The following is a 54,948-nucleotide window of genomic DNA, read 5'->3' as shown; positions in this document are numbered from 1 at the left end:
GGGGCGTCCGCCGCCTTTTTTGGGCGGCTCGCCGCCGCTGTCGGGGCCGTCCGGGCCGTCCTCGCCGTCGATGTCGGCCGGGCGCGCTTGCGGCGCCGGGGTCGGCACCGGGGCCAGGGTGGGCGTGCTGGACACCGGCGCCAGCGGGGCCGGGGCCGGCGCCGAGGCGGCCGGCGCGTCGTCGTAGCCGCCCAGTTGCGGCTCGAACGCCATGCCCTGCCCGTTTTCGTTGGCGTAGATGGCCATCACGTTGTTGACCGGCACGTAGATCTCGCGCGACACGCCGCCGAAGCGGGCGTGGAAGCGGATGCTGTCATTGTCCATCTTCAGCCCGGAGGTGGCGCCGAAGCTGATGTTGAGCACGATCTCGCCCTTCTTGACGTATTCCATCGGCACCGTGGTGGCGGCGTCGACTTTCACGGCCAGGTAGGGCGTGTAGCCGCTGTCGGTGCACCATTCGTAAATGGCGCGCAGCATGTAGGGCTTGGTGGAAATCTCGGACATGATCAGCGGCGCATCACCTTCTCGGACGGCGTCAGCGCTTCGATGTAGGCCGGACGCGAGAAGATGCGCTCGGCGTATTTCATCAGCGGCGCGGCGGTCTTCGACAGCTCGATGCCGTAGTGGTCCAGGCGCCACAGCAGCGGGGCCACGGCCACGTCCAGCATGGAGAACTCGTCGCCCAGCATGTACTTGTTCTTCAGGAACAGCGGCGCCAGCGTGGTCAGGCGGTCGCGGATTTCCGCGCGCGCCTTGTCATGGCTCTTGTCGTTGGCCTTGGCGCGCTCGCTTTCCAGCGTGTGCACGTGCACGAACAGCTCTTTTTCGAAGTTGAACAGCATCAGGCGGGCGCGCGCGCGCATCAGCGGATCGGCCGGCATCAGCTGCGGGTGCGGGAAGCGCTCGTCGATGTACTCGTTGATGATGTTCGATTCGTACAGGATCAGTTCGCGCTCGACCAGGATGGGCACCTGGCCGTACGGGTTCATGGTGGAAATGTCTTCCGGCTTGTTGAACAGGTCGACGTCGCGCACTTCGAAGTCCATGCCTTTTTCAAACAGGACCAGGCGGCAGCGTTGCGAGAATGGGCAGGTTGTACCCGAATAGAGAACCATCATTTTTGTAGTTCCTTAGAAACAAAATGGGATGCAGCCGCGAACGGCTCACCCCAGAACGCGCCCGCCACGCGGGCGACGCACAAAACAACATGGCCGGCCTAGGCCGGCATGCTCACTTATTTGACCTCTTTCCAGTACGATGCGTTCAGACGCCAGGCCAGCAGCGCGAAGCAGGTCAGGAACAGCAGCACCCACACGCCGAGGCGCTTGCGGGTCTGCGCGGCAGGTTCGGCCATCCATTCCATGTAGCCGACCAGGTCCGCCACATTGGTGTCGAACTCCAGCTTGCTCATGGTGCCCGGCTTGACCTGCTCGAAGCCGACGAACTTGTGCACGCTCTTGCTCGGATCGTGCGGATCTTTCTCCTCAGCAAACTTAGCCACCTGCACGCCTTGCATTTCATGCAATACGTGCGGCATGGCCACGTTCGCCACCATCAGATTGTTCCAGCCGTTCGGGCGGGTGTCATCCTTGTAGAAGGTGCGCAGATAGGTGTACAGGTAGTCGCCGCCGGTGCCGCCCGGGCCCGACTTGGCGCGCGAAATCACCGACAGGTCCGGCGGCACCACGCCGAACCAGGCCTTGGCATCCTTGGCCGGCATGGCCGTGGTCATCATTTCGCCCACTTTTTCGCCGGTAAACAACAGGTTGTTCTTGATCTGCTCTTCCGTCAAGCCCAGGTCCTTGAGGCGGTTAAAACGCATCGAAGACGCATTATGGCAGTTCAGGCAGTAGTTCACAAACAACTTGGCGCCATTTTGCAGCGCGGCCATGTTGGTGGAGCGGTCCGGCGCCTTGTCCAGCGGGTGGCTGCTTTCGCTTGCCAGGGCCAGGCCTGGCAGCAGCGCCAGGATCGCAAGCAGTTTCTTTGCAAAATTCATATTCTTGTCCTTTTGAGCTGTGGTCGGCGGATCAGTGCGGATGGAAAGTCACGCGGGATGGCACAGGTTTGAACTGGCCCATCGCGCTCCACCACGGCATCAGCAGGAAGAAGAAGAAGTAATACAGCGTGCACACTTGCGACACGATGGTGCCGACGGTGCTCGGCGCCTGGGTGCCCAGGTAGCCCAGGGTCAGGAAGGACAGGCCGAACACGGCGTACACGTATTTGTGCCAGTCCGGACGGTAGCGGATCGACTTCACCGGCGAGTGGTCCAGCCACGGCAGGAAGGCCAGGATCACGACCGAACCGCCGAAGAACACCACGCCCCAGAATTTCGCGTCCAGCACCGACGGCAGCATGCCGACGATGGCCACCAGCGCCACCACGGCGATCACCGCCTTGGTGGTGAAGGCCAGGCGCGATTTCAGCCACAGGAAGGCCACGTAGGCGGCGGTGGCCACCATCAGCACCCACATGAAGTCGGCGGTGGTGGCGCGCAGCACCGAGTAGAACGGCGTGAAGTACCAGGTCGGCGCGATGTGCAGCGGGGTCTTCAGCGAGTCGCCCGGCAGGAAGTTGTTGTATTCCAGGAAATAGCCGCCCATTTCAGGCGCGAAGAACACCACGGTGCTGAAGATCAGCAGGAACACCGACACGCCGAACAGGTCGTGCACGGTGTAGTACGGGTGCGACGGGATGGAGTCGACCGGGTGGCCGTCCGGACCCAGGTTTTCCTTCACTTCGATGCCGTCCGGGTTGGACGAGCCCACTTCGTGTAGCGCGATCAGGTGCGCGGCAACCAGGCCCAGCAGCACCAGCGGGATGGCGATCACGTGGAAGGCGAAGAAGCGGTTCAGGGTGGCGTCGGACACCACGTAGTCGCCGCGGATCCACAGCGACAGGTCGGGGCCGATCAGCGGGATGGCGCCGAACAGGTTGACGATCACTTGCGCGCCCCAGTACGACATCTGGCCCCATGGCAGCAGGTAGCCGAAGAAGGCTTCGGCCATCAGGCACAGGAAGATGGCGAAACCGAACAGCCAGATCAGTTCGCGCGGCTTGCGGTAGGAACCGTACAGCAGGCCGCGGGTCATGTGCAGGTAGACGATGATGAAGAAGGCCGAGGCGCCGGTCGAGTGCATATAGCGCACCAGCCAGCCCCACGGCACTTCGCGCATGATGTATTCCACCGAGCCGAAGGCCAGGTTGGCGTCCGGCTTGTAGTGCATGGTCAGGAAGATGCCGGTGACGATCTGCAGCACCAGCACCAGCATGGCCAGCGAGCCGAAGATGTACCAGAAGTTGAAGTTTTTCGGCGCGTAGTACTTGCCCCACTGGTCGTTCCACAGCTTGGTCAGCGGGAAGCGGTCGTCGACCCAGCCCAGCGCTTTTTGCGCGGCCGGGGCGTTGGCGGGGAGTTTCGTCTCTTTAAAAGCAGCCATGGTTTATGCCTCGCCTTTCTCGTCTTTGCCGATCACCAGCTTGGTGTCGCCCAGATACATATGACGCGGAACCTGCAGGTTGTCCGGCGCAGGCTTGTTCTTGTAGACGCGGCCGGCCATGTCGAAGGTGGAACCGTGGCATGGGCACAGGAAGCCGCCTTCCCAGTCGTCCGGCAGCGAAGGCTGCGGTCCCGGGGTGAATTTCGACGACGGCGAGCAGCCGAGGTGGGTGCAGATGCCCACGGCGACCAGGATTTCGGGTTTGATGGAGCGGTTTTGGTTGCGGCAGTATTCCGGAGTGTACTCGTCCGGGTTGCGCTTGGAGTCGGCGTCGGCCACTTTGCCCTCGGTCTTCTTCAGCGAGGCGACCATCTCGGGGGTGCGCTTGAGGATCCAGACCGGCTTGCCGCGCCACTCGACGGTGCGCATTTCGCCCGGCTGCAGCGTGGAGATATCGACTTCGACGGGTGCGCCGGCCGCTTTCGCTCGCTCGGACGGCTGGAAGGTGCTTACCAGGACACCGGCGGTGGACAGTCCAACCACGCCACCTGCCGCGCATGTTGCGGCGATCAAGCCACGACGGCCAGAATCGACCTGCTTATCGTTACTCATACCAAACCCCAATCATCAAATTGCGAAATAGTTATTATGCGTTAACCAAGCTTCCAGCAACCTTAGATTATAGGTGAAGCCAAAACCGTTTTAAAGCGAAACGTTGCATTTGTCTAAATTCCGCCCCATCCTGATCGTCGCAGACTATCGACCAGTTGCTAAAAAACACGCTATGATCGGCTATACAACATAGCAAGGGAGCTCACAATGGGAATGATGCAAGAATTTAAAGACTTCGCCATGAAGGGCAACGTGGTTGACCTGGCGGTGGGCGTGATCGTCGGCGCGGCCTTCAGCAAGATCGTCGATTCGCTGGTGCAGGACATCATCATGCCGCCGATCGGCAAGCTGATCGGCGGGCTGGACTTCGCCAACTACTACGTGCCGCTGAACGGCCAGGCCAGCACCTTGAGCCTGGTGGAGGCGAAGAAGCTGGGCGCGGTGCTTGCGTACGGTAACTTCCTGACCATCCTGTTAAACTTCGTTATCCTGGCGTTCATCATCTTCCAGATGGTGCGCATCCTGCAAAAAGCCCGCAAAGCCGAACCGGCCCCGGTGGAAGCGCCGGCCCCGACCGCCGAGGATATCCTGCTGCTGCGCGAAATCCGCGACGCACTGAAAAAGTAAGCCGGACGGCACGCAGACCGTCCCGGCGGCAACTGTTAGGACGGTAACATGCGACGACTGTGGTTATTGTTTGCACAAGCGGTGACCGTGGTCCTGGCGCTGTACTTCGTCTACAGCGCCATGCGGCCGGACTGGCCCGGCCTGCCCGGCGTGGGCGGTGCGCCCTCGGCGCAGCTGCCCGGCGCCGCCCGCAGCACCCTGCTCACCGGCAACAGCCCGCCCTCGCCCGGCTCCTACCGGGCGGCGGCCGCGCAAGCCATGCCGGCCGTGGTCAACGTGCTGACCACCAAGGCGCCGCGCCGCCAGCATCCGCTCACGCGCGATCCCTTCTTCAAGAAGTTCTTCGGCGACCGCGACCGTGACGGCGACGAGGACGACCAGTCCAGCCTGGGCTCGGGCGTCATCGTCAGCCCGCAGGGCTACATCCTGACCAACAACCACGTGGTGGACGCCGCCGACGAGATCCAGGTGGTGCTGGCCGACGGCCGCAAGGCGGCCGCCCGGGTGGTGGGCACCGACCCGGAGACCGACCTGGCCGTCATCAAGGTGGACCTCGACAAGCTGCCGGTGATCGTGCTGGGCCACGCCGAGCAGGCCAAGGTGGGCGACGTGGTGCTGGCCATCGGCAACCCCTTCGGCGTGGGCCAGACCGTCACCATGGGCATCATTTCCGCGCTGGGGCGCAACAACCTGCACATCAACAATTTCGAGAACTTCATCCAGACCGACGCCGCCATCAACTTCGGCAACTCGGGCGGCGCGCTGATCGACACCAACGGCAACTTGCTGGGCATCAACTCGGCGATCTATTCGCAAACCGGCGGCTCGGTCGGCATCGGCTTCGCCATCCCGGTCTCCACCGCCAAGACGGTGATGGAGTCCATCATCACCTCGGGCCACGTGGTGCGCGGCTGGATCGGCGTGGAGTCGCAGGAAATCACGCCCGAGCTGGCCGAGAGCTTCGGCCTGAAGGTGCAAAGCGGCGCCATCATCGCCGGCGTGGTGCGCAACGGCCCGGCCGACAAGGGCGGCATGAAGCCGGGCGACATCCTGCTGCAGGTGGAGGGCAAGGCGGTCAACGACACCAACGACATGCTCAATTTGATCGCCCAGCTGCCGCCGGGCGAAAAAGCTACAATGCGCGTGCTGCGCAAGAGCCGCGAGACGGACCTTGCCATTACCGTGGGCAAGCGCCCCGTTTCACGATAATTCACACGACCCGACATGCACCTGCGCGACCTGAAGAACTACCTCACCGAACTGGCCGACAACAACAACCGTCCCTGGTTCATCATGAACAAGCCGCGCTACGACATCCTGCGCGAAGAATTCCTGGAACTGGTCACCCTGGTGATCGCCGAGCTGGGCAAGTTCGACCCGCAGGTGAAGTTCTGCAATCCGAAGAAGGCCATGTTCCGCATCAACCGCGACGTGCGCTTCGCCCACGACAAGAGCCCGTACAAGACGCGCTTCTCGGCCGCCATCGCGCCGAACGACATGCGGCGCCCGTCCAAGGCCGGCGGCCCCACCTATTACTTCCAGCTGGACGGCGAAGGCCGGCTGCTGTTCGGCGCCGGCGAATACATGCCGCCGCCGGAGCGCACCAAGGCGCTGCGCAAGCACATGGTGGAAGATGCGGCCGGCTTTTCCAGGGCCCTGAAGAACAAGGCGCTGAAGGCGCGCTACGGCACCATCCAGGACGAGGGCAAGCTGCAGCGCCCGCCCAAGGGCTTCGACGCGGACCACGAACATATCGAGTTCATCAAGCTGAAAAGCTTCTTCGTGTGGACCGAGATGAAGCTGGACCTGAACAAGCCGGACCTGCTGCTGCCGCTGATCGCCAACGGCCTGAAAGACGCCTACCCGCTGGTGACCTGGATGCGCTCAGCCAAGGTGGAAGAGGCAGTGGAAGACTAAACCGCCGCCCCAGCCAGCCACTGCTCGATAAACTCGACGCACACCCGCACCTTGGCCGAGGTGGACAGCCGCGACGCGTAGACCGCCCACACGTCCGCCGGCTGGGCGTAGGCCGGCAGTACGCGCTGCAGCTCGCCGCGCGCCAGCGCCGGCCCCACGTCCCAGATCGAACGCAAAATGATGCCGTGGCCGTCCAGCGCCCACTGGTGCACGATTTCGCCATTGCTGGCCGATAGCGGCCCGGCCACCTTCACCGCCTCCACCCCGTCCGGCCCGGCCAGCAGCCAGCGGCCCGCGTTATGGTCATGCCCCTGGTCGCGCTCGCGGATCACGATGCAGCGGTGCTGCGCCAGCTCCGCCAGGGTAGCCGGCGCCCCGTGCCGCGCCAGGTAGGACGGCGCCGCGCACAGCACCCGCTGGTTGGCGGCAATGCGGCGCGACATCAGGTGCGGCTCGCGCGCCTCCCCCACCCGGATGTCGAGATGAAAGCCTTCGCCGATCAGGTCCACCGGCCGGTCCAGCAGTTCCAGCTGGATTTCCAGCGCGGGATAGCGCAGCGCCAGCGCCGAGATGGCGGGCGCCACCCGGTTGCGGCCGAAGCCGGAGCTGGTGCAGATGCGCAGCAGGCCGCTGGGCGCGCTCTGCCCGCTCGACACCGCGTCCCGCATCTGGTCCACGTCCTCCAGTATCCGCAGCGCCCACTGGTGCACCACCCCGCCCTGCTCCGTCACCGTCACGCTGCGCGTGGTCCGGTGCAGCAGCTTGACCTGCAGCGACTGTTCCAGCAAGGCGATGCGCTTGCTGACGTAGGCGTTCGACACACCCAGCGCGCGGGCTGCCGCCGCAAAGCCGCGCTCGCGCACCAGGGTGCAGTACAGGCGCAAATCGGCCAACAGGGGTTGATTGTTCACGATATGTGGATGCCGGAATTACGAATCAGCCGATTATAGCGCTAGCGATTAACGCTATGCTGGACGCCACATCAACAGGAGGACGCATGAAAACGCACCGCATCGCAGTCATCGCCGGCGACGGCATCGGCCAGGAAGTCATGCCGGAAGGCTTGCGCGCCATCCAGGCCGCAGCCCGCAAGCACGGCTTGCCGCTGGAATTCACCACCTTCGACTGGGCCGACTGCAACTACTACGCCCGGCACGGCAAGATGATGCCGGACGACTGGTTCGCGCAGCTGAAGGATTTCGACGCCATCTACTTCGGCGCGGTCGGCTGGCCCGACACGGTGCCCGACCACATATCGCTGTGGGGCTCGCTGATCAAGTTCCGCCGCGAGTTCGACCAGTACGTGAACCTGCGGCCGGTGCGCCTGATGCCGGGCGTGCCCTGCCCGCTGGCCAACAAGCAGCCGGGCGATATCGACTTCTTCGTGGTGCGCGAAAACACCGAGGGCGAATACTCGTCCGTCGGCGGGCGCCTGTTCGAGGGCACCGAGCGCGAAACGGTGCTGCAGGAAGCCGTCTTCACGCGCAAGGGCGTGGACCGCATCCTGAAGTACGCTTTCGAGCTGGCGCAGAGCCGCCCCAAGAAGCACCTGACCTCGGCCACCAAGTCGAACGGCATCGCCATCAGCATGCCCTACTGGGACGAGCGCGTGAAGCGGATGGCGGGCGGCTATCCGGAGGTGCGCTGGGACCAGTACCACATCGACATCCTGGCGGCGCGCTTCGTGCTCAGCCCGGAGCGCTTCGACGTGGTGGTGGCGTCCAACCTGTTCGGCGACATCCTGTCCGACCTGGGCCCGGCCTGCACCGGCACCATCGGCATTGCGCCGTCGGCCAACCTGAACCCGGAACGCGTGTTCCCCTCGCTGTTCGAACCGGTGCACGGCTCGGCGCCCGACATCGCGGGCAAGCACATCGCCAACCCGGTGGCCATGATCTGGTCCGGCGCGCTGATGCTGGACTTCCTCGGCCAGGGCCTGGCCGATGCCGCGCAACGGGCCGCGTTCCAGGCCGCGCACGACGACATCATGCGCGCCATTGAAACGGTGCTGGTGCAGGGCCCGCGCACGCCCGACATGGGCGGCAGCGCCAGTACCACCGGCATGGGGGAGGCGATTGCCGCGCTGATCTGATTGCGCGGACCGGGAAGCGCCCAGGCTCTCCTATTTGCAGTTCATGTCGCCGAATTCGCAGTTCGTCGCACTCCGGTGGAGTGGTGCGTTGGGTTTATCTATAGTTCACTCAACGCAAACGCAAACACACCAGCAGCCCCCACCAGACAAGGAGAAACATCATGAACATCGCTAAAAACATGGAAGCTATCTTCATCGCCGCCGTCGCCCTGGCAGGCGCCGCCAGCATCGCCACCGCCGCCGTGCCGGCCACGGTTGCAGCACCGGCCGCACCAGCCGCTGTCGCCGCCGCCAAAACCGCCGCTATGCCGGTGGTGACGATTACCGCAAAACGGCTGAGCGCAGCCGAAAAAGCCGCGCTCGCCAATTAATCGCCCGGCACCACATCACGACACGGAGCACGCAATGAACAACTTTATCAGCGCAACGATGATGGCGGTAACCCTGTACGCGACGCACGGCGCCGCGATCGCGCAGGAACTGGCCAGCGAAAGCCGCAGCATCGACGCGCGTGCCGTGAAAGTGGTGCTGGACGGCGTGATCAGCCTGCATATCAAGCAGGGCCCGACCGCCTCGCTGGTGGTCACCGGCGACAAGCGCTACCTGCCGAAAGTGACCGTGGTGCAGAACGGCGACACGCTGCGCATCGGCACCGAACTGCGCGGCGTGCAAATGCACAACCACAACCTGCGCGCCGAACTGACCTTGCCGAACCTGCGCGAACTGGTGTCGGCCGGCGTCGGCTCGACCGAAGTGAGCGGCTTCTCCGGCGACGAAATGCGCCTGGCGCTGGAAGGCGCGGGCGCCGTCAACCTGACCTCGCGCTACCGCACGCTGAACGCGAAACTGAGCGGCGTGGGCAGCATGCACGTGAACGCCGGCGAGGCCGACACCGTGGGCCTGGACCTGCGCGGCGCCGGGCAGATGGTGGTCAGCGGCCAAAGCCGGAACCTGAACGTGAAGCTGGGCGGCATCGGCAGCCTGGACGCGCAGCAGCTGCGCGCCGACAGCGTGGACGTCGACCTCAGCGGCCTGGGCGGCGCCACCGTCTACGCCAAGACCAGCGCCAAGCTGCGCCTGAGCGGCCTCGGTTCGGCCACCGTGTACGGCAAGCCGGCCAACCGCAGCGCCAGCGCGCGCGGCCTGGGCAGCGTGGCCTGGAATTGAGCGAACGTTCTTAGCGCGCCCCCACGGCCGGCAGCAGCACCCTGGACATTTGCAGCATGGCCGGTCCGAGCAGCACCATCATCAGCGTCGGGAAGATGCAGAAGATCAGCGGGAACAGCAGCTTGAGCGCGATCTTGGCCGCCGCTTCCTCGGCCATCATGCTGCGCTTGCTGCGCAGGTTCTCCGCATGCACCCGCAGCGAATCGCCCATGCTGGTGCCGAAGCGCTCCGACTGGATCAGCATCGCCACCAGCGTATCCACATCCTCCACGCCGCTGCGCAGCGCCAGGTTGCGCAAGGTCTTCTCCTTGCTGAAGCCGGCCCGCATCTCCATCAGCACCAGCTGCAGCTCCTGCGCCAGCACCACGCTCTTCAGATGCACTTCGCCGGCCACCTTGGCCAGCGCGCGCTCCAGGCTCAGGCCCGCTTCCACGCACACGGTGAGCAGGTCCAGCGCGTCCGGCAGGTGCTCGAAGATGTCGCGCTGGCGGGCGGCGGCGGTGCGCGCCAGCAGCGCGTTCGGCAGGTAGTAGCCCAGCGCCGCGGCGCCCAGCAGGAAGTACAGCCAGCCGCCGCCCACGGCGCCGCCCTGCAGGCCGGCGGCCAGCGCCGCCAGCAGCGCAGGCAGCAGCAGCGCCAGCACGCTCTTGCCGGCGAAGTAGAAGGTGGGCGCCGAGGCGTGGCGCCAGCCGGCCGTCATGAAGCGCGTGCGCAGCGGCGAATGCTCCCAGCCCTCCTCCGGCAGCGACAGGCGCATGAAAGGCCGCGCCACCTTGGCCGCGCGCTCCACCCAGCCGGACGGCGCTTCGGCGCCGCCTTCGGGCTGCGCGTGCGCGGCCAGGCGCTGGCGCAGCGCGCCCGGCGCGAGCAGCAGCATGGTGGCCAGCGCCACCAGCGCCACCGCCACGAACACCACCAGCAGGAACAGCAGCTGGCCCGGCGCCATTCCCAGGGCGCTCATATGCGGATCCTGATCAGCTGGCGCATCCACAGCAGGCCGCCCAGCATGGCGGCGGCGCCGTACCACAGCAGCTTCACGCCGGCCGGGTCGGTCCACAGCTGGCTGATGTACTGGTAGCTGGTGAGCGACATCAGCGCCATGGTTCCCAGCGGCAGCAGGCCCAGTATCCAGGCCGACATGCGGCCCTCGGCCGACAGCACGCGGATCTGCGCCAGCAGGCGCAGGCGGGCGCGCACCATGCGCGAGATATTGCCCAGCAGTTCAGCCAGGTTGCCGCCCGATTCGCGCTGGATCAGCACCGCGATCACCAGGTAGCGCAAGTCCGTGAGCGGAATGCGCGCGCCCAGGTTGTGCAAGGCTTCGTTCATCGGCACGCCGTAGTTGATCTCCTCGTAGGCCATGCGGAATTCGCTGCCGATCGGCTCCGGCATCTCGTTGCCCACCATGTGCAGCACGTTGGCGAAGGAGTGCCCGGCGCGCAGCGCGCGGCTGAGGAAGTCGGCCGCCTCGGGCAGCTGCTCCTGCAGCTTGGCCAGGCGCGCGCTGCGGGCCCGGTACAGCAGCAGCGCCGGCGCCAGCGCGGCCGCCGCCAGCGCCAGCAGGCGCGCCGGGCGCGGCAAGCCGGCCAGCGGCGGCAGCGCGGCGGCCGCCAGCAGCAGCGCGCCCTGCACGCCCAGCAGGCGCGCCACGCTCCAGCCCAGGCCGGACTGCAGCAGCAGCCGGTCCAGCCGCGCCGTCAGCGGCAGCAGCGGCGCGCGCCGCAGCAGCTGTTCCAGCCACGGCGCGGCGCTGTAGCGGCGCTGCTTGAGGATGGTGACGCGCGGCGCCATGCCGCCGTCGCCGCGCGCCGCCATCAGTTCCAGCCGCCGCGCGATGCGGCGCGCGCCGCCGCCGTGGGTGCCGGACCACCACAGCCAGGCGCCCTCGATCAACAGGATCACGGCAGCGAACAGCAGCACCGCGAAGGACGTGAAGACCAGATCCATAAGCTTCTCCCGGTTGGTTTGTTCGTCGAACCTATTCGTAGATCTTGTCCGGGTCGAACGCGCTGTCCGGCACCGCGGCGCCGAACAGGCGCAGGCGCTCGGCGAAGCGCGGCCGCACGCCGGTGGCGCGGAACTGGCCCTGCACCTTGCCGTCGGCGTCCACCCCGGTCTGCTCGTAACGGAAGATTTCGTGCATGGCGATCATGTCGCCCTCCATGCCGGTGATCTCCTGCAGGCTGACCAGCTTGCGCGCGCCGTCCGTCAGGCGCGACACCTGCATCACCACCGTGATGGCCGAACAGATCTGCTGGCGCGTGGCGCGCGGAGTCAGGGTCAGCCCGGCCATGCCCACCATGTTCTCCAGCCGCGACAAGGCGTCGCGCGGGGTGTTGGAGTGGATCGTGGCCAGCGAGCCCTCGTGGCCGGTGTTCATGGCCTGCAGCATGTCCACCGCCTCGGCGCCGCGCACCTCGCCCAGGATAATGCGGTCCGGCCGCATGCGCAGCGCGTTGCGCACCAGCGCGCGCTGCGTCACCTCGCCCTTGCCTTCGATATTCGGCGGGCGCGTCTCCAGGCGCACCACGTGCGGCTGGCGCAGCTGCAGCTCGGCCGCGTCCTCGATGGTGACCACGCGCTCGCTGCCGGGGATGAAGCCGGACAGCACGTTGAGCAAAGTGGTCTTGCCGCTGCCGGTGCCGCCCGAGATCAGGATGTTGATCTTGGCGTGGCCCAGCGCCTCCAGCACCTGCACCATGGGCGGCGTGACGCTCTTGTAGGCCAGCAGGTTGGCCACCGTCAGCGGCTGCACGGCGAAGCGGCGGATCGACAGCATGGGGCCGTCGATCGACAGCGGCGGGATGATGGCGTTCACGCGCGAGCCGTCCGGCAGGCGCGCGTCCACCATGGGGCTCGATTCGTCGATGCGGCGCCCCACGCGCGAGACGATCTTCTCGATGATCTTCATCAGGTGCGCGTTGTCGTGGAAGGTGACCGGGGTCAGCTCCAGCCGGCCGGCGCGCTCGACGTAGACCTTGCACCAGGTGTTGACCAGGATGTCGGACACGCCGGCGTCGGCCAGCAGCGGCTCGAGCGGGCCGAAGCCCAGCATCTCGTGCTGGATGTCGAGCACCAGGCGGTGCCGCTCCTGCTGGTTCAGCACGATGCGCTCGTCCTCGATCACGCGCTGCACCAGCAGCGCCAGCTCGTGCTTGAACTGCTCCGGCGTGAGCCGCTTCAGGCGCTCCAGGTCGATGCGGTCCAGGATGGTCTGGTGCATGGTCTTGCGCAGCTCCTGGTAGGACGCGTCCGGCAGGCTGCCCATCAGCCCCGGCTGCAAACCCACCACCTTGCCGGCGCCCCGGGTTTCATCGCCGCTGGCCAGGCGTTCACGTAAGCTCATGTCGCTCTCCTCGAATGGACGGTTACAGCTCGGCGTCGTTGCGGCCGAACAGGCGGTCGAACAAGCCCTTGCTTTCCGGCACCCGGCGCGCCGTCACCAGCTCCACCAGGTCGGCCAGGCTGCGCGCCACCGGGCTGCTGCGCGACAGCTGCAGCAGCGGCACGCCCTGGTTCACCGAATCGGTGGCCGACAGGTAGTCGTTCGGCACCGTGTGCATCACCTCCGCGCCCAGCGCCTGTTCCAGGTCGGCCAGGCGCAGCTTGCCGCCGCGCTCGTAGCGGTTGACGATCAGGCGGATGCGTTCGCCCGGATAGCCGAGCGAGCGGAAGATGTCGAGCAGGCGGCGGCCGTCGCGGATGTCGGGCAGCGCCAGCTGCAGCACCGGGTAGATCGCGTCCGCGCTGTCGAGCGCGCGCAGCGAGATGGCGTCGATCTGGCGGCCCACGTCGAGCACGATGTAGTCGTAATGCTGGCGCGCCACGCGCAGGATGGCGTCCATGTGGTCCGGCTTCATGCCGGACACCTGGTGCGGGTCGTCGGCCGCCGCCAGCACGCCGAAGTTGGGCGTCACGTGCACCAGGCAGGAATCGAGGAAGGCGCCGTCCATGCGCGCGATCTGGGCGCAGATGTCGGACAGCGTCATGGCCGGCTTCTGGTCCGACACGTACAAGGTGGCGTCGCCGAACTGGCCGTGCAGGTCGATCAGCAGCACCTTGCGCTCGGCCAGCACGGCCAGCGCGTAGCCGAAATTGGTGGCCAGGAAGGTGGCGCCGCTGCCGCCCTTGCAGGAGATGAAGGCCAGCGCCTTGCCGTCGCGCATACGGGTGACGCCGGTCTCGACCTCGATGCGGTCCATGGCTTCGTGGAAGGCGCGGTGCACCAGCGGCAGCGGCAGCACCTCGCGCATGCCGGCGCGCATGGCGCGGATCAGCAGGTCCTGCTGCGGCTCGCGCGTGAGCATCATGTAGGACGCGCGCGGGTAGTGCTTGCCGAGCCGCTCGACCAGCTCGGCCTCCTCCGGCGCCACGTCGCTGGCGTCGAAGATCACCAGTTCGGGCGGCTCGGCCAGCACCCGCTCGACGGCGTCGCGCAACCCCTGGCGCGTGGCCACCAGCTGCACCGCCGGCATGCGCGCCGATCCCTGCGCCGCCACCTCGGCGTGCAGCAGGCTGTCCCGGCTAATCATCAAGGCTTTCATAGGTCTTCCTTCGCATGAGTCTTGCTTCGTTATTGGCGCGCCACTCAGGGAGGCGGCGGGGCAGGCGCGGCGCACAGCGCGCTGCCCGGCTGGTAACCCAGCGCTTCGGCGCGCACCGTGGTGGCCGAAGGCGGCAGCGCCAGGCCCTGCCAGTTCAGCTGCGGCAGCGGCAGCAGCGGCTGGAACGGCACCGGCTGGCAGCTGCCGGCGTCGGCCGGGTCGCACACGCTGGCGCGCACGTAGCGGATGCAATCGCTGCCGTTCGGATTGCGCAGGCAGTACAGCCGGTTCAGCGCCGGGCACGGCGCGCGCGCCGCGGCCGCCACCGGCTGCAGCGCGCCGGCCGCGTCCTGCCACAGGTACTCGATGCGCAGATGGCCGATCTCCAGCTGCGGCGCCATCGGCAAGGCGCCGCCGCCGGGACGGAACAGCGCGCGCCGGCGCAGCGCCTCCGTTGCCGCCGGGTCGGTATAGTCGGCGATGGCGGCGGCGCGCGCGGCGCCGCGCGTGACCTCCTGCAGCGTGGTCCACAGATAAACCAGGCGCGTGCATTCCAGCAGGCCGTACATGAACAGCAGGAAAAATGGCAGCGCCAGCGCCAGCTCGACCAGCAGCGCGCCGGCGGCGCGGCGGCGTTCAGTTTTCATAGCGCAGCACCACCACCGCCTGCAGCTCCAGCCCGCCCGAACCCAGCAGCCAGCCGGTCGCCGCGCCCCATTTGGTGGGGTACAGCACCGTCGTGATCCTCACCCTCACCTGCTGCGGCGGATTGACCGAGCCGCAGCTGCCGGTCAGGCAGCCGGCCTCGAAGGTCAGTTCCGACGTGTCGACCCCGGCGCCGGCCAGCGCCGCCATCGCCTGCGTCTCCAGCAGCGCGCGCGCCTGCTGGTAGCTGGCATACTTGGACATCTGCTGGCGCGGCATGGTGGCCAGCTGGCGCGCGCTCTGATAGGCCACCTTCTCCATCACCACGTGCTGGCGCATGGCGTTGCCAAGCACGATCAGGCAGGGCGCGACGATGGCGAGCATCCCCATGACCATGGACAGTTCCAGCGCCATGATGCCGCGCGCCCGGCGGCTGGAGCGCGGCGCCCTCACCGGTACAGCTCCACCGCGCCGGCCAGCGCGCTCTCGTCCACCACGCCGGCGAATTCGCCGCGCACGCCGCCCGCGCCGGCGTGTTCCATCATCAGGAACTGCGCCAGCGCCAGCACCCTGGCCTGGGCGGTCGCGCCGGCCGCCACCGGGCATTCCAGCAGCGGGACCACCAGCATGCGGCGCAGCGCCACGCCGGGCTGGGACGGCGCCAGGAAATAGGCGACGGTGGTCTGCGTGTACGGCGTGCCCGAGGGGTAGGACGACGCGCTGGGCGCCGGGCCGCTCGCCACCGGGTACAGGTAGGTCCAGCGGTTGCGGTTGATGGCGCCGCCGCCCGGCGACAGGCGCGCCGCGCCGTACGCCCACAGCGGGCCATAGGCCTCCGCGTTGGGTGCGCTGACGCGGTCGGCCACCGTGTTGTAGCGCTCGTTCGGGTCCTGGGGCGCGGGATCCGCGCTGGCGCTGTTGGGCGCCCTCGCCATCCAGCTGCCCGCGCTGTTGTACTCGCGCACATTGGTATCCGGCGGCGCGGCCACCGGCGAACAGGCCAGCGCGCCGGTGTCGTACTGGCTGAAGCGGGAATTGAGCTGCGGGGCCAGCGTGAAGCCGGCCGGGCGCCGCAGCTTGAGCATGGCGTCCCTGACGCGCGGCAGCTGCACCGTGCCGCTGCACATGAACGGCGCCAGCACCGCGTCGGCGGTATGGTCCACGGGGCCGGCCGGACCGGCGCCGCCATCCTGGATCGGGTCGACCAGGAAGTACTCCGGCGTGGTGGTGTCCTTGGCGGCGTTCAGCCGGAGCAGGTTGTAGGACACGCCGAAGCGGAAGCCGTACTGCAGCAGTTCCGCAGTGCCGCCGCCGCCGGGATTGTTGCGCACGCCGGTGGGGTCGCCCATGGCGCAAATGGCCAGCGGCGTCACCTTGGTGCCGGCGCGCCCGGCCACGGCGCGGCCGGCGGCGGTGACCGGCCCGGCCCCGCCCACCAGGGCGAGAAAGGCGGTGCCGACCGGCGCCACAGCGAGCTCCCTGGTGTCGACCTTGACGAAGGCCACGCCGGCCGGGGCCGCAGCGGCCTGGCCCGCGTCGAGCCAGTCGGCGTCCGGCGCGTCGGGCGCGGCGCTGAAGCGCAGCGCGGCCGGGTCCCAGGCCAGCGTGGCGCCGAAATGGGTCTGGTCCCCGGCCGCGGTGGCGGCTTTCGCGGCCGCGTCGGTGATGCCGGCCGGCGTGCCGTTCAGCGAGCGCGCGGCGGCCAGCGCCACCGCGTCCGCGAAGTTTTGCAGCTGCACCCGGCGCTGGTACACCATGGCCAGTTCCAGCGACACGCCGGCCGCGCACAGCACCACGGGCAGCAGCAGCGCAGCCAGGATGGTGATCACGCCGCGCTGGCGGACAGCGGCGGCGCGGCGGACGGCGGGCGCGCGGCGTGTCATTTTGCGCCGCTCACGCCGATGATGAAATTGCTCTGCTGAGGCGCGGCTTCGCCAAAGCTCTTCTGGTAGCGCCCCTGCGCCTGGCCGGCGGCGCGGCCGTCCATGCCGGCCGCCTGGCCGTGGCCCTGGGCCTGGGCCTGGCGCGCCGCGTCCGGATTGGCGATCTGCAGCGCCAGCGCGGCGCGGGTGGCGCTGCCGAACGGCGGCACGGCCGGCGCGGGCTGCGCCGCGCGCCCGGCGGCGCAGCCCGACAGCAGCATGGGAACAAGCACGGGCAACAGTACGGATAGCGGCGGGCGCATCATGGTTGTGCTCCTTGCGGGCGGGCGCCCAGAAACAGTTCGCCGCGCTCCGGCGGCGCCATGCTGCCGGTGGGCAGCGGCTGGCCGGGCGGCAAAGGTTTGACCAGGTGGGCGGTGATGACGAACAGCAGCTCGCTGCGGTCATGCTGGAAATCGGTGCTGCGGAACAGCGCGCCCAGCACCGGCAACTCGCCCAGCAGCGGCAGCCCCTTGACGCTGGTGTTCTGGGTATTGCGTATCAGCCCGCCGATGGCGAAGCTCTGGCCGTCGTACAGCTGTACCGTGGTGGTGGCGCGGCGCGTGGCGATCAGCGGCAGGATGGCGGCGCCGTTGAAGCCGTTGGCCGAAATGCCCACGCCCTCGCGCGACAGTTCCGACACTTCCGGCGCCACCTTCAGGTTGATGCGCCCGCCGGCCAGCACGGTGGGCGTGAAACGCAGGCCGACACCGAACTCCTTTTCCTCCAGCGTCACCTTGTCGCGGTCCTGCGCCACCGGGATGAAGATCTTGCCGCCAGCCAGGAAGCTGCCCTCCTGGCCGCTGATCGCCATCACGGTGGGCTCGGCCAGGATGCGCACCAGGCCGTCCTTGTGCTCGGCGTCCAGCGTGATGCGCCGCTTGTCGCCCCGGCTCAGGTCGAGCCGGCCGCCGGCCGTGCCGGTGAGGAAGTTGGACAGCACCGTGGCGGCCCAGCCGCCGCCGGCGTAATGCAGCATCACGCCGGCCTCCAGCTTGTCGAGCAGGGTCTTGGACACCTCGGCGATCTTCACCTCCAGCATCACCTGCTGCGGCGCCGTCACCGACAGCAGATTGACCACCCGGCTCAAGCTCAGGCCCGCCACCGCCGGCACCGCGCCCGACGGCGTGGCCGCCGCCGGGCCGGCCGGGGCCGCCTTGTCCTCCGCGTTGCGCGCGATGGCCAGCGCCTGCACCGGGCGCCGCACATAGGCGTGCGCCAGCTCCAGCACATTCATCAAGGTGACGCCGTCTTCCACGGTGCCGCTAAGCACCAGCGCGTCGGCCGCCGCCGTGACGCGGATGTTTTTTTCGTGCGGCATCAGCTGCGCCAGCGAAGCCTGCAGGCCGGCCACGTCCATGCCCACCACCAGGTCGATCAGGCTGCACTTGCCGCTCTTGCCCTGCACCACCATGTTGGTGCTGCCGATGTCCACCCCGGCCAGGTACAGCGTGTCCGGCGCCACCAGCATCGCTTGCGCCACGGCCGGATTGCCGATGGTGCGGCTGGCCACCGCTTCGGGCAGGCGCAGCAGGGTCGATTTGCCCGGCTGCAGCGCCATGCTGTGCTGCGCCGGGGCCTCGCCCGAGCAGCGCGGTCCGTCGCTGCCGGCGGGGGCGGCGCGTGCGGGGGCGGCTGCCGGCCCGGCGGCGGCGGCTGGCCCGCTGGCCGCAGGCGCGGCAGCCGCGTGCGCGGCCAGGGACGGCTGCGCGCAGCACGCCAGCACGGCAAGGATAGGCAAGGTTTTCATGGGCGCCTCATAAACATTCGCGGCTGCTGTGCAGGCCGTTGATGACGCCGATGCAGTGGCGCGCAGGCGCGGCCGCCAGCTGGGCGCGCGGCGCCGGGCGGGCCGGCTCGGATGCGGGCGGCGGTTCGGCTGGCGGGGCCGGCTCCTGGATGCCCAGCAGCGAGCCCTTGGTGGCGCCGCCGGTCACGCCCGGCCTGGGATCGACCTGGTTGCGCAGCGCCAGCGACAGGCTGCCCACGCTGCGCGCCAGGTCCAGGTGCTCGGCCTGTTCCGGCGTCACCTCCAGCGTCACCGCGTTGACCACGCGCGGCTTGGTATCGTCGCGGCTCACTTCCTGCGCCACCGCCAGCACCAGGATGCGCTCCAGCACAATCTTGGAAATGTCGCGCTCGTGCTGGCGTTCGCCGGCCTGGGTATGCACGATGATGTCGACGAAATTGCCCGGCAGCGTGAAACCGGCCACGCCCACCACGTCGTTGACGCGCACGGTGATGGCGCGCTTGCCCTCGGCGATCAGCGCCGACAGCCCGCCCAGGGTGCCGGCCGGGGCCAGCTTGGCCTCGCTCAACGGCTCGCCGCGCAGCACGCTGGTCTTCAGCACCCGCCCGTTCAGCTTAGCGGGATCGCGCAGCGCGCCCGGCGGCAGCGCGTCGGCCGGCCAGTCGGCCAGCTTGAACATGTCCGGCGCCAGGCGCTGGCCCAGGTTGACGTCGGCCGCCGCCACCACGATGCGGCCGGCCGCGCCGGGCGTCTGCCGCAGCAGCCAGCGCGACGCCAGCAGCACCGCCGCAAGCCCCAGCGCCACCGCCAGCCCCAGCATCAGGTAAGCGCGCCGGTTTTTCATGGCGCCCTCGCCCGCAGCAAGGCCTGCTCGGTCTCGTCCCCGGCCTGGCCGGCCGGGGCCGGGCAGGCGGCGAACATGCTGGACCAGGCCTGGTCCAGCGCCGCCACCGTCAGGCGCGGCGCCTGGCCCGCGTAGCCGGCGAAGTCGGCGATGCGGCCCAGGATCTCGCGCGGATAGCTGGCCAGCAGCGGCTGGCCGCTGCCGCGGTGCAGCTGCTCGATCAGGTAGCGCAGCCCGGCATCGTCGAGCGCCACGCCGGCGGCGCGGCACTGCTGCCGGAACAGCGTGCGGTAGCTCGCTTCGCTCAGCGCGCCGACGTGGATCTTGTAGCCCAGCCGGCGCAGCGCCGAACCGTCCAGCAGCGTCTGCGGCGCCAGGTTGGTGGCGAACACCAGCATGGCGCCGAAGGGCATGGAAAACTTGTGGCCGCCTTGCAGCGACAGCTGGTCCTGGCCCGCGTCCAGCGGCTGGATCAGGCGGTTCAGCAGGGCCGGCGCGGCCATGCGCTGGCGGCCCAGGTCGTCGATGATGAACAGGCCGTGGCTGGCCTTGCAATGCGGCGGCGCCTGGTAGCAGCCGGAGAATGCGTCATGGCGCAGCTCCAGCATGGACTCGTCCAGCTCCGCGCCCAGCTGCACCACGGGGCGCTGGCACAGCACCCAGCGCGCGTCCGTGCTGCGCCGCTCCAGCGGCTGGCGCCCGGCCGCGCCCGGCGGCAGCGCCGGCGGCAGGTGCAGCGCCGGATCGTACAGCTGCACGATCTCCTGGCCCACCGCCACCGCGTGCGGCACCAGCACCGTGCCCTGCAGCAGGCGGCCCAGCTTGCGCGCCAGGGTGCTCTTGCCGCTGCCGGGCGGCCCGTACAGCAGCATCGAGCGGCCGGCGTGCATGGCCGCGCCGATCAGGTTGCGCACCGCCGGCTCCAGGCCGGCCTCGCCGAACACCGCCTCCACGTCTTCGGCGCTGGGCACCGGCAGCCGGGGCGCCTGGCGCGCCGCCATGGCGCGCCAGGCCTCCAGCGTCACCGGCGCCGGGCCCTGGTAGGGCGAACGCTCCAGCCAGCCCGCCGCGCGCTGCTTGCCGGCCGAGGTCAGCTGATACTGCACGTCGATGTCGGCGTCGCCGCGCCAGGCCACCTCGGCCAGCTGCTCGGCCACCATGAAGTCGAGCGCCTCGCGCAGCACATTGATGGACAGCCGCAGCCGTGTGGCCAGGATGGGCAGATGGGTGCGCCCGGCAACGTAGATGGCCTTGGCGGCCAGCTCGACGACGAGCTGCAGCTCCAGCCCGGTCTCGCGCACGGTGCGGGGCTGCTGCGGCAGCAGCGCGCCGTGCTCATCCTCCTCGCTGCGGGTGGCGGGCAATGCGGTGGCAAAGTCCATCATGCGATTCTCCTGACAAGTGGATGAGTGTTGCGGTGAGGAATCGATACTAGCAATGGCTTGCAAAGCGGATATTGAGCTACAACAAGCTTAGGCACGCCAATGCGGCGCCAGCACCACGCCCACGGTGCCCAGCGCCACCGCCACGCCGTAGGGCATGCCGCCCACGCTCTGGCCCGGCAGCAGCGGCACCGGCTGCAGCGGCACGCCGGCCATGCGCAGCAGCAGCGGCAGCAGCATGGCGCGCAAGTTGGCTAGGCCGCGCCGCCACTGGCCGCTGGCGGCCAGCAGCGCCAGGCCCAGCACGCCGCCCGCCGCAAAGCTGAGCAGGGCGATGTCGAGCGCCTGCAGCGGGCCGGTGAAGGCGCCCACCATGGCCATCAGCTTGACGTCGCCGGCGGCCATGCCGCGCAGCAGGTACAACGGCAAAAACAGGGCGAAGCCGGCCAGCATGCCCGCCAGCCACTGCGTCAGCAGCGCCCACGGCGGCCCGGCCAGGCAGTGCAGCGCCAGCGCCAGCAACAGGCCGCTGAGCACCAGCACATTCGGGATCTTGCGCAGCGCCAGGTCGGTGACCGCCGCTTGCAGCACCAGCCACAACAACAACACTTCGGTAGCAGTCCACATCGGGGCCTCCCGGCGAAAATGGCGCGCCGGACCGGAACACCGGCGCGCCGGCCGCGCGTCAGGTGACGGACATGGCGTCGACAATCTCGTCGAAAGCGGCTTCGATGGCGGTCCTGAGCGGACCGAACGCGGCGGCAATCGCACCGGCCATGACCGCCGCGATCAAGCCGTACTCGATTGCGGTGATACCCTCCTCATCCCGGGCGAAATGACGGGCTGCCTGCATAAAGCTGTTCATGATGTACCCCTTGAAAAGAAATCAAAGCTACGCCCTGGCGCGGCCCGGTCTGCAGTCCGGCGGCCATTGAAACCACTATATTCCGGCTAGTTTTTGGGACGTTGATTGAGCGCAAGTTTTCCGCACGGAATTATTCTGGCGTGGGCGGCGCGCCAACTGTGGTATGAACGAAACTGTTTTAAATCAAACTTTCGGGAGATGGCCGCAGTGGCGGGCGCTTGCGCTCGTCATTGGGAGGTAGAATCGTGGCGTTTTAGCAGAAATATCGCACGCCGGAATTGCCTATAATACAAAAAGGTATTATTCTACTTAGCTGTCTTTTGGAAAGGCCTCGTGCTTATGAGCACTGTACGCCTTGGTGCCGTGATCAGAGAACGACGATGGATTCCCTACTGAAACACATGGTGGACATGACTGGCCACCGCGATCACACGATGCTGGACGTGTCGGTTATATCCGCCGTCCAGGAGCTGGCTGGCGCGCGACAGACCCGCGTACTGACGCTGACCTCGGTGCGCGGCCAGATCTTCGTGCGTCCGCGCGCCATCATCGTGTGCGGCAGCCCGGCGCGCATGGAAGAGCACGCCGATCCGTCCTGCGCCGGCGAGCCGATCAGCCAGTTCCCCGCGCTGGCCGACTGCATCGCGCGCCACCAGCAGTCCGCCGACCAGGTCGACGCCGACGGCAACCACACGTTGTGGCTGCCGATCTGGCTGGGCGACAAGGCCAACACCTGCCTGGAAATCGTCAACCCCACGCCCTACACCAGCGAGACCATCCACATCGTGGGCGGCATCGTCAGCGTGTACCGCAACTTCCAGAACCTGCTCGACTACAGCGAGCGCGACTCGCTGACCGGCCTGCTCAACCGCAAAACCTTCGACGACCAGCTGGCCAAGATGCTGCAGGCCAGCACCGCCGAGCAGGACGCGCTGGCGCTGCCGCCGGGCGAGCAGGAGCGGCGCCAGCACAACGACCAGGAAAAGCAATGGCTGGCGGTGGTCGACGTGGACCACTTCAAGCACGTCAACGACAAGTTCGGCCACCTGTACGGCGACGAGGTGCTGATCCTGATCGCCAACCTGCTGACCTCCTCCTTCCGCGCCCAGGACCGCGTGTTCCGCTTCGGCGGCGAAGAGTTCGTGGTGCTGCTGCGCTCGACCTCGCAGGACAACGCGCATCGCATCATCGACCGCTTCCGCGCCAACGTGGAAACGCACGAATTCCCGCAGGTGGGCAAGGTGACGGTGAGCATCGGCTATGTCAGCATCAGCGCCTACCAGGCGCCGGTGATCATCCTCGGACAGGCCGACCAGGCGCTGTACTACGCCAAGAGCCACGGCCGCAACCAGGTGTGCCACTACGACGAGCTGGTCAGCGGCGGCCTGCTGCAGGTGATCGAGTCGAACGACGAGGCCGAGTTCTTCTAAGAACCGGCCGCCAGGGTCAGGCCAGGGTCAAGAACCGCATCGGATCGACGTTCCACTTGGCGGGCGACTCGTGGCCGACGATCTTGTCGCCGCCGCCAAAGCCCAGTCCGCGCGCCAGGTCCACCGTTTCCGGCTTGATGTACGCATTGTTCCTGGTGTGGAAAAACACGTTCACCTTGGGCGCCAGCAGATTGGTCTCGTGCGGCTCGACCACCACCCCCAGGCGGCCCGACTCCAGCATCACCATGGTGCCCACCGGATAGATGCCGACGCAGCGCATGAACTCCTGCGCGTACTGCGGATTGAAATGGAACTTGCTCCACTCATAGATCTTGCGCAGCGCGGCGGCCGCCGACATGCCCTTGTGATAGCAGCGATCGGCGGTGATGGCGTCATAAACGTCGACGATGGCGGCCATTTGCGCCAGTTCGCTGATGGCGTCGCCGGACAGCCTGTTCGGATAGCCGCTGCCGTCGCGCCGCTCGTGGTGGTGCAGCGTGATGTCGAGCGCGATATCGCTCACCTCCGGCGACTGGCGCAGGATGTCGAAACCGTCCTGCGGATGCTTGCGGATGACGGCGAACTCCTCGTCCGTCAGCGCGGCCGGCTTGTTCAGCACCGCGTCCGGCACCAGCGCCTTGCCGGTGTCGTGCAGCAGACCGCCCAGGCCCGCCTGGCGGGTGACCTCAGGGTCCATGCCGCGCGAATTGCAGAACGCCACCAGCAGCGCGCACACGCTCACCGAATGCAGAAAGGTGTAGTCGTCCTTGTTCTTGATGCGCAGCAGCCCCACCAGCGCGCCCGGATTGCGCAGGATGGACTCGGTGATGTTCTGCACCACCGGCTGCACCTGGCCGATCTCGATGGCCTTGCCCAGGCGCGCGTCGCGCATCACCGTGCGCACCAGGCTGGACGCCTGGTGGCGGATTTGCGCCGCGCGCGCCAACTCCTCGCCCAGCGACACCCGGGTCACCTGCGCCGGCTTGGCGGCCAGCTCGGTCAGCTCGCGCTCGGTGGCCACGTTGGCCTCCTCCAAGGTGGGCGCGTCCTGGACGTCCAGCCCCTTGGCGCTGTCGATCACCACGTCGTGGATGCCGGCCTTGATGATCTTGCGGATCTCCTCCTCACTGCTGATGACGAAGCGGTTGCGGATGAACGGATGGGTCATCCAGTCGCAACTGAGGTCATGAATGTACATGCCCACTGCCAGCTGGGAAGAATCGACTTTCTTAAGCATACATGGGCCTGCGGACGCGATGGACGATGGGAGAGGTTAGAATCAGTATAACAAATAGTTTCCCACCGGATTTACACTTTTGTCCTGAACAGAGCAGCCACGCCACATGGAATTACGCCAACTCCGCTATTTCGTCGCCATCGTCGACCACGGCTCGCTGTCGCGCGCGGCCACGGTGCTGCACGTGGCGCAGCCGGCGCTGACGCAGCAGCTGCGCCAGCTGGAAGAAGAGCTGGGCGCCCTGCTGCTGCACCGCTCCGCGCAGGGCGTGCTCAGCACGGACGCCGGCAAGGTGTTCTACGAGCACGCGCAAGCCATCCTGAAACAGGTGGCGGACGCCAAATCGGCCGTCACCCAGTCCGCCGAGCGGCCCAGCGGCAGCGTCACGCTGGGCCTGCCGCACAGCATCTCGGGCGCGCTGGCGCTGCCGCTGCTGTCGGCCGCGCGCGCGCAGTTCCCCGAAATCACCCTGCAGCTGACCGAAGAACTGACCGGCAACCTGGCCGAGCAGCTCAAGTCCGGCCGCGTCAACCTGGCCGTGCTGTTCGACGACGGCCAGCTGTCGCCCTTCGTCTGCACCCCGCTGGTGGAAGAAGAACTGCGCTTCATCTGCCGCGCCGGCTCGCCCTGGGCCGAAGGGCGCAGCAAGGTCACGCTGGCGCAGGCGCTGGCGGCCCAGCTGATCCTGCCCGGCGCGCAGCACGGCGTGCGGCCCCGGATCGAAAGCGTGGCGCGCGGCGCCGGGCTGGCCACCGCCAACGTCATTGAAATCAACTCCATCGCCATACTAAAATCGGCCATCCTCGCCGACATGGGCGCCACCATCCTGCCGGTGGCGCCGGTGCTGGCGGAAATCGAGCGCGGCGCCATGGTGGCCCTGCCGATAGAACAGCCGTCGATCTCGCGCACGGTGGTGCTGTGCGGCTCCAAGAACATCCCCCTCACCAACGCCGGCGCCGCCGTCAGCCGCCTGGCCTGCCAGGTGGCGGCCGACCTGTGCCACAGCCACTACTGGCTCGGCGCCCGCCTGCTCTAACAACGCGCCCACCCCGTTTCCCCACCGACAAATGGGGTCAGGGTTAATTTCAGCGCAGTTCCATCATTTTTTCTTATACCCCCATCGGCATTCGGTATTTCCGTATACGTCAACTAAGCCCTACACTGAAACATTGGTAATGCCGCCCACCGGCGGCGTTACGGCTGAACCAGCTTGCGCTTACCCGGCGCGGCGGCGGTACGGCGAACCACCCGAACACCATTTGGAGACATCACCATGGCCGAAAATACGGCGCCAGCCAAGGCAGCTTCACGCCTGACCACCGTCACGCTCGACGACAAATACACCGCCACCTCCGGCAGCATCTTCCTCTCCGGCATCCAGGCCCTGGTGCGCCTGCCGATGATGCAGCAGATCCGCGACGCCGCCGCCGGCCTGAACACCGCCGGTTTCATTTCTGGCTACCGCGGTTCGCCGCTGGGCGGCCTGGACGAGAACCTGTGGAAGGCCAAGCCGCACCTGGAAGCGCACAACGTGCAGTTCGTACCGGGCGTAAACGAGGACCTGGCCGCGACCGCCGTGTGGGGCTCGCAGCAGGTGGACCTGATCGGCGAGAGCAAGTACGACGGCGTGTTCGCCATGTGGTACGGCAAGGGCCCGGGCGTGGACCGCTGCGGCGATGTCTTCAAGCACATGAACCACGCCGGCACCTCCAAGCACGGCGGCGTGCTGCTGGTGGCCGGCGACGACCACGGCGCCTACTCGTCCACCCTGCCGCACCAGTCCGACCACATCTTTTCGGCCTGCATGATCCCGGTGCTGTATCCGTGCAATGTGCAGGAATACCTGGACCTGGGCGTGCACGGCTGGGCCATGTCGCGCTTCTCCGGCTGCGCGGTGGCGTTCAAGGCGCTGGCCGACACGGTGGAATCGTCGGCCTCGATCGATGCCGACCCGTTCCGCGTGGACGTCAAGCTGCCCAAGGAATTCCATATGCCGGAAGGCGGCCTGAACGCCCGCCTGTCGGCCATCCCGCTGGGCCAGCAGGCGCGCAACCAGGAAGCGCTGATGCAGGACTATAAGATCTACGCCGCCCTGGCCTACGCCCGCGAAAACAAGCTGAACCACACCACCATCGATTCGGCCGACGCCAAGCTGGGCATCATCGCCTCCGGCAAGTCCTACCTGGACGTGCTGGAAGCGCTGGAAGAACTGGGCATCGACGAAGCCATGGCCGCCACGGTCGGCCTGCGCCTGTTCAAGGTGGCCATGCCGTGGCCGCTGGAGCCGGACAGCGTGCGCGAATTCGCGCAGGGCCTGGACGAGATCCTGGTGGTGGAAGAAAAACGCCAGTTCGTCGAGTACCAGCTCAAGGAACAGCTGTACAACTGGCGCGACGACGTGCGCCCGCGCGTGATCGGCAAGTTCGACGACAAGGGCGAGTGGGTGGCCCCGCGCGGCGAATGGCTGCTGCCGCCCAAGGCCGACTTCTCCGTGTCGCAGGTGGCGCGCGTGATCGCCTCGCGCATCAAGCAGTACATCACCGACACCAACATCCAGGACCAGATCAAGGCCCGCCTGACCTTCCTGGACGCCAAGGACGCAGTGCTCAAGAAAGCCATCAACACGCCGTTCCGCCCGGCCTTCTACTGCTCCGGCTGCCCGCACAACACCTCCACCAAGGTGCCGGACGGCAGCTTCGCGCTGGCCGGCATCGGCTGCCACGTGATGGCCACCTCGATCTACCCCGAGTACAACAAGCTGACCACCCACATGGGCGGCGAAGGCGCACCGTGGATCGGCCAGGCCGCGTTCTCGAAAGTGCCGCACGTGTTCCAGAACCTGGGCGACGGCACCTACTTCCACTCCGGCTATCTGGCCATCCGCGCCGCCGTGGCGGCCAAGGTCAACATCACCTACAAGATCCTGTACAACGACGCCGTCGCCATGACCGGCGGCCAGCCGGTGGACGGCACCGTGTCGGTGCCGATGATCGCGCAGCAGATGGCCGCCGAAGGCATCAAGCGCATCGCGCTGGTGACCGAAGACCTGAGCCGCTACACCGACCGCTCCGCCCTGCCCTCCATCGTCTCGCTGCACGACCGCAAGGAGATCGACGCGGTGCAGCGCGAACTGCGCGAGATCGAAGGCTGCACGGTGCTGATCTACGACCAGACCTGCGCCGCCGAGAAGCGCCGCCGCCGTAAAAAGGGCGAGTTCCCCGACCCGAACAAGCGCATGGTGATCAACGAGGCCGTGTGCGAAGGCTGCGGCGATTGCGGCGTGCAGTCCAACTGCGTGTCCATCCTGCCGAAGGAAACCGACTTCGGTCGCAAGCGCACCATCGACCAGTCCTCCTGCAACAAGGACTACTCGTGCGTGAAGGGCTTCTGCCCGTCGTTCGTGACGGTGGAAGGCGGCTCGCTGAAGAAATCGAAGACCGGCGTGAGCAAGGACAAAGCGGCCGACGGCTGGGACGAACTGCCCGTGCCGGCGCTGCCTGAATGCGAGCAGCCCTACAACATCCTGATCAACGGCATCGGCGGCACCGGCGTGATCACCGTCGGCGCGCTGATGGGCATGGCCGCGCACCTGGAAGGCAAAGGCGCGTCGGTGCTGGACATGACCGGCATGTCGCAGAAAAACGGCTCGGTCACCTCGCACGTGAAAGTGGCCAAGTCGCCGGCCCACCTGCGCGCGCAGCGCATCGCCACCGGCGAGGCGGACCTGATCCTGGGCTGCGACATGCTGACCGCCGGCGCGGCCGACGCCGTGTCCAAGATGCGTCCGGGCCGCACGCTGGCCGTGATCAACCTGCACGAGCAGCCGCCCGGCACCTTCGCGCAGCAGGCCGACTGGCAGTACCCGGCCGCCGAAGTGCGCGCGCTGATCGAGGAATCCGTGGGCGCGAGCCAATACAACAGCGCCGACTTCATCGACGCCACCAAGCTGGCCACCGCGCTGATGGGCGACTCCATCGCCGCCAACCTGTTCATGCTGGGCTACGCTTGGCAGCGCGGCCGCATCCCGCTGACCGAAGCGTCGCTGCTGCGCGCCATCGAACTCAATGGCGTGGGCGTGGAAGCGAACAAGAAGAGCTTCCTGTGGGGCCGCCGCGCCGCCGTGGACCTGAAGCGCGTGGAGAAGACCGCGATTCCAGCCCAGGTCATCGTGGTGCAGATGCCGCAAAGCCTGGAAGCGGTGATCAAGAAGCGCGTCGAGTTCCTGACCGGCTACCAGAACGCCGGCTACGCCGCGTCGTACGAACAGCTAGTGCAGCAGGTGCGCGCCAAGGATGCGGGCCTAAACCTGGGCAACAAGCTGTCCATGGCCGTGGCCAAGTCGCTGTCCAAGCTGATGGCCTACAAGGACGAGTACGAAGTGGCGCGCCTGTACACCGACGGCCGCTTCGTCGAGCAGCTGCAGTCCCAGTTCGAAGGCAACTTCTCGCTGAAGTTCAACCTGGCGCCGCCGCTGCTGGCCAGGAAGGACGCCAAGGGCCACCTGGTGAAAGCCGAATTCGGCTCGTGGATGTGGAGCGCGTTCAAGCTGCTGGCCAAGCTGAAAGGCCTGCGCGGCGGTGCGTTCGACGTCTTCGGCTACACGGAAGAGCGTAAGATGGAACGCGCGCTGATCGCCGAGTACCGCGAGCTGGTCGGCACCGTGCTGGCGCAGTTGAACGCCGGCAACTACGACACGGCCGTGGCGCTGGTGCAACTGCCGGAGAAGATCCGCGGCTTCGGCCATGTGAAGGAAAGAGCGGTGGCCGAGTTCCGCGCCGAGAAAGCGCGCCTGCTGGCCGCGCTGGGCGGCGGCCACCAGCACGCCGCCTGAGGCATCGCGGCGATTGCGGCGGCTGCGGCCGCCGCGATTTCGCTTGACTTGACGTTAACGTAAACGTCATATAATAAAAATTCTCGCGTTCCAGAACGACAAGGACACCCATGAACGACCTCTCCGCTCCGAAACTCGCCGCCGTGCCCGAGCAGGCCAAGCTGGCCAACAAGGTACGCTTCGTCACCGCCGCCTCGCTATTCGACGGCCACGACGCCTCGATCAACATCATGCGCCGCATCCTGCAATCGAACGGCGTGGAAGTGGTGCACCTGGGCCACAACCGCTCGGTGGACGAAGTGGTGACCGCCGCGCTGGCGGAGGACGTGCAAGGCATCGCCATCTCCAGCTACCAGGGCGGCCACGTCGAATACTTCAAATACATGCTGGACCTGCTGCGCGAACGCGGCGGCGCCCACATCAAGGTGTTCGGCGGCGGCGGCGGCGTGATCGTGCCCGAGGAAATCGCCGACCTGCACGCCTACGGCGTCACCCGCATCTTCAGCCCGGAAGACGGCCAGCGCATGGGCCTGGTGGGCATGATCCAGTGGATGGTGCAGCAGTGCGACATCGACTTGTCGCAGTACTCCCCCACCGCGCTGGCGCCGCTGCAGCAAGGCGAGATCGCCAGCCGCCACCGCCCGCTGGCCCAGCTGATCACCGCGCTGGAAAACGAAAAGGCCACGCCTGAACTGCGCGCCGAACTGCGCGCCGCCGCCGAGCACCTGCCGGTGCCCGCGCTGGGCATCACCGGCACCGGCGGCGCCGGCAAATCCTCGCTGACCGATGAGCTGATACGCCGCATCCGGCTGGACCAGGGCGACGCGCTCAACATCGCCGTCATCTCCATCGACCCGTCGCGCCGCAAATCCGGCGGCGCGCTGCTGGGCGACCGCATCCGCATGAACGCCATCGCGCCCTGGGCCGGGCAGTCGCGCGTGTTCATGCGCTCGCTGGCCACGCGCGAAGCGGGCTCCGAAATCTCGCAGGCGCTGCCGGACGTGATCGCCGCCTGCAAAGTGGCCGGCTTCGACCTGGTGATCGTCGAGACCTCCGGCATCGGCCAGGGCGACGCCGCCATCGTGCCGCACGTCGACGTTTCCATGTACGTGATGACGCCGGAGTTCGGCGCCGCCTCGCAGCTGGAAAAAATCGACATGCTCGATTTCGCCGACTTCATCGCCATCAACAAATTCGACCGCAAGGGCGCGCAGGACGCGCTGCGCGACGTGGCCAAGCAGTACCAGCGCAACCGCGAACTGTGGAGCAAGCGGCCCGAGGAAATGCCGGTGTACGGCACCCAGGCGTCGCGCTTCAACGACGACGGCGTGACCGCGCTGTACCAGGGCCTGGTGGGCAAGCTGGCCGAATTCGGCATGAAGACCGTGCCGGGCGCCCTGCCCAAGTCCGAAGTGCGCTTCAGCAGCGGCAAGCACGTGATCGTGCCGCCGGCGCGCGCGCGCTACCTGGCCGAGATTTCGGACACCGTGCGCGGCTACCACAAGAACACCGCCAAGCAGGTGAAGCTGGCGCGCGAACGCCAGCAACTGCGCGAATCCAAGCGCATGCTGGCCGCCGCCAAGGCCGGCCTGGACCTGGGCGCCCATTTCGACGAACTGATCGCGGACCGCGACAGCGCCATGGAAGCCGGCGCCAAGAAGCTGCTGGCCCAGTGGCCCGACATGCAGGCCGCCTACGCGGGCGACGACTACGTGGTGAAAATCCGCGACAAGGAAATCCGCACGCGCCTGGTCGCGCACACGCTGTCCGGCACCAAGGTGCGCAAAGTGGCGCTGCCGCGCTATGAAGACGACGGCGAAGTGCTGCGCTTCCTGATGTCCGAGAACGTGCCGGGCTCCTTCCCGTTTACGGCCGGCGTGTTCGCCTTCAAGCGCGAGGGCGAAGACCCGACCCGCATGTTCGCCGGCGAAGGCGACGCCTTCCGCACCAACCGCCGCTTCAAGCTGGTTTCCACCGGCATGGACGCCAAGCGGCTGTCCACCGCCTTCGACTCGGTCACGCTGTACGGCGCCGACCCGGCGCTGCGCCCGGACATCTACGGCAAGGTGGGCAACTCGGGCGTGTCGATCGCCACGCTGGACGACATGAAGGTGCTGTACGACGGCTTCAACCTGTGCAGCCCGAGCACTTCGGTATCGATGACCATCAACGGCCCGGCGCCGACCATCCTGGCCATGTTCATGAACACCGCCGTGGACCAGCAGATCGACAAATTCGTCGAAGAGAACAAGCGCCAGCCGAGCGACGACGAAGCGGCCAAGATCAAGGACTGGGTGCTGCAGAACGTGCGCGGCACCGTGCAGGCCGACATCCTGAAGGAAGACCAGGGCCAGAACACCTGCATCTTCTCCACCGAGTTCTCGCTCAAGGTGATGGGCGACATCCAGGAATACTTCGTGCACCACCAGGTGCGCAACTTCTACTCCGTGTCCATCTCCGGCTACCACATCGCCGAGGCGGGCGCGAACCCGATCTCGCAGCTGGCGTTCACGCTGTCGAACGGCTTCACGTTTGTCGAAGCCTACCTGGCGCGCGGCATGCACATCGACGATTTCGCGCCCAACCTGTCGTTCTTCTTCTCCAACGGCATGGACCCGGAATACACGGTGCTGGGCCGCGTGGCGCGCCGCATCTGGGCCGTGGCCATGCGCGACAAGTACGGCGCCAACGACCGCTCGCAGAAGCTGAAGTACCACGTGCAGACCTCGGGCCGCTCGCTGCACGCGCAGGAGATCGACTTCAACGACATCCGCACCACGCTGCAGGCGCTGATCGCCATCTACGACAACTGCAACTCGCTGCACACCAACGCCTACGACGAAGCGATCACCACGCCGACCGACGAATCCGTGCGCCGCGCGCTGGCGATCCAGCTGATCATCAACCGCGAGTGGGGCCTGGCCAAGAACGAGAACCCGAACCAGGGCTCCTTCATCATGGACGAGCTGACCGACATGGTGGAAGAAGCGGTGCTGCAGGAGTTCGAGCGCATCGCCGAGCGCGGCGGCGTGCTGGGCGCGATGGAAACCGGCTACCAGCGCGGCAAGATCCAGGAAGAGTCCATGCTGTACGAGCACAAGAAGCACGACGGCACGCTGCCCATCATCGGCGTGAACACCTTCCGCAATCCGAAGGCGTCCGACGTGCCGGCGCCGATCGAGCTGGCGCGTTCCACCGACGATGAAAAGCAGTCGCAGCTCAAGCGCCTGGAAGAGTTCCACACGCGCCACGCGGCAGCCGCCCCGGCCGCCCTGGCCGCGCTGCAGAAAGCCGCCATCGACAACGAGAACGTGTTCGCCAAGCTGATGGACGCCGTGCGCGTCTGCTCGCTGGGCCAGATCACCGCCGCGCTGTTCGAAGTCGGCGGCCAGTACCGCCGCAATATGTAAAGAAGTACGAAGCGGGAGGCAAATTAACGCCTCCCGTTCCTGCCGGTGCTAGACTGGAGTGAACACTCCATCCGGCGAGGCAGCCATGGCAACAATCACCCTACGCTCCCTGACGAGGGCTGGCCCAAGCCGCAGCCCAACTTGGGTTGCTCAATCCCCCCGCGCTGATCCAACTCCTGCAGACAGAAATCCGGTGCCACGCGCTCGCTGACATCTGCTCAGTTTCCGAGGGTTTATCCGCCGCAGGTTTCGTCCCAATGACGGAAGATGAAATTCAGGCCGAAATTCGCGCAGCCAGGGTGAAAAAGCGTGCGACTTGCTCTTGACACCAACGTCGTGATTTCAGCCATGCTTTGGGGTGGAACTCCCAAGCAGCTACTTTCCGCCGCAGTACGAGGCAAAGCCGAGCTCTAGACTTACGAAGCATTGCTCATTGAACTGCTGACGGTTCTGCAGCGCAAGAAATTTTCCACCCCCGCTAGCACTCATCCATACCGATGCATCGCAACTAAGCAATCATTACGCAGCGTTGCCAGATCGGCGTCCTTGCCCACTCAGATCCCACAAATTTGCAGAGATCTCATGGACGACATCGTGCTTGCTTCCGCGAACGCCGTACACACCGACGCCATCGTAAGTGATGACAAGGACCCGGTGTCGCTTGCGGCATATGGATCGATTCCAATACTTCGCGTAAGCGACGCAATTCTTCGTGTAAGCAACGTCTCCTCACAATTGCATATTGATAGTTATATTAATTTTTTTACAAATATTTAAAATCCATGCAAAACTGCGCTATAGCAACACTTTCCTAGAACAACTCGGAGGCGCAATGGATATGATTGATCAATTGAGGACATTGGCTACGCGCATTGCCGCCACCAAAAGTCTCATTCAAACTGAAGAGGCAACCAAAAACGCAATGGTCATGCCCTTCATCCAGATTCTCGGATATAACGTTTTTGACCCGACAGAAGTAACACCTGAACTCATCGCTGACGTGGGCACCAAAAAAGGAGAGAAAGTCGACTACGCAGTTCTTCGCGATGGCAATCACAGAGCCCTCCTATGCGGAGCGGCGAGCGTCCAGCGCGCTGGACAAATACTCATTGCAGCTATCGGGGTGGCTCAAGGCCGAGACGGTCAAGCCGCGCAAGCAGCGACGCAATTTGAAGCAGATCCACGAGGACCTGAAGGAGCTGGGTTACGAGGGGTCATACGACCGCGTGGCGGCGTTCGCCAGGCAGTGGAAGGCGGGTCAATCGGACAGGGTCAATTCGGCGAGCAAACGAACATCCCCACCACATTTTTTGCACTCGAAGAGCAAGATCGGCTTTACGCTGCTGACAAAGCGAGCCTTTGAGCAGTTGTTAAGCGAACGCATAAATGATCGCCTGAAAGGGGCGATGACGCCCGAACCTGCGCTATCCGAACCTGCACCGGTTCTGACCACCGAGACCCCAGACGAAGCAGGGATAGTCACGACGGCGGAAGAAATTGAAGGCTTCCATATCGTCCAAGCCATTTTGCGCGACATCGTCAGCCCTCGGCGAATCATCATGCGCGATGCTCAAAGCTACTGCGCCATTCTGCTCGACGACAATAATCGTAAGCCTGTATGCCGTCTTAGATTCAACAATGCACAAAAACTGGCGGTCGGCCTGTTCAACAGCAAAAAGGAGGAAGAGCGTCATGCGCTTGAACATATCGACGACCTCTATAAGCACTCCGAGCAGTTGAGGGCGGCCGTCCTGCTACACTTGCCGGCAGACGAAACCAGCAAGGAATAGACCGTGCAACTTTCTCCAGCCATCCCCATCCTGCGCAGTTTTTCCGAGGCCAAGGCCCGGGAGTTTTATGTCGATTTCCTCGGCTTTGCAGTGGAGTGGGAGCACCGCTTCGAGCCGGACGCGCCGCTCTACATAGAGCTGCGGCGCGGGGAGCTGGCGCTGCACTTGAGCGAGCATCACGGCGACGGCTCGCCCGGCATGGCCTTGCTGGTGCATGTGGACGATCTCGACGGGCTGCATGCGGAACTGAACGCCAGGCAATATAGGAATATGCGGCCCGGCATCGAGGAGCGCGACTGGGGACGCGAGATGACGGTGTGGGACCCGTTCGGCAACCGCATCCGCTTCACGGCGTTGTCCGCTTAGGCGGCTAAGTGAGCTCAGCAGGAGAATAATCAATATCGGCGTCCGGCCTTCGCCTATGCTGGGTCAAACCGGAGGGCCCATGACGACCATACACATCTCCTTACCCGACCAGCTGGTGCATGACGCCGGCGAGCTCGGCCTGCTCGATCCAGTCACCCTGGCCGAGCTACTGCAAAACGAAATCCGCCGCCGCACCTTCGCCGACATCTTCGCCGTCTCGCACCGGCTGGCGACCGAATCCGAACCCGAACAAGACCCCGAACCGCCCCCGCGCCGCCGGCGCAAGTAGTGGGTGTACACTTCTAAAAAGGAGAGCACCGCCATGGTTACAGTTCAAATTGCCTTGCCAGACGACTTGGCTAGCGCGGCGTCAGACTTCGGACTGCTGGAACCCAGCGTACTGTGCGCCATCCTGCGTGAAGAAATACGCCTGCGCCGCGTTAGCGCAATGGGACGCGCTATGGCGGCGATGTCTGATGACCGGGATGCAATGACGCCGGAAGAAGTCGAAGACGCATTACGCAAAGCGCGGTCGGCCAGATTCGATGCGGTGGGTACTTGACACGAATGTGGTCGTTTCCGGCGCGCTCTGGAATGGACCACCGCGACGCATCATGCAGGCAGCAATGGCCTCGCAACTTGCAATATTCACCTGCGAAGAACTCATCACGGAGCTCAGCGAAGCGCTTGCCAATCCCAAGTTCGATCTCAGGCTCAAGGACCACGGATTGCAGGCGCTGGAAATCAGCGAGGGCTATGTAGCTCTCGCAAGATTAGTCGGCAATTTGCCGATGATCCCGCCAATCTGCCGTGATCCGGATGACGACGTCGTGCTGGCCTGCGCCTTGGCAGCGCAAGCGGATGTGATCGTCACCGGGGATAAGGACTTGCTCAGCCTTGGGCAATACCAGCAGATCCCGATATTGAACGCGGCCGATGCCTGGGCGCTGCTGGCGCGGCAAACGTATTAGGAGGGGCAGCGGCCGACAGTGGCGCCGGGGAGCAGGACCGGCTGCCACAGCACCTGCAGCTCGCCGGCCGGCGTGCCGGACGACAGGGCCAGCAGCATGTCGATCATCTTGGCGCCGGCGCCCGCCGGGTCGGGCTGGTCTATCGTGGTGACGTTGGCGCCGGCCAGCGTGTCGGCCAGGCTGCCCCACACGATGACGGACATTTCTTTTCCAATCTCCACGCCCGCATCGAGCAGCGCGCGCACCGCGCCCACGCCGGACAAATGGTTGTCGACGATGACGGCGGTGGGCCGCGGCGAGCACGCCAGCAGCTGCTGCATGGCCTGGTGGCCGCTGCGGCGGTCGATGGTGTCCGAAATCAGGTAGCGCGGATCGGCGCCCAGTCCCGCGCCGGACAAGGCGGCCAGGAAGGCGTCCCTGCGCTGGCGGGCGAAGTTCATTTCCAGCGGGGCGCTCAACAGCGCGATGCGCCGGTGCCCTTGCTCCAGCAAGCAGGCCGCCGCCATACGGATGCCGGCCTCGTTGTCGTAGTCGAACCACGCGTACGGCGAGTCCAGCTCGGTGCGGCCGTGCGCCACGAAGGGAAAGCCGGCCTTGCTCAGGAAGGCGATGCGCTCGTCGCGCACCAGGGTGCGGCTCACCACCAGGCCATCCACGCGCCGCCCGCGCACGATCTGCTCGTACGCAGCCAGCTCGTTGTTGGCCGACACGGGACCGATGATGAAGTTCATCTTGCGCGCTTCCAGCGCTTCCGTCATGCCGCCCACGGTGTGCAGGAACATGGCGTCGCCCAGGTCCGCCGGCAGCAGCGGGTAGATGATGCCGAACACATTGGTGCGCCCCACCGCCAGCCCGCGCGCCAGCGGATTGGCCTCGTAACCCGCCTCACGCGCGGCCGCCAGCACACGCTCGCGCGTGTGCACGTTCACTTCGGGATACCCGTTCAGTGCCCGGCTTACGGTGGTTTTGGACATGCCAAGCAGGTTGGCAAGACTCTTCAAATTCATGGCGGAGGCTTCAATGCTGACCGGTGATTATAGCTGAGCCACCATAGCCATCCGCCCCCGCATCCACCGACTTTTTGAAAAAATACAACATTATCAAGATGATAGAGATGGGCGCCAGGGTCAGGTAGAAGGCGAAGTGGCCGCTGAAGTTGCCGAATACATAACCGGTGACCAGCGAGCCGGTGGTGCCGCCCAGCGCCGAGAAGATTACCAGCAGGCCGGTCATGGCCGAGTGCTGGTTCTTCGGCAAAGAGCTCAGCATGACCGAATTGATGCCGGGGTAGATGGGCGCCATGAACAGGCCGATCAGCGGGAACAGGAAGGCCGCCACCGGCGCGGTGGACCAGGTGACGAACGGGTCGTGCGCGATGTCGTGCGTGAGCGGCAGCGCCAGCAGCACCATGGCGCCCATGCCCAGCACGCAGCCGTTCATCACCGGGTACCAGTTCAGCTTGCGCATCAGCACGCCGGCCGAGAGCCGCCCCACCGCCAGGCAGGCCGCGTAGATGCTGGTCACCTGCACGCTCATGGCCGCCGGCAGCTTGAGGATTTCGTTGTTGAAGGTGGGCAGCCAGGTGCCCACGCTCTGTTCGATCAGCACGTACAGGAAGGCGGTGATGACGAACACGCACACCAGCGGCTTGAAGAACAGCTTGAGCATGGCGGCGAAGTCCTGCGCCAGGCTGCGCTCGGGCGGCAGGGCGGCGGTGCTCTCGTCGAACTGCGTGGTGAGCACCAGCGCGAAGGTCATGGCGCACAGCGCGGCCAGCACCCAGTAGACCTGCAGCCAGCTTTGCGATTGCGGATTGTCCGAATCGATGAAGTAGCCGAACACCCAGTAGGCACTGAGCACGCCCACCATGAAGAAGCCTTCCAGCGTGTTCATGATGCTGGCGTGCTGCTTGCGGTCCGCCGCGATCAGCCCCAGCGTGGAATACACCGACACCTTCACCAGCGCGAACGCCACGCCCACGCACAGGAACAGCAGCTTGGTGGTGAGGAAGCCAGGCACCAGCGGCATCGCCATGCAGGCGAAGGTCACCAGCGCCAGCCCGGCCAGCATGGCCTTCTTGTAGCCGATGCGCGGCAGGAAGGACGCCACCAGGAAGGAGACGATGGCGATCGGCAGGTCCTTGAAGCCCTCCAGCACGCTGGCGCCGGACTTGGTCACGCCGTAATTGCCGATCACCTGCAGGATCACCGTGCCCACGCTGTTGAGCAGGATGGCGAATACGAAGTAAATCAAAAACAGGGCGAACAGGATGCGCTGCTTGTTCATGGTGTCTCCGGTATTTTTATGATTGTAGTTTTATTCGGCCGGGCCGAGATCGAGACTGAAGCTGTCCAGGCCCGGTATCACGCGGTCGGCCTGCGTGAGCACCGCCGGGTCGCCGACGCCGAGCGCCGTCATGCCGGCCGCCTTGATCGAGGCCACGCCCGCCACCGCGTCCTCCACGCCCAGGCAGCGCGGCGGCGATACGCCCAGTTCCGACGCGGCTTTCAGGAAAATCTCCGGGTCCGGCTTGCCCCTGGCGATCCTGGCCGCGTCCACCACGTAGTCGAACTTGCGCGTGATGCCAAGCATGGCCAGCACCGCGAAGGCGTTCTTGCTGACCGAGGCCAGGCCTATCTTCAGGCCCGCCGCGCGGCATGCGTCCAGCGCCTCCACCGCGCCGGGCAGCAGGTCGGCCGGCGACATGGTCGAGATCAGTTCCACGTAGTGCTTGTTCTTCTCGTCGGCCAGCGCCAGCTTCTCCTCCTGCGTGTAGCTGCGCCTGGCCGACGCCAGGATCAGCTCCAGGGAACCCATGCGGTCGATCCCTTTCAGGTGCTCGTTGAAGGCTTCGTCGAAATGCACGCCCTGGGTTTCGGCCAGGCGCTTCCAGGCCAGGTAGTGGTAGCGCGCGGTGTCGGTGATGACGCCGTCCAGGTCGAAGATCACGGCGTCGAATTTGTTGGCGGCGCGGCTCATGGCAGTTCCTTTACGTTGGCGGCGGCGCTGAGCGCCACCGGCTGGCCGCGATGGGTGAACGCCAGCGCGTCCCCTTGCAGCAGGGTGTAGGCGGTGCGGCCCGCCTCCACGCGCACCTGCAGCAGGCAGCCCTGCAGGTGCAGCTTGAACTGGTAGTGCTGCCACTGCTTGGGCAGCGTGGGCGCGAAGCGCACCGCCCCGTCCACCACGCGCATGCCGGCGAAGCCGTAGGCCACGCCCATCCAGGTGCCGGCCATGGCGGCGGTGTGCACGCCGTAGTGCGTGTTGCCGTGCGTGTCGTCCAGGTCCAGCCGCGCGGTCTCCATGAAGTAGTCGTAGGCCTTGTCGTGGTAGCCCACTTCCGCCGCGATGATGCTGAAGATGCAGGACGACAGCGAGGAATCGTGCGTGGTCACCTTCTCGTAGTAGTCGAAGTCGCGCCGCTTGTCGTCCTGTTCGAATTCGTCGCTGAGCAGCAGCAGCGCCAGCACCACGTCGGCCTGCTTGCACACCTGGTGGCGGTAGATCACCAGCGGGTGGTAGTTCAGCAGCAGCGGATAGTTTTCCTTCGGCGTGTTGGCGAAATCCCACACCTTCTTGTCGAGGAAGCTGTCGTCCTGCGCGTGGATGCGCAGCGCTTCGTCGTACGGCAGCAGCATCTGCGCGGCGGCGCGGCGCCATTGCGCCGGCTCGTCCGCGTCCAGCTGCACCGCTGCGGCGATGCGCGCGAATTGCGCCGGCTGCTGCGCCGCCAGGCGCTCGGCGATGGAGGCGGCGAAGTTCAGGTGCATGCGCGCCATGGCGTTGGTGTAGTAGTTGTTGTTGACCAGCGCCGTGTACTCGTCCGGCCCGGTCACCTCGTTGATGCAGTAGCGGCCGGCGCGGTCGTAGGCGCCGATGCCCATCCAGATGCGCGCCGTTTCCAGCACGATCTCGGCGCCGTATTGCAGCAGGTAGTCTTCATCGCGCGTCGCCTCCATGTACAGCTTGATGGAATAGGCGATGTCCGCGTTGATGTGATATTGCGCGGTGCCTGCCGGGTAGTAGGCGGAGCATTCCACGCCGGCGATGGTGCGCCACGGGTACAGCGCGCCTTTGGCGTGCGACATCTGGCGCGCCCGCTCGCGCGCCAGCGGCAGGCCGGCGTAGCGGTACTCCAGCAGCTTCTTGGCGATCTCCGGCTTCGAATACAGGAAGAAGGGGAAGATGTAGATTTCCGTGTCCCAGAAATAGTGGCCCTCGTAGCCTTCGCCGGTGACGCCCTTGGCCGAGATATTGGTCTTGCCGTCGCGCCCTGCCGACTGCAGCAGGTGGAACTGGTTGAAGCGCATGCCCTGCTGCAGCGCGTCGTCGCCGCTGATCTCCACGTCGGCGTGCTGCCAGAAGTCGGCCAGGTACTGTTCCTGTTCCTGCGCCAGCGCGCGGAAGCCTTTGGCGGCGGCGGCCGCCAGCGTGGCCCTGGCGCGCGGCAGCAGCTCGGCCTCGGGATAGTCGCGCGAGGTGTGGTAGCTGCCGTACTTGGTGAGCCGCACCGCTTCGCCCTGCATGGCGGCCACGGTGTAGGCCTGCTCCAGGCGCTGGTCGTCCGGGCCGCTCCTGCGCTGCGCCAGCTCGAACACGCCGCGCACGTCGGTCTGCACCGCGCTCACCAGCTTGAAGCCGCTATTGACGGTGCGCTGCGTGAGCGCCGAGAAATGCGGCGCCTGCTCGGCGGCCACCAGCGCCAGCGACTGGCCGCTGATGGCCGAGCCCACGCGCGGATCGTCGCCCGCTTCCAGGTTCTTCACGGCGCCGTCCACGCTGGACACCAGCACCACCTTGCCGGAGAAGTTCAGCGGCGTCACTTCGTATTCAATGGCGAACAGATGCTTGTCCGTCATGCTGACCAGGCGGCGGCTGGCGATGGCCGCGCGGCGGCCCTGCGGCGAGGTCCATTCCAGCGTGCGGCGCAGCACGCCGGTGCGGAAATCCAGCACGCGTTCGTAACTGTCGAGGGTGCCTTGCAGCGGATCGAAGCGTTCGTCCTCCAGCCACAGCGCAATGCCCTTGGCGTTCGGCACGTTCAGCATGAACTGGTTGATCCGGGCCAGGCCGTAGGCCGCTTCCGGATAGTGGATGGCTTCCGATTCGTAGAAGCCGTTCAGATAAGTGCCGTCCAGCGAGGTGCCCTTGGGCCCGGTGTAGCCTTCCTCGTGCGTGCCGCGCAGGCCGATGTAGCCGTTGCCCAGCGCGAACAGCGTCTCATCGAGGAAGTGCGACTCGATCTCGAAGGCGGTCTCGCGGATGCACCAGGGTTCCAGCGGATACGTGTGTTTTGGGGCGTCAGGGGGCACGATGCTTCCTTTTCGATGATTCAAACCGGTTTGGAGCCGGGCTTTAAAAAAAACCAGCCCGGGGGCTGGCATTGCATACGTCAGGTTTGCCGCACCATCAGCATGGTCGGCAGCATTTCGGACTGCACCGGCTGGCCCTCGATCAGGCCCAGCATCTTCCTGGCCAGCAGCACGCCGCCGTCGCGCAGGTACTGGTGCACGCTGGTCAGCGGCGGCACGAAGCTGGCGGCGCTCGGCGTGTCGTCGTAGCCGATCACGGACACCGACTCCGGCACCCGCATATTCTTTTCCGCCAGCGCGCGGATGGCGCCCATGGCCAGCGAATCGCTGGCGGCGAACACGCCGTCGAACACCGGCCCCTTCTTCTTCAGCAGCGCCGAGACGCAGTCGAAGCCGGCCTCGAAGGTGAACGCCTTCGGCCGCATGATGTGCACCGTGCCCTGCCCGCCCATGGCGTCGATAAAGCCGGCGCAGCGCTCCTGCACCTCGGCGTGGTCCACGTCGCCCAGGAACACCAGCTTGCGGCGGCCCTGGTCGATAAAGCGTTGCGCGGCGCTGACTCCGCCGGCGCGGTTGTCCGAGCCGACCACGATATAGTCGCCGCCCGGCTCGGGCGCGCCCCACACCACCAGCGGCAGGCCGGTGCGCTGCAGCGCGTGCACCGCCTCGCCGTGCGAGCCCTGGCCCAGCAGGATCATGCCGTCCGCGCCCTGCACCGGCGCCGTGTCCAGCAGCTGCTTGGAGGTCAGCACCACGCTGTAGCCGGCCGTGGTCAATTCCTGCGTGATGCCGCCCAGCAGCTCCAGCGGATACGGGTCCGACATGGGCCGCCCCTTCACGGGCGTCATCTCCACCACCACCGCCACCGAATAGCTGCGGCGCATGCGCAGGTTGCGCGCGCTCACGTTCAGGCGGTAGCCCTGCTCGCTGGCGATCTGGCGCACCTTTTCGCGCGTTTCGGGCGTCACCAGCGGGCTGTCGCGCAGCGCGCGGGACACCGTGATTTTCGACACCCCCGCCAGCTTGGCCAGGTCTTCCATGGTCAGGCCCGCGTCGCTGTTGCGGATTCCAGTCTTAGGTGCAGGCATGCATTTGTCTTTTCGTCAGTTCCGAAACCCATTATGCCAGATTTTTTTCGGATGCAACAGAAAAATGACATCGATAACATTTTGATTGACATCGATATCATTTGTGGATTTAATGACTACACTCTCGCAGCAACGACCTCTGCGAAGCGTGTGGACAGTGGCATCATGTCCAGGAGACAGCACGATTACCTCGATAAGAAAGAGAAGCATATGAACAGCTCGAACAAGTTCCTGTTGTCGTCAGTGACGCTGGCCGTCCTGACGTTGATGAATCAATCGGCGCTGGCGCAGGAAGCCGCCGCCGCGCAGACGGCAGTTCCTGCAGCGCCGGCCGCCCAGCCGGCCCCGGCCAAGGATTCCGTGGCCGCCGAACTGCAGCAAGTGGTGGTGACCGGCGTGGCCGCCTCGCGCGGCGTGCGCAAGCTCGACTCTGCGTTTTCCATCACCACCGCCAATGAAGAGCAGCTGAAACAAGCCTCCCCCAGCAGCACCGCGGACGTGATGAAGCTGGTGCCCGGCGTGTACGCCGAAGCCACCGGCGGCCAGTCCGGCGCCAACATCGAAGTGCGCGGCTTCCCGTCCGGCTCCGATTCGCCGTTCGTGTCGGTGCAAATGCAGGGCAACCCCATCTATCCGGTGCCCACCCTGTCCTTCTTCGAAGGCTCGTCCGCTTTCCGCCTGGACGACACCATCGAGCGCGTGGAAGTGCTGCGCGGCGGCCCGAGCACCATCTTCTCCAGCGGCCAGCCGGGCGCGACCATGAACTTCATCCTGAAAAAAGGCGGCGACACGCCGGAAGGCACGCTGCGCTTCACCGCCGGCACCGGCGAGCTGCGCCGCGTGGACCTGTTCTACGGCGGCAAGATCAGCGACGGCTGGTACGGCAGCGTCGGCGGCTTCTACCGCACCGCGCACGGCGTGCGCGACGCCGGCTTCCCGGCCGACGACGGCCACCAGATCACCGCCACCCTGACCCGCAAGCTGGACCAGGGCGAACTGACCCTGTACGCCCGCAGCACCAGCGACAAGAACGCCTTCTACACCGGCGTGCCGCTGATTTCGGCCAACGAGGGCCGCAGCATCAGCGCCTTCCCCGGCTTCGACCCGCTCAAGGGCACGCTGATGAGCGGCGAAATGCGCCGCTTCACCATCGAAGCGGCGCCCGGCAAGACATTGACCTACGACCTGGGCGACGGCCGCGGCCTGAAAGGCAACGTGTTCGGCGCCGAGTTCGACCAGAGCTTCGGCGGCTGGACCGTGTCCAACAAGTTCAACCGCTTCGACGCGGACATGAACACCATCGCCATGTTCACCGGCAACAATCCGCTCAGCATGGGCGCCTACAACGCGGCCGCCATCGCCTCGGCCAACGGCAACGCGGCGGCGCTGGCGGCGGCGGGACGCCCGGCCACGTCGGCGGCGGCCACCTTCGTCAACGGCGGCGGCGCCGTGGCCGACAGCACGCAGGTGGTGCAGGCCGGCCTGTGGGCGGTGGAGAAAAAACTGAAATCGTTCACGGACGAGCTGCGCATCAGCCGCGAGTGGATGGCCGGCAACACCGTCACCGTGGGCGGCTACTTCGCCAACTACTCGTCGGACGACGTCTGGTACCTGGGCAACAGCCACTTGATGACGGCGGTGCCGAACGCCAGCCTGATCAACGTCAAGCTCAACAACGGCGTGGTGGTGTCCAACAACGGCACCGACGGCAACGTGTTCTACGCGCCGAACGCCTCGTACGACGGCAGCAACACCGCCTTCTATATCACCAACGAGTGGAAGGTGAACGACCGCATCAAGGTCGACGCGGGCGCGCGCCGCGAGCGGCAGAAGATCGACGGCACCATCTCCAACCTGATCGCCGGCGACACCGACAACAACCCGCTGACCGTGTACAACAACGGCACCTCGATGCCGTCCGGCGCGTACACCGCGCTGGGCCGCAAGGACACCGCCAGCTCCTTCACCATCGGCGGCAACTACAAGCTGAGCAAGGACGCCAGCGTGTTCGCGCGCGCCAACACCGGCCACACCTTCATCACCTTCGACGACCTGCGCAACGCCGGCAGCCAGAAGAACGTGGACGACCGCGGCATCCTGCCGACGCCGAAAATCAAGCAGCTGGAAATCGGCTTCAAGACGGTGGGCGAGCTGTACAGCGCCTACATCAACGCCTTCCACACCGAGTTCGACGGCATCGCCTTCCAGCAGATCCTGTCCAACGGCAGCATCCTGAACTCGACCAGCGGCTCCAAGGGCAACGGCCTGGAGTGGGAAGTGTCGCTGCGCCCGGTGCGCAACCTGACCCTGACCCTGACGGGCGACTACCAGAAGTCCGAATACAAGGACAATCCGGCCACCGAAGGCAAGACTGTTCAGCGCCAGCCCAAATTGCAGTTCCGCTTCACGCCGACCTACAAGATCCCGCTGGGCGACGACAACTCGGTCAAGCTGTACGGCACCTTCACCAAGATCGGCGACCGCTGGGCCGACCAGGCCAACCTGCAATATTTGCCGTCTTACAAGACGGTGGACCTGGGCGCGCTGTTCTCGCTGGGCGAGAAGATCGAGATCCGGGTGGCGGCCACCAACGTCAACAACGAGCTGGGCCTGACCGAAGGCAATTCGCGCCTGACCAGCGGCAACAGCGGCCCGGTCAATGCGCGCCCGCTGTTCGGCCGCGCGGTGGAAGGCTCGCTGCTGTACCGCTTCTGACGGCAACAGCGTCCGGCAAAACTGATTACTCCCTGTAGTCTTGGGCAAGGCCGATCCCCTCCGGCCTTGCCCTTTTTTGTAGCCGCGACTATTGCAACTCCGCTACTTTTCGCCTACGCTTGAGATGAGTTCGCTCTGAGGGGTGCACCTTGGCTACCGTCACGTCCGTCGATACGCTGCGCAATGCGGTTGCGATTGCTGAACGCAAAGTTCAGCAGGATCAGACACGCGTGAACCAGGACGCCAGCCGGCTGCAGGACAGCCGCGTGCAGCTGGCCAAAGACCAGGAACAGCTCAGCACCCGGCAGCGGGAAAGCCGCCAGGCCGAAAGCGCCACCGCCTCGGCGCCCGCCCCCGTTCAGCTCGACAAAGCCATCGCCAAGCCCATCCCCGCCAGCCTCGACGCCCTGCCCCGCGCGCCCCAGCTCAACGCCCAGGGCCAGACCGTCGGCCGCCTCATCAACATCATAGTCTGACACTCCCCAGACTCCGCTTACAAGCAAGCTGAGCCGCATTCGGGGCCTGACCCCGAATGCGGCTCAGCTTGCTTACAGGACTTGCTGCCACCATTTGCCGGTGGCGGGGACTTGGCGCAGGTTGAGCTGCTGGCCGATTTCGGGGGTGGCGAGCGCCTGGCCGCGCTGTTCGGCCAGGGCGCTGATGCGGTCGAACGGTTCGTTCCATGCGTGCATGGCCAGGTCGAAGGTGCCGTTGTGGATGGGCATCAGCAGCTTGCCGCGCAGGTCGATGTGGGCTTGCATGGTTTCTTCGGGCTGCATGTGGATGTCCGGCCACTGCGGATCGTAGGCGCCGGTCTCGACCATCGTCAGGTCGAACGGGCCGTATTTGTCGCCGATCTCCTTGAAGCCCTTGAAGTAGCCGGTGTCGCCGCTGAAGAAGATGTGCTGGCCGCCGGCCCGGATCACCCACGATGCCCACAAAGTCTTGTTGCCGTCCGTCAGGCCCCGGCCCGAGAAGTGCTGCGCCGGGGTGGCGGTCAGGCGCACGCCGTCCACGGCGGTGGACTGCCACCAGTCCAGCTGCTGCACCTTGGCGGCCGGCACGCCCCATTTCACCAGGGTGTCGCCCACGCCCAGCGGCGCCAGGAAGTGCTCGGTCTTGGCGGCCAGCGCCAGCACGGCGGCGTGGTCCAGGTGGTCGTAATGGTCGTGCGACAGGATCACGCCCTTGATCGGCGGCAGCTCGGCTATGCTGATCGGCGGCTGGTGGAAGCGCTGCGGGCCTATCCATTGCAGCGGCGAGGCGCGCTCGGAGAACACCGGGTCGGTCAGCCAGAACTGGCCGTCCAGCTTGAGCAATATCGTCGAGTGGCCCAGCCGGAACACGCTGTTGTCCGGCGCCGCCAGCAGCTGCCCGCGCGTGATGGCGTGCACCGGCACCGCCTTGGACGGCGCGGTGTCGGCCGGCTTTTCGAACGCCAGGCGGTAGACGATGCGCATGGCGCCCATGAAGCCGGCCTTGTGCAACTGCACCGGATTGCGGAATTTGCCGTCGCTGTACTGCGGCGAGGCGTGGTCGAGTTCGTGCGCGGACAGGGTGCAGTAAGCCATCGTCAGGGTTCCCAGGAGTAAGGTGAGCAGTGCAAGACGTTTCATCGTCGGCCTTAAAAAGTATACTACACAGTGTAGTTTCAATTTTTGAGAAAGTAAACTACCCGGTGTAAAATACTTGCATGCACACGCCCCCAGCTTCCCGCCTCACCGACCGCAAGCACCAGGCCATCGTGGCCGCCGCCGTGGCCGAATTCCGCGCCAATGGCTTCGACGCCACCAGCATGGACAAGATCGCCACCACCGCCGGCGTCTCCAAGCGCACCGTCTACAACCACTTTCCCAGCAAGGAGGAGCTGTTCGCCCACATCCTGCAGCAGCTGTGGGACAGCAGCGCCGCCCTGCAGGCCTTCCGCTACCGCGCGGACCAGCCGCTGCGCGCGCAGTTGCTGGAGCTGATGGGGACCAAGATGGCGCTGCTGCGCGACGGTTATTTCCTCGACTTGGCGCGGGTGGCCATCGCCGAGGGCATCCACCACCCGGAACGGGCGCAGGAAATGGTGGCCAGGCTGGCCGACAAGGAGGAAGGCGTGACGGCCTGGCTGCGCGCGGCGCAGGCCGACGGCAAGCTCAAGCCCATGGATCCGGTGTTCGCCTCGCACCTGCTGCAAGGCCAGCTGAAGGCGTTCGCGTTCTGGCCGCAGGTGACCATGGGCCAGCCGGTGCTGGAGCCGGCCGCCGAAGCGGCCCTGACCGCGACGGCGGTGGATATGTTCCTGGCCTACTACGCGACGTAGTCAGCTACGCAGTCCGGCGATTCGTCAGCCGAACCGCACCGCGTACACCGGCGGCATAGTGCTGGAGATGGTCTGCCAATAGTCGCCGCCGTTGGCCGACAGCCACACGCCGCCGGTGGTGGACGCCATCAGCAAGGTCTTGCCGTCCTCCGCCACCGCCAGGCCGTGGCGGTACACCAGGTCGTAGCAGTGTTCCTGCGGCAGGCCGTTGCGCTGCGCCGTGAACGTGGCGCCGCCGTCGGTGGTGCGGGTGGTGGCCATGGCCGCGTCCACCGGGATGCGCTGCTGGTCGGCCACGCCGGGCGCGAACCAGGCCGTGTCGCCGTCGCGCGGGTGCACCGCCACCGCGAAGCCGAAACTGGACGGCTGCACGTCCTTCACCTCGGTCCAGCGCGCGCCGTTGTCCACGCTGCGCCAGATGCCGCTGTGGTGCTGGCACCATAATTTGTCGGGCTCGCCTTCGCAGCGCACGATGCGGTGCGGGTCCTGGGCCACGCCGTCTTCGGCCAGCTCGGGCGGCATGTAGCCGGCCACCATGCCGCTGGCGCGCAAGGCCCAGCTGGCGCCGCCGTCGGTGCTGAGCCAGGCGCCGCCGACGGACACGCCGACCAGGATGCTGCGGCTGTCGCGCGGGTCCACGCACACGCTGTGGATGCCGGCCACGTCGTAGCCGCCGCCCATCCATTGGGTGCGCTCGGGCAGGTTCCATAGCGACTCCACCAGCTGCCAGCTGCCGCCCCGGTCGCTGGACTTGAACAGGCCGCCCGGCAGGGTGCCGGCCCACAGCACGCCCGGTTCGTCCTTGCCGCCCGCCTCCAGGCACCAGATCTGGCGCAGCGTCCAGTCGGTCTTGTCCTCGCTGCCCTCCGGCTTGGGCGGGTAGACCGGCACCGCCACTTCGGTCCACGCATCGCTGCCGGCGTCGCGCCGGTGCAGCTTGGCGCCGAAGTGGCCCAGGTTGAGCGCCGCGTACACGGCGCCGTCGCGCTCGTCCGCCAGCACCTGGCTGACCGGCTCGCCAAGAAAATGGTGGCTGTCCAGTTTCCATTCGCCGTTCTTTGCGGCCAGCTCGAACAAGCCCTTGCGGGTTGCGAGATACGCGCGGTCTGCCATGTCAGCCTCCTGAAAGTGCTTGCAAGATATAGATCTGGGAATCGGGGCGCAGCGCGTCGTCCAGCCGCGCGCGGTCGCGGCTGCGCCGGCCGTCGATGAAGACCACCACGTTCTCGCGCAGGCGGCCCTGGTCGTCCAGCACGTAGCCGCGCAGGCGCTGGTTGCCGGCGAAGGCGGCGTCCAGCGCGGCGCGCAGGTCGGCCGCCTGCACCTCGAGCCGGGGCACGGGCAGGAAGCGGGCAAGTTGCTGCGTAAAAATGATGTGCGCCATCGATAGCTCCAACCGTGCTCCTGGACCGGAAATTCTAGCGCGGATCGGATCAGCTTAGGTCTAAAATGCAGTCAGGGCAACCACAGGAGCAACAGATGTCGATCTCGCGTGCGGAACTGGAAGCGCTGATGCTGGAAGTGGAACAGGAAGACCCGATCGATTTCGCCGACCTGCCTTTCGAAGAGCAGGATTTGCGCGCCCTGGTGGCCAGCCACCTGGTGGAAATGGCGGACGCCATGGCGTCCTTCAGCGAGGAGGACCGGCGCCTGACCCTGATGGCGGTGGCGGCCAAGCTGGTGCTGGAAAACCTGGTGCTGCACATCCAGATGCTGCGCCAGCACGGCTTGCCGCTCAGCGGCAGCGCCGACGCGCTGCTGAGCAGGCTGCGCCGGGGCGAGACCGGCGGAGACTAGCCGGGGGCCGGGATTTTGCGCGCGGCCGGCACCGCCAGTTCCAGGTCGGACTGGGCCACGGCCACGCAGGGCAGGATGTAGCCTTCGCGCTTTTCCTCCGCGCTCAGGCCCGGCCACTCGACCAGGTAGCGCACGCTGCCGCTGCCCATGTGGCAGATGCAGGTGCGGCAGGTGCCGTTGCGGCACGAGCTGGGCAGGCGGATGCCAGCCTGCTGCGCCGCCATCAGCAAGGTGCTGCCGTCGGCGGCGTCGAACTCCCAGCCCTGGACGGTCAGGCTGACCCTCATGGCACCCGGCAGGCCGCGCGCGCGTCCGCCATGCGCTCTTCCCTGCGCTTGTCCACGGCGGCCGACTGGCCGTTGTTCATCACTTCGTCGATCTCGGCTTTCGGAATAATGTCCCAATAGGTCCTGGCCACGCACTCGCAGTACTTGGGCGCCAGCTTCAGGTTCTTGGGCGCGCCCGGCCCGGTATTGCCCAGGCGTACGCAGGCATTGCGCTCGATCTGCTTGATGCCGTCCAGGCGCGGATCGGCGGCGGGCGCCGGCGCAGCGGCGGCGAGGTTGAAAGATGAGGTGGCAACTAAGCTGGCAAACAAGGCCAGCAGGACGGTCCGACGCATAAAAATTTCCCCGGTGAATTACTCCGCTATATTACACGGACATGACACCCACTTCACCGGGGAGAACGCGCGTCAGCTCGGGGAGGAGACAAACTCGGTCAGGCCAGCTGGCGCACCTTGGCGCGTACCGGCGCAGGGACTGCGGCAGGCGGGGCGGGCGCGCGGCCGCCGGCCGGGAAGGCCCGCACGGTGCCGGGCGCCGCCGGGGCGCGCTGCGCGGCCCGCTCGCGCAGCTTGAACACCGCCATCGCCTGCGCCACGCACTCGGCCTGCTGCGCCAGGCTGGCGGCGGCCGCTGCCGCCTGTTCCACCAGCGCCGCGTTCTGCTGCGTGATGTCGTCGATATGGATCACCGCCTGGTTCACCTGCACGATGCCGTTGCCCTGCTCCTGGGTGGCGGTGGAAATTTCGTCCATCACGCTGCTGACCCGGCTCACCGACTTGATCACCTCGTTCATGGTGGCGCCCGCGTTCCCGGTCAGCACCGTGCCCGCGTTGACCTTTTCGATCGACAGGTCGATCAGTTGCTTGACCTCCTTGGCCGCGCCGGCCGAGCGGTGCGCCAGGTTGCGCACTTCGCTCGCCACCACCGCGAAGCCCCTGCCCTGCTCGCCGGCGCGGGCCGCTTCCACCGCCGCGTTCAAGGCCAGGATGTTGGTCTGGAAGGCGATGCCGTCGATCAGGCCGATAATGTCGAGGATCTTGCGCGAAGACGTGCTGATGTCGTCCATGGTGGTCACCACCTGCGACACCAGGGCGCCGCCCTGCCCGGCGATCTGCGAGGCGGCCTCGGCCAGCTGATTGGCGCTGGCGACGCTGGTGGCGCTCTGCTGCACATTGGTGGTGAGCTGCTCCATGCTGGCGGCGGTCTGCTGCAGGCTGCTGGCCTGCGACTCGGTGCGCCCGGACAAGTCCTGGTTGCCGCTGGCGATCTCGGTGGTGGCCTGCTTGATCTCGTCGAAATTGCTGCGCACGTCGCCGATGATGCTGTGCAGGTTCACGTTCATCTGGCGCAGCGCCGACAGCAGCTGGCCCATGTCGTCGTCGCGCGGCACGTCGATCACGCCGGTCAGGTCGCCGCCCGCCATCTTGCGCGCGGCCAGGGTGGCGCGCCGCAGCGGACCGACGATGGCGCGGTGCAGGCTGTACCAGAAATACAGCACGATGGCCGCCGCCAGCAGCGCGCCGGCGCCCAGCCAGCCGCCGTGGCGGCTGTCCATGCTCCAGAAGGCCGCCGCGAACACCAGCATGCTGGCGGTGAGCCAGGCGCAGTTGATGCCCAGGTGGCTGGCCACCGACAGCTTGCGCAGTTCGTTGAGCCGGGCCAGCGCGCCGCTGCGCAGCACGCGCCCGTTGCGGATGCGCAGGCCGTTCGGATTGCCGGCCTTGATTTCCCGGTACAGCGCGTCGGCCTGCGCCACCTGCTGGCGGCTGGGCTTGGTGCGCACCGACATATAGCCGACCGGCCTGCCGTTTTCTATCACCGGCGTGACATTGGCCAGCACCCAGTAGAAGTCGCCGTTCTTGCAGCGGTTCTTCACCATGCCGGTCCACGGCATGCCGTCCTTGATGGTGGCCCACAGGTCGGCGAACGCTTGCGCCGGCATGTCCGGATGGCGCAGGATGTTCTGCGGCGCGCCCAGCAGCTCGGCTTCGGTAAAACCGCTCACTTCGACGAAGTAGGGATTGGCGTAATTGATATTGCCCTGCAGGTCCGTGGTCGAGACGATGGTCTTGCCGTCCTCGAGCACGTATTCATTCTGGGTAACGGGGGTATTCTGGCGCATCGCATGTCCTTGTCGGGTAAGGGTTCGATACGCGAGGCGGGGGTGGGGGCTCGCTGGGAAATTCCAGTATAGCCAGCGATTCCCCCCAGATTATCTCCAATTGTTGCAACCGCAAAATTATTTTGCGCCAGCGTCAATCGAGCGGTTGATGATGGGCAGGTCCAGCCTGCGCGGGCCGGCGCGGCGGCCGGACGGCGCCTTGTTGCGGTAAACGACCAGTTCCTTTTCGTAGGCCTTGACGTTGTTGGGCGTGGCAATGCGCGCCACCTCTTCGAACTGGCCCGCGGCCAGCACGCGCTCGAAGCGCTGCATCACCGCCAGGTCGTTCCAGAAGCCGGGCTGCACCACCAGGTAGCTCACGTTCAGGTCGTTGATCTGGCTGAGGATGTCCGCCTCGCTCAAGTCGTGCTCCTTCACGCCCAGCTCGCGCCGCACCGCCACGTTCAGCAGCATCTTGTCGGCCCGCACCACGGTCAGGTCGCGGCGCTCCTCGCGGGTGCGCATGTTGAACACGAAGGAGCCGTCGCGGTAGCCGGAGAACAGCACGCTGCTGTCCTTCGGCGCTTTTTCAGACACCAGCTGCGCCGCTTCGGCGTAGCCGCCCACGTAGGCCACCGGCCGCATCAGCACGGTCTGCAGGGCCACCGCCGCCGTCAGCGCGGCCAGCGCGGCGCCGCGCCGGCGCGGCTGCGGCACGCGCATCAGCAGCAGGGCGGCGGCCAGCACCACCGGCGGCAGGATGTACACGCTGTGGCGCGCTTCCTTCAGGTCGATGGCGGAGAAGAACAGATAGCCGGCCACCAGCCACAGCAGCCAGAACACGGCGTCGGCGCGGCTCAGGCCGCCGATCCCGTCCACGCTGCGGCGGCGCACGGCCGCCACGGCGGCGGCCAGCATGCCGGCAGCGCCGGCCGCCAGCATGGCCCAGCCCAGCTGGCCGGGGAACTGGCGCAGATACCACAACCAGCCGGCCAGCGAGCGGCGCGACACCAGCGAATCGTTGATGCCGGAGGCGGACTGGATGTTGGCCTGGCCGAACTTCACCGTCAGCACCAGCAGCGGGATCAGGCCGATGCAGGCGATCAGCGCGGCCAGCCACACATGGCGGTCCTTCAGCGCCGCGGCGCGGCGCTCGTACAGCAGGGTGCCGGCAAAGGCCAGCGCCAGGAAGCCGGCGGTGAGCTTGGTGTACATGGCCAGCAGCAGCAAGGCGGCGGCGCCGTACAGCAGCAGCGGGCGCGCATGTCCCGCATGGCGGTAGCGCGTAAACAGCGCCGCGCTCCAGATGAAGAAGGCCAGGCTGGGCACTTCCAGCATCACCTGGCGGCCCCAGAAGGCGATCTCGGGCAGCAGCGCCAGCATGGCGGCGGCGGCGGCGGCCGGCCAGGCCGGCAGCCAGCAGCGGAACAGGGCCCACGCGCCCCACGCAAAGGCCACGTAGTGCAGCGCCACCACCAGCAGCGCCGTGCCTTCGGACACGCCGAACAGCGCGTAGAACGGCGCGCTGATGGCGTAGAACAGCGGCGGGTAGAACAGGATGGTGAGCGCGGGATACTGCGCGTAGTAGTCGTAGGCGTAGCGCGACGGGTCGGACCACGGCGCGGCCGCGATCAGATCCTTGACGAACACGCCGTTCAGCGCATGGCGCGGGGCGTCGCTCCACCAGTAGGAACCGTCGGCGTGGGCGCCCAGGAACAGCAGGCCGACCAGCGCCGCCAGCAGCAGGTGGATCAGCCAGAAGGTGCCGCGCGCGGTGCCGGTCTGCAGTGGCGCCGCCGTCATGCGCGCCGCGCGGTGCTGTCGTACACCGCCATGTAGTTGTTGACCATAGCCGCCATGCTGAATTCCTCCACTGCTATCTTGCGCGAGGCTGCGCCGTGCGCGCCGCGCAGTTGCGCGTCGCCGCCGTAGGCCGCCAGCAAGGCCGCCAGGCCGTCCACGTCGCCCGGTCTGAAGTAGCGCCCGCAGGCGCCGTCGCGCACCAGCTCGAGGTTGCCGCCCACGCCGGTGGCCAGCACCGGCAGGCCGCAGGCCATGGCTTCCAGGATGGTGTTGGAAATGCCTTCGGACAGCGAGGGCAGCACGAACACGTCGAGGCTGGCCAGGATGGCGGGCACGTCGTCGCGCGCGCCGGACAGCCACACTTGCCGCTGCACGCCCAGCTCGGCCACCAAGTCATGCAGGGCCTGCTCCAGCGGGCCGCCGCCGACCACCGCCAGGCGCAGGCGCGGCCACAGCCCGGGCTGCGTGTCGCGCAGGCGGGCGAAGGCGCGCAGCAGGGTGGCCTGGTCCTTCACCGGCTGCAGGCGTCCCACGGTGCCGATCAGGATGTCGTCCGGCGCGGCGAAGCCGTCCGGCAAGGCGGGCCGGGGCGCGCCCGCCGCGCGCGGCACGAAGCGCGCGGTGTCCACGCCGTTGTAGACCTGTTTGATGCGCGGCTGCGCCACGCCGACGCGCCGCGCCAGGTAGCGCGCCAGGTCCTGCGAGACGGTGATGTAGCGGTCGATCAGCGGCGCGTGCAGGCGGCGCAGCAGCGCCGGCTTCCACTGGCTGCCGTCCAGGTCGCCCACGTCCCAGCCGTGCTCGCCGTGCACGCAGGCGCGCACGCCGGCCAGGCGCGCCGGCAGCAGCGCGTCCAGCCCGGACATATTGCGCGAGTGGACGATGGCCGGCTTGAGGCGGCGGAACAGGCGCAGCATTTCCAGCCGCATGCGCCAGATGCCGATGCGCGAACGGTGCAGCGCATACACTTCCACGTCCTGGCGCTGGATGCGCAGGCGGAAGTCGTTGTAGTTCTCCACGCACAGGATGGCGTGGCGGTAGCGCTCGGCCGGCATGGTGTTGATCAGGTTGACCAGGCCGTTCTCCAGCCCGCCCATGACGAGGTGGTGGATCACGTGCAGCACCAGCGGGCGCGTGTCGGCCGCCGCCGCGGCCGGCAGGTCGGCGCGCTCCCCGGCCGGCGCGCCGGCGGCCTGCCTGGCCGCATGCATCGCGATCATAGGCACACTCATGGGCGCACTCCGGGGCGCGCGCCGGCCGGCTGCCACACCGGCGTGCTGCGGCCCTGCAGGATGTCGCCGAACAGGCGCAGCTGGCCTTCGGTGGTGGCGTCCCAGCTGAACAGCTCGGCGTAGCGGCGCGTGGCGGCGCGCTCGGGGGGCGCGGCGCGCAGCGCCTTCACCGCGTCCGCCACCCCCAGCGGCGTGCGTTCGCGCATCAGCACGCCCGCCGCCGGGGCCGCCACCACCTCCGGCGTGCCCCACACATTGCTGGCCACCACCGGCGTGCCGCAGGCCATCGCTTCCAGCAGCACGTTGGCCCAGCCTTCGCGGCTGGAGGCCAGCACCATGGCGTCGGCCGCGTTGTAATAGCGCTTCAATTCGGGCTGCGCCACCGGGCCGAGGAACTGCACCCGGTCCGCCACGCCCAGCTGCACCGCCAGCGCCTCCAGCTTGGCGCGGTCCGGGCCGC

54 protein-coding genes (2 of these 54 only partly in view) are annotated in these 54,948 nt (G+C 66.7%); 20 read left to right on the top strand and 34 right to left on the bottom strand.

Features of this window, described 5'->3' with window-relative positions:
* The 5 genes from AC56DV_RS15725 to petA all read right to left on the bottom strand — a co-directional run.
* A protein-coding gene (locus AC56DV_RS15725; RefSeq protein ID WP_496315210.1) for a ClpXP protease specificity-enhancing factor crosses the window boundary here: on the bottom strand, positions 1-504 show its 5' portion. The gene continues 21 nt to the left of window position 1, outside the view; the window shows 504 of its 525 coding nt (coding positions 1-504); the start codon lies at positions 502-504; its stop codon lies beyond the left edge, outside the window.
* A 2-nt stretch (positions 505-506) separates the two neighbouring features.
* Positions 507-1,118 (bottom strand): glutathione S-transferase N-terminal domain-containing protein, encoded by a 612-nt coding sequence (locus AC56DV_RS15720; RefSeq protein WP_050409980.1) that lies wholly within the window; start codon positions 1,116-1,118, stop codon positions 507-509.
* Between the two features lie 116 nt (positions 1,119-1,234).
* Positions 1,235-1,999, bottom strand: coding sequence for a cytochrome c1 (locus AC56DV_RS15715; protein WP_496315209.1), 765 nt, complete (start codon positions 1,997-1,999; stop codon positions 1,235-1,237).
* A 31-nt stretch (positions 2,000-2,030) separates the two neighbouring features.
* Entirely contained in the window at positions 2,031-3,443 is a 1,413-nt protein-coding gene (locus tag AC56DV_RS15710) for a cytochrome b (protein WP_496315208.1), read from the bottom strand.
* 3 nt (positions 3,444-3,446) lie between these two features.
* A complete protein-coding gene (petA, locus tag AC56DV_RS15705; protein WP_057158443.1) occupies positions 3,447-4,055 on the bottom strand; it encodes a ubiquinol-cytochrome c reductase iron-sulfur subunit in 609 nt (202 codons plus the stop codon).
* A gap of 207 nt (positions 4,056-4,262) precedes the next feature.
* Between petA and mscL the strand changes: the two genes are divergently transcribed.
* The 3 genes from mscL to AC56DV_RS15690 are packed head-to-tail and all read left to right on the top strand — an operon-like array spanning position 4,263 to position 6,599.
* Positions 4,263-4,682, top strand: a complete 420-nt coding sequence (mscL, locus tag AC56DV_RS15700) for a large conductance mechanosensitive channel protein MscL (protein ID WP_496315207.1) — start codon at positions 4,263-4,265, stop codon at positions 4,680-4,682.
* Positions 4,683-4,730: 48 nt separating this feature from the next.
* Entirely contained in the window at positions 4,731-5,891 is a 1,161-nt protein-coding gene (locus AC56DV_RS15695) for a S1C family serine protease (protein WP_496315206.1), read from the top strand.
* Between the two features lie 15 nt (positions 5,892-5,906).
* Positions 5,907-6,599, top strand: coding sequence for a DUF2461 domain-containing protein (locus tag AC56DV_RS15690; RefSeq protein ID WP_496315205.1), 693 nt, complete (start codon positions 5,907-5,909; stop codon positions 6,597-6,599).
* Here the strand turns inward: AC56DV_RS15690 and AC56DV_RS15685 are convergent.
* Complete coding sequence (locus tag AC56DV_RS15685) at positions 6,596-7,510, bottom strand: LysR family transcriptional regulator (protein WP_496315204.1); 915 nt, start codon at positions 7,508-7,510, stop codon at positions 6,596-6,598. The genes AC56DV_RS15690 and AC56DV_RS15685 overlap by 4 nt on opposite strands.
* Positions 7,511-7,596: 86 nt before the next feature.
* Here AC56DV_RS15685 and AC56DV_RS15680 point away from each other — a divergent pair, with 86 nt between their 5' ends.
* The 3 genes from AC56DV_RS15680 (at position 7,597) to AC56DV_RS15670 (ending at position 9,858) form a co-directional block, all read left to right on the top strand.
* Positions 7,597-8,691 carry a tartrate dehydrogenase gene (locus AC56DV_RS15680; protein WP_496315203.1) on the top strand — a complete coding sequence of 365 codons (1,095 nt, stop codon included), beginning with the start codon at positions 7,597-7,599 and terminating at the stop codon, positions 8,689-8,691.
* A 161-nt stretch (positions 8,692-8,852) separates the two neighbouring features.
* Positions 8,853-9,062, top strand: a complete 210-nt coding sequence (locus AC56DV_RS15675; protein WP_496315202.1) for a hypothetical protein — start codon at positions 8,853-8,855, stop codon at positions 9,060-9,062.
* A gap of 34 nt (positions 9,063-9,096) precedes the next feature.
* On the top strand, positions 9,097-9,858 hold the full coding sequence (locus AC56DV_RS15670) for a GIN domain-containing protein (protein ID WP_496315201.1): 762 nt from the start codon (positions 9,097-9,099) through the stop codon (positions 9,856-9,858).
* A 10-nt stretch (positions 9,859-9,868) separates the two neighbouring features.
* Here the strand turns inward: AC56DV_RS15670 and AC56DV_RS15665 are convergent, their stop codons facing one another.
* From AC56DV_RS15665 to AC56DV_RS15605, 13 genes are all read right to left on the bottom strand, one after another.
* Complete coding sequence (locus AC56DV_RS15665) at positions 9,869-10,804, bottom strand: type II secretion system F family protein (RefSeq protein ID WP_496315635.1); 936 nt, start codon at positions 10,802-10,804, stop codon at positions 9,869-9,871.
* Positions 10,805-10,815: 11 nt separating this feature from the next.
* Positions 10,816-11,805: a type II secretion system F family protein gene (locus AC56DV_RS15660; protein ID WP_496315200.1), complete on the bottom strand. Its 990-nt coding sequence runs from the start codon at positions 11,803-11,805 to the stop codon at positions 10,816-10,818.
* 31 nt (positions 11,806-11,836) lie between these two features.
* Positions 11,837-13,204 (bottom strand): TadA family conjugal transfer-associated ATPase, encoded by a 1,368-nt coding sequence (locus AC56DV_RS15655; protein ID WP_496315199.1) that lies wholly within the window; start codon positions 13,202-13,204, stop codon positions 11,837-11,839.
* Between the two features lie 22 nt (positions 13,205-13,226).
* Positions 13,227-14,402 carry a CpaE/TadZ family protein gene (locus AC56DV_RS15650; protein ID WP_496315198.1) on the bottom strand — a complete coding sequence of 392 codons (1,176 nt, stop codon included), beginning with the start codon at positions 14,400-14,402 and terminating at the stop codon, positions 13,227-13,229.
* 44 nt (positions 14,403-14,446) lie between these two features.
* Complete coding sequence (locus AC56DV_RS15645; protein ID WP_496315197.1) at positions 14,447-15,049, bottom strand: TadE/TadG family type IV pilus assembly protein; 603 nt, start codon at positions 15,047-15,049, stop codon at positions 14,447-14,449.
* Entirely contained in the window at positions 15,039-15,500 is a 462-nt protein-coding gene (locus AC56DV_RS15640; protein ID WP_496315196.1) for a hypothetical protein, read from the bottom strand. Before AC56DV_RS15640 ends, AC56DV_RS15645 begins: the two co-directional genes overlap by 11 nt.
* Complete coding sequence (locus tag AC56DV_RS15635; RefSeq protein ID WP_496315195.1) at positions 15,497-16,930, bottom strand: pilus assembly protein TadG-related protein; 1,434 nt, start codon at positions 16,928-16,930, stop codon at positions 15,497-15,499. The genes AC56DV_RS15640 and AC56DV_RS15635 overlap by 4 nt, the downstream gene beginning before the upstream one ends.
* On the bottom strand, positions 16,927-17,235 hold the full coding sequence (locus tag AC56DV_RS15630; protein WP_496315194.1) for a hypothetical protein: 309 nt from the start codon (positions 17,233-17,235) through the stop codon (positions 16,927-16,929). The genes AC56DV_RS15635 and AC56DV_RS15630 overlap by 4 nt, the downstream gene beginning before the upstream one ends.
* Positions 17,232-18,719, bottom strand: coding sequence for a type II and III secretion system protein family protein (locus AC56DV_RS15625; protein WP_496315193.1), 1,488 nt, complete (start codon positions 18,717-18,719; stop codon positions 17,232-17,234). Before AC56DV_RS15625 ends, AC56DV_RS15630 begins: the two co-directional genes overlap by 4 nt.
* 7 nt (positions 18,720-18,726) lie before the next feature.
* Complete coding sequence (gene cpaB / locus AC56DV_RS15620; RefSeq protein WP_496315192.1) at positions 18,727-19,563, bottom strand: Flp pilus assembly protein CpaB; 837 nt, start codon at positions 19,561-19,563, stop codon at positions 18,727-18,729.
* Positions 19,560-20,948 (bottom strand): DUF8689 domain-containing protein, encoded by a 1,389-nt coding sequence (locus AC56DV_RS15615; RefSeq protein WP_496315191.1) that lies wholly within the window; start codon positions 20,946-20,948, stop codon positions 19,560-19,562. Before AC56DV_RS15615 ends, cpaB begins: the two co-directional genes overlap by 4 nt.
* 87 nt (positions 20,949-21,035) lie before the next feature.
* Positions 21,036-21,572: an A24 family peptidase gene (locus tag AC56DV_RS15610; protein WP_496315190.1), complete on the bottom strand. Its 537-nt coding sequence runs from the start codon at positions 21,570-21,572 to the stop codon at positions 21,036-21,038.
* 58 nt (positions 21,573-21,630) lie between these two features.
* Complete coding sequence (locus AC56DV_RS15605) at positions 21,631-21,810, bottom strand: Flp family type IVb pilin (RefSeq protein WP_496315189.1); 180 nt, start codon at positions 21,808-21,810, stop codon at positions 21,631-21,633.
* Positions 21,811-22,190: 380 nt separating this feature from the next.
* On the opposite strand from AC56DV_RS15605, the gene AC56DV_RS15600 reads away from it, so the two are divergent.
* Positions 22,191-23,240 (top strand): GGDEF domain-containing protein, encoded by a 1,050-nt coding sequence (locus AC56DV_RS15600; protein ID WP_496315188.1) that lies wholly within the window; start codon positions 22,191-22,193, stop codon positions 23,238-23,240.
* Between the two features lie 16 nt (positions 23,241-23,256).
* On the opposite strand, the gene AC56DV_RS15595 is transcribed toward AC56DV_RS15600, so the two are convergent.
* Positions 23,257-24,477 (bottom strand): HD-GYP domain-containing protein, encoded by a 1,221-nt coding sequence (locus AC56DV_RS15595; RefSeq protein ID WP_496315187.1) that lies wholly within the window; start codon positions 24,475-24,477, stop codon positions 23,257-23,259.
* A 106-nt stretch (positions 24,478-24,583) separates the two neighbouring features.
* Here AC56DV_RS15595 and AC56DV_RS15590 point away from each other — a divergent pair, with 106 nt between their 5' ends.
* From AC56DV_RS15590 to AC56DV_RS15550, 9 genes are all read left to right on the top strand, one after another.
* Positions 24,584-25,513: a LysR substrate-binding domain-containing protein gene (locus tag AC56DV_RS15590; protein ID WP_496315186.1), complete on the top strand. Its 930-nt coding sequence runs from the start codon at positions 24,584-24,586 to the stop codon at positions 25,511-25,513.
* 237 nt (positions 25,514-25,750) lie between these two features.
* On the top strand, positions 25,751-29,308 hold the full coding sequence (locus tag AC56DV_RS15585) for an indolepyruvate ferredoxin oxidoreductase family protein (protein ID WP_496315185.1): 3,558 nt from the start codon (positions 25,751-25,753) through the stop codon (positions 29,306-29,308).
* Positions 29,309-29,418: 110 nt separating this feature from the next.
* Positions 29,419-32,718 (top strand): fused isobutyryl-CoA mutase/GTPase IcmF, encoded by a 3,300-nt coding sequence (gene icmF / locus AC56DV_RS15580; protein WP_496315184.1) that lies wholly within the window; start codon positions 29,419-29,421, stop codon positions 32,716-32,718.
* 582 nt (positions 32,719-33,300) lie between these two features.
* The gene (locus tag AC56DV_RS15575; protein ID WP_496315183.1) at positions 33,301-33,495 is read left to right on the top strand and encodes a hypothetical protein; all 195 of its coding nucleotides are present in this window, start codon (positions 33,301-33,303) and stop codon (positions 33,493-33,495) included.
* A 269-nt stretch (positions 33,496-33,764) separates the two neighbouring features.
* Positions 33,765-34,508: a hypothetical protein gene (locus tag AC56DV_RS15570; protein ID WP_496315182.1), complete on the top strand. Its 744-nt coding sequence runs from the start codon at positions 33,765-33,767 to the stop codon at positions 34,506-34,508.
* A 3-nt stretch (positions 34,509-34,511) separates the two neighbouring features.
* Positions 34,512-34,874: a glyoxalase superfamily protein gene (locus tag AC56DV_RS15565; protein ID WP_496315181.1), complete on the top strand. Its 363-nt coding sequence runs from the start codon at positions 34,512-34,514 to the stop codon at positions 34,872-34,874.
* Positions 34,875-34,953: 79 nt separating this feature from the next.
* Positions 34,954-35,163 (top strand): hypothetical protein, encoded by a 210-nt coding sequence (locus AC56DV_RS15560; protein ID WP_057158467.1) that lies wholly within the window; start codon positions 34,954-34,956, stop codon positions 35,161-35,163.
* Positions 35,164-35,196: 33 nt separating this feature from the next.
* Positions 35,197-35,436, top strand: a complete 240-nt coding sequence (locus AC56DV_RS15555; protein ID WP_496315180.1) for a hypothetical protein — start codon at positions 35,197-35,199, stop codon at positions 35,434-35,436.
* On the top strand, positions 35,420-35,845 hold the full coding sequence (locus AC56DV_RS15550; protein ID WP_496315179.1) for a putative toxin-antitoxin system toxin component, PIN family: 426 nt from the start codon (positions 35,420-35,422) through the stop codon (positions 35,843-35,845). Before AC56DV_RS15555 ends, AC56DV_RS15550 begins: the two co-directional genes overlap by 17 nt.
* Here AC56DV_RS15550 and AC56DV_RS15545 read toward each other — a convergent pair.
* From AC56DV_RS15545 to AC56DV_RS15525, 5 genes are all read right to left on the bottom strand, one after another.
* Complete coding sequence (locus AC56DV_RS15545) at positions 35,842-36,852, bottom strand: substrate-binding domain-containing protein (protein WP_496315178.1); 1,011 nt, start codon at positions 36,850-36,852, stop codon at positions 35,842-35,844. The genes AC56DV_RS15550 and AC56DV_RS15545 overlap by 4 nt on opposite strands.
* Positions 36,853-36,862: 10 nt before the next feature.
* Positions 36,863-38,131, bottom strand: coding sequence for an MFS transporter (locus AC56DV_RS15540; RefSeq protein WP_496315177.1), 1,269 nt, complete (start codon positions 38,129-38,131; stop codon positions 36,863-36,865).
* A gap of 30 nt (positions 38,132-38,161) precedes the next feature.
* Positions 38,162-38,824 carry a beta-phosphoglucomutase gene (gene pgmB, locus AC56DV_RS15535; RefSeq protein ID WP_496315176.1) on the bottom strand — a complete coding sequence of 221 codons (663 nt, stop codon included), beginning with the start codon at positions 38,822-38,824 and terminating at the stop codon, positions 38,162-38,164.
* The gene (locus AC56DV_RS15530; protein ID WP_496315175.1) at positions 38,821-41,157 is read right to left on the bottom strand and encodes a glycoside hydrolase family 65 protein; all 2,337 of its coding nucleotides are present in this window, start codon (positions 41,155-41,157) and stop codon (positions 38,821-38,823) included. Before AC56DV_RS15530 ends, pgmB begins: the two co-directional genes overlap by 4 nt.
* Positions 41,158-41,237: 80 nt before the next feature.
* Positions 41,238-42,245, bottom strand: coding sequence for a LacI family DNA-binding transcriptional regulator (locus tag AC56DV_RS15525; protein WP_496315174.1), 1,008 nt, complete (start codon positions 42,243-42,245; stop codon positions 41,238-41,240).
* A gap of 210 nt (positions 42,246-42,455) precedes the next feature.
* On the opposite strand from AC56DV_RS15525, the gene AC56DV_RS15520 reads away from it, so the two are divergent.
* The gene (locus AC56DV_RS15520) at positions 42,456-44,960 is read left to right on the top strand and encodes a TonB-dependent receptor domain-containing protein (protein ID WP_496315173.1); all 2,505 of its coding nucleotides are present in this window, start codon (positions 42,456-42,458) and stop codon (positions 44,958-44,960) included.
* Positions 44,961-45,109: 149 nt separating this feature from the next.
* Positions 45,110-45,436, top strand: coding sequence for a hypothetical protein (locus tag AC56DV_RS15515; protein WP_496315172.1), 327 nt, complete (start codon positions 45,110-45,112; stop codon positions 45,434-45,436).
* Positions 45,437-45,508: 72 nt separating this feature from the next.
* Here the strand turns inward: AC56DV_RS15515 and AC56DV_RS15510 are convergent, their stop codons facing one another.
* Positions 45,509-46,576, bottom strand: a complete 1,068-nt coding sequence (locus tag AC56DV_RS15510; RefSeq protein ID WP_496315171.1) for an MBL fold metallo-hydrolase — start codon at positions 46,574-46,576, stop codon at positions 45,509-45,511.
* A 77-nt stretch (positions 46,577-46,653) separates the two neighbouring features.
* Here AC56DV_RS15510 and AC56DV_RS15505 point away from each other — a divergent pair, with 77 nt between their 5' ends.
* Positions 46,654-47,268: a TetR/AcrR family transcriptional regulator gene (locus AC56DV_RS15505; RefSeq protein ID WP_496315170.1), complete on the top strand. Its 615-nt coding sequence runs from the start codon at positions 46,654-46,656 to the stop codon at positions 47,266-47,268.
* Between the two features lie 24 nt (positions 47,269-47,292).
* Here AC56DV_RS15505 and AC56DV_RS15500 read toward each other — a convergent pair whose 3' ends face one another.
* Complete coding sequence (locus AC56DV_RS15500; RefSeq protein WP_496315169.1) at positions 47,293-48,381, bottom strand: WD40/YVTN/BNR-like repeat-containing protein; 1,089 nt, start codon at positions 48,379-48,381, stop codon at positions 47,293-47,295.
* Position 48,382: 1 nt separating this feature from the next.
* Positions 48,383-48,652 carry a ubiquitin family protein gene (locus AC56DV_RS15495; protein ID WP_496315168.1) on the bottom strand — a complete coding sequence of 90 codons (270 nt, stop codon included), beginning with the start codon at positions 48,650-48,652 and terminating at the stop codon, positions 48,383-48,385.
* A 95-nt stretch (positions 48,653-48,747) separates the two neighbouring features.
* Between AC56DV_RS15495 and AC56DV_RS15490 the strand changes: the two genes are divergently transcribed.
* Positions 48,748-49,065 carry a hypothetical protein gene (locus AC56DV_RS15490; protein ID WP_496315167.1) on the top strand — a complete coding sequence of 106 codons (318 nt, stop codon included), beginning with the start codon at positions 48,748-48,750 and terminating at the stop codon, positions 49,063-49,065.
* Here the strand turns inward: AC56DV_RS15490 and AC56DV_RS15485 are convergent.
* From AC56DV_RS15485 to AC56DV_RS15460, 6 genes are all read right to left on the bottom strand, one after another.
* Complete coding sequence (locus AC56DV_RS15485; protein WP_496315166.1) at positions 49,062-49,352, bottom strand: 2Fe-2S iron-sulfur cluster-binding protein; 291 nt, start codon at positions 49,350-49,352, stop codon at positions 49,062-49,064. The genes AC56DV_RS15490 and AC56DV_RS15485 overlap by 4 nt on opposite strands.
* Positions 49,349-49,687 (bottom strand): hypothetical protein, encoded by a 339-nt coding sequence (locus AC56DV_RS15480; RefSeq protein WP_496315165.1) that lies wholly within the window; start codon positions 49,685-49,687, stop codon positions 49,349-49,351. The genes AC56DV_RS15485 and AC56DV_RS15480 overlap by 4 nt, the downstream gene beginning before the upstream one ends.
* 98 nt (positions 49,688-49,785) lie before the next feature.
* Positions 49,786-51,474, bottom strand: coding sequence for a methyl-accepting chemotaxis protein (locus AC56DV_RS15475; protein ID WP_496315164.1), 1,689 nt, complete (start codon positions 51,472-51,474; stop codon positions 49,786-49,788).
* A gap of 117 nt (positions 51,475-51,591) precedes the next feature.
* Positions 51,592-53,256 carry a glycosyltransferase family 39 protein gene (locus tag AC56DV_RS15470; protein WP_496315163.1) on the bottom strand — a complete coding sequence of 555 codons (1,665 nt, stop codon included), beginning with the start codon at positions 53,254-53,256 and terminating at the stop codon, positions 51,592-51,594.
* A complete protein-coding gene (locus AC56DV_RS15465; RefSeq protein ID WP_496315162.1) occupies positions 53,253-54,488 on the bottom strand; it encodes a TIGR03088 family PEP-CTERM/XrtA system glycosyltransferase in 1,236 nt (411 codons plus the stop codon). The genes AC56DV_RS15470 and AC56DV_RS15465 overlap by 4 nt, the downstream gene beginning before the upstream one ends.
* Positions 54,485-54,948: the final stretch of a glycosyltransferase family 4 protein gene (locus tag AC56DV_RS15460; protein ID WP_496315161.1), read on the bottom strand. 760 nt of this gene lie beyond the right edge of the window; 464 of the gene's 1,224 nt are visible here — the last part of the coding sequence; its start codon lies beyond the right edge, outside the window; the stop codon is at positions 54,485-54,487. Before AC56DV_RS15460 ends, AC56DV_RS15465 begins: the two co-directional genes overlap by 4 nt.

It is taken from the genome of Massilia sp. BGA-UO-ETr-WB1, assembly GCF_059567845.1.
Note: the sequence above shows the minus strand (reverse complement) of the source record. Positions and strands in the feature narration are given on the sequence as shown.

Coding starts and splice junctions, on each gene's coding strand:
- AC56DV_RS15720 (WP_050409980.1), bottom strand. CDS start 1,118: ATGATGGTTCTCTATTCGGGTACAACCTGCCCATTCTCGCAACGCTGC.
- AC56DV_RS15715 (WP_496315209.1), bottom strand. CDS start 1,999: ATGAATTTTGCAAAGAAACTGCTTGCGATCCTGGCGCTGCTGCCAGGC.
- AC56DV_RS15710 (WP_496315208.1), bottom strand. CDS start 3,443: ATGGCTGCTTTTAAAGAGACGAAACTCCCCGCCAACGCCCCGGCCGCG.
- petA (WP_057158443.1), bottom strand. CDS start 4,055: ATGAGTAACGATAAGCAGGTCGATTCTGGCCGTCGTGGCTTGATCGCC.
- mscL (WP_496315207.1), top strand. CDS start 4,263: ATGGGAATGATGCAAGAATTTAAAGACTTCGCCATGAAGGGCAACGTG.
- AC56DV_RS15695 (WP_496315206.1), top strand. CDS start 4,731: ATGCGACGACTGTGGTTATTGTTTGCACAAGCGGTGACCGTGGTCCTG.
- AC56DV_RS15690 (WP_496315205.1), top strand. CDS start 5,907: ATGCACCTGCGCGACCTGAAGAACTACCTCACCGAACTGGCCGACAAC.
- AC56DV_RS15680 (WP_496315203.1), top strand. CDS start 7,597: ATGAAAACGCACCGCATCGCAGTCATCGCCGGCGACGGCATCGGCCAG.
- AC56DV_RS15675 (WP_496315202.1), top strand. CDS start 8,853: ATGAACATCGCTAAAAACATGGAAGCTATCTTCATCGCCGCCGTCGCC.
- AC56DV_RS15670 (WP_496315201.1), top strand. CDS start 9,097: ATGAACAACTTTATCAGCGCAACGATGATGGCGGTAACCCTGTACGCG.
- AC56DV_RS15665 (WP_496315635.1), bottom strand. CDS start 10,804: ATGGCGCCGGGCCAGCTGCTGTTCCTGCTGGTGGTGTTCGTGGCGGTG.
- AC56DV_RS15660 (WP_496315200.1), bottom strand. CDS start 11,805: ATGGATCTGGTCTTCACGTCCTTCGCGGTGCTGCTGTTCGCTGCCGTG.
- AC56DV_RS15655 (WP_496315199.1), bottom strand. CDS start 13,204: ATGAGCTTACGTGAACGCCTGGCCAGCGGCGATGAAACCCGGGGCGCC.
- AC56DV_RS15650 (WP_496315198.1), bottom strand. CDS start 14,402: ATGAAAGCCTTGATGATTAGCCGGGACAGCCTGCTGCACGCCGAGGTG.
- AC56DV_RS15645 (WP_496315197.1), bottom strand. CDS start 15,049: ATGAAAACTGAACGCCGCCGCGCCGCCGGCGCGCTGCTGGTCGAGCTG.
- AC56DV_RS15635 (WP_496315195.1), bottom strand. CDS start 16,930: ATGACACGCCGCGCGCCCGCCGTCCGCCGCGCCGCCGCTGTCCGCCAG.
- AC56DV_RS15630 (WP_496315194.1), bottom strand. CDS start 17,235: ATGATGCGCCCGCCGCTATCCGTACTGTTGCCCGTGCTTGTTCCCATG.
- AC56DV_RS15625 (WP_496315193.1), bottom strand. CDS start 18,719: ATGAAAACCTTGCCTATCCTTGCCGTGCTGGCGTGCTGCGCGCAGCCG.
- cpaB (WP_496315192.1), bottom strand. CDS start 19,563: ATGAAAAACCGGCGCGCTTACCTGATGCTGGGGCTGGCGGTGGCGCTG.
- AC56DV_RS15615 (WP_496315191.1), bottom strand. CDS start 20,948: ATGATGGACTTTGCCACCGCATTGCCCGCCACCCGCAGCGAGGAGGAT.
- AC56DV_RS15610 (WP_496315190.1), bottom strand. CDS start 21,572: ATGTGGACTGCTACCGAAGTGTTGTTGTTGTGGCTGGTGCTGCAAGCG.
- AC56DV_RS15605 (WP_496315189.1), bottom strand. CDS start 21,810: ATGAACAGCTTTATGCAGGCAGCCCGTCATTTCGCCCGGGATGAGGAG.
- AC56DV_RS15600 (WP_496315188.1), top strand. CDS start 22,191: ATGGATTCCCTACTGAAACACATGGTGGACATGACTGGCCACCGCGAT.
- AC56DV_RS15595 (WP_496315187.1), bottom strand. CDS start 24,477: ATGCTTAAGAAAGTCGATTCTTCCCAGCTGGCAGTGGGCATGTACATT.
- AC56DV_RS15590 (WP_496315186.1), top strand. CDS start 24,584: ATGGAATTACGCCAACTCCGCTATTTCGTCGCCATCGTCGACCACGGC.
- AC56DV_RS15585 (WP_496315185.1), top strand. CDS start 25,751: ATGGCCGAAAATACGGCGCCAGCCAAGGCAGCTTCACGCCTGACCACC.
- icmF (WP_496315184.1), top strand. CDS start 29,419: ATGAACGACCTCTCCGCTCCGAAACTCGCCGCCGTGCCCGAGCAGGCC.
- AC56DV_RS15575 (WP_496315183.1), top strand. CDS start 33,301: ATGGACGACATCGTGCTTGCTTCCGCGAACGCCGTACACACCGACGCC.
- AC56DV_RS15570 (WP_496315182.1), top strand. CDS start 33,765: ATGGCAATCACAGAGCCCTCCTATGCGGAGCGGCGAGCGTCCAGCGCG.
- AC56DV_RS15560 (WP_057158467.1), top strand. CDS start 34,954: ATGACGACCATACACATCTCCTTACCCGACCAGCTGGTGCATGACGCC.
- AC56DV_RS15555 (WP_496315180.1), top strand. CDS start 35,197: ATGGTTACAGTTCAAATTGCCTTGCCAGACGACTTGGCTAGCGCGGCG.
- AC56DV_RS15550 (WP_496315179.1), top strand. CDS start 35,420: ATGCGGTGGGTACTTGACACGAATGTGGTCGTTTCCGGCGCGCTCTGG.
- AC56DV_RS15545 (WP_496315178.1), bottom strand. CDS start 36,852: ATGAATTTGAAGAGTCTTGCCAACCTGCTTGGCATGTCCAAAACCACC.
- AC56DV_RS15540 (WP_496315177.1), bottom strand. CDS start 38,131: ATGAACAAGCAGCGCATCCTGTTCGCCCTGTTTTTGATTTACTTCGTA.
- pgmB (WP_496315176.1), bottom strand. CDS start 38,824: ATGAGCCGCGCCGCCAACAAATTCGACGCCGTGATCTTCGACCTGGAC.
- AC56DV_RS15525 (WP_496315174.1), bottom strand. CDS start 42,245: ATGCCTGCACCTAAGACTGGAATCCGCAACAGCGACGCGGGCCTGACC.
- AC56DV_RS15520 (WP_496315173.1), top strand. CDS start 42,456: ATGAACAGCTCGAACAAGTTCCTGTTGTCGTCAGTGACGCTGGCCGTC.
- AC56DV_RS15510 (WP_496315171.1), bottom strand. CDS start 46,576: ATGAAACGTCTTGCACTGCTCACCTTACTCCTGGGAACCCTGACGATG.
- AC56DV_RS15505 (WP_496315170.1), top strand. CDS start 46,654: ATGCACACGCCCCCAGCTTCCCGCCTCACCGACCGCAAGCACCAGGCC.
- AC56DV_RS15500 (WP_496315169.1), bottom strand. CDS start 48,381: ATGGCAGACCGCGCGTATCTCGCAACCCGCAAGGGCTTGTTCGAGCTG.
- AC56DV_RS15495 (WP_496315168.1), bottom strand. CDS start 48,652: ATGGCGCACATCATTTTTACGCAGCAACTTGCCCGCTTCCTGCCCGTG.
- AC56DV_RS15490 (WP_496315167.1), top strand. CDS start 48,748: ATGTCGATCTCGCGTGCGGAACTGGAAGCGCTGATGCTGGAAGTGGAA.
- AC56DV_RS15485 (WP_496315166.1), bottom strand. CDS start 49,352: ATGAGGGTCAGCCTGACCGTCCAGGGCTGGGAGTTCGACGCCGCCGAC.
- AC56DV_RS15480 (WP_496315165.1), bottom strand. CDS start 49,687: ATGCGTCGGACCGTCCTGCTGGCCTTGTTTGCCAGCTTAGTTGCCACC.
- AC56DV_RS15475 (WP_496315164.1), bottom strand. CDS start 51,474: ATGCGCCAGAATACCCCCGTTACCCAGAATGAATACGTGCTCGAGGAC.
- AC56DV_RS15470 (WP_496315163.1), bottom strand. CDS start 53,256: ATGACGGCGGCGCCACTGCAGACCGGCACCGCGCGCGGCACCTTCTGG.
- AC56DV_RS15465 (WP_496315162.1), bottom strand. CDS start 54,488: ATGAGTGTGCCTATGATCGCGATGCATGCGGCCAGGCAGGCCGCCGGC.